We start from the raw sequence: 56707 nt of genomic DNA on the forward strand, positions 1-56707 counted from the left end.
CGGCGATCTCCTCGGCCTCGTCGTACTCGCCTAAGTCCTCCAGGATGTGGGCTTTCTCCTCGAGGACTTTTCCGTTGCGCATCCCGAGGCGGATGGCGTTGTCGATGCAGTGGAGTGCCTCCTCGGATAAGCCCCGCTCGGAGAGGAAGAACGCTCGGTTGAACCAGCCCTGGGCGAACCGCTCGTCGACCTCGACGGCGCGCTCGGCGTGCTCTAAGGCCTGGGCTGTCTCGCCGAACTCCCAGAGTGCGTAGGCGAGGTTCGTCTCGGCCGTCGCGGCGTGTTCGCTCTCGTCGTCGATCGAAAGCGCCTCCCGGTGGGCGCCGATCGCCTCGTCGTACTCCTCGAGTTCGGCGTGGGCGGCACCTTTGTTCACCCAGGCCTCCTGGGCGAGTCGGTCGTCGTCGGCGAAGCGGGCGGCTCGCTCGAAGGCCTCAGTAGCCTGCTCGAAGCGGTTGATCCGCATGTAGTTGAGCCCGACGTCGAGGAGTTCCTCGGCGTCGACCGCATCCGACGGGATGTTCTGTGCGTCGAGTGTATCGGTGATTACCCGGGAGTCGACCGGATCGACCTTCGACGGGTCGACGTCCAGTTCCGGCGGATCCAGATCGAATTCGTCGTAGGGGTCGTCGAACCCCTCCCCTTCGGAGAAGCGATGGTCACGATCGTCCGATCGGTCGGTCATTACTAGACGGTGGCGACGAGGGCTGTTAAGGGCTACGACCCGCGTAGTGGCGACCATCACGCTCGTTCGACGGTATTAGCTCCCGATTCCGAGGAGTGATCGCAACGTTCGCGTCCGAACGCCGCACTCGCTGGCGAACTCACACTCGTCACATTTCGCACGATCGTTGATTCGCGGTGGCGGCCCGTCCAGTTTTCGCACCGTCCGAAGTGCCCGCCGGTAGCGAGCCTTTCGCCGAGTCGTCAACTCGAACGAGCGGACGACACCGTAGGCCGGATACTCGAGCCAGGCCCGGTCGACGCTCGTCTGTTCCTCCCAGGCGAGCGCCTTCGCGGCCGCGACGGCGTGGACGGTTTGCGTCTCCCAGACGCCTCGCTCGGGCGGTCTTCCCGTCGAGACGAGTACCGGCTCGAGCGGGTCGGTGAGCACCTTATGGACGATTCCACGACAGTCACGACCGCTCGCGAGGCGGTCGCGTTCCGCCGGATTCCGAAGTCGCTCCCAGCATTCCGCCTCCTCGAGACGGCTCCTGGTCGCCGCGAGCGCTTCGCGGTAGCGAACGGGTGCGACGGCGATCGGTTCCGTCGCGAGTGCTCCCGGCGAGGCCTCGAGGAGCGCTTCGTACCGCCGCTCGAGGTCCCTGATCGCGTCGACGCGTGGCGGCGGCTCACGGTCGCTGTCGTCGTTCGTCCGCCGGTAGTAACACTTTCGCGGACAGTACGCCGCCGTCCTGAGGTCGCTAAACGAGACCAGGGCTCGGGTCACGGAACGTCTGGCCGCCCGTTCCGATAAAAAGTCCCGGATCGACGTCGGGTCTCTCTCGACGATCCGTCGTTAGAAGTCGACGTTGGTCTCCATTCCTTCCGTCGCGTCCTCGAGGCCGTCTTCACGGACGTCGGTGGTCATGCGGGCGGAGAGTTCTGCGTCCGCGAGGAGGCTATCGAACTCGTCGCGGTAGCGGTCGTTGGCCGTCCGCGATTCGTCTTCGGCCGCGGCGACCCGCCGGTAGCGCCGGATGCGATCCTCGCTGACGCCGTACTCCTCGGCGAGGGTCGCATCGTCTTCCTCGCGGCCGCGGATCGCCGTGAGGTCGATCTCGTCCGCGTCGTCCTCGGCGATGAGGTGAAGCGACATTCGCGCCTCGAAGATCTCCGCAGGCTCGACCTCGAACCGGCTGGCGATCTCCTCGTCGCTGTCGCCGTCGTAAAACCCCGTGGCGACGTCGCGGAGTTGCTCGTCCGAGAGCGGCGTCTCGAACTCGTATCGCTCGCGCATCTGCTCGATGACGCCCGCGAGTCGCTCCTCGTCGGTTCGCTCGTCGCGCTCGAGCGAACCGCGGGTGTCCTCCTGTGATTCGGTGACCGTCTCCTCGCCGTCGGTGACGTCAGTGAAGATGTTCTTGAGTTCCTCCGTTTTTTCGTTCATGGGTGGACACTCCCGACGGGTGGCTATTTAAGCCTGTTGCCAGATAACGTCGAGTGGGAGTCGAACACGAACAACGATTATGAACTTGGATTGTGTTTGTTATTTTCGCCAGACGGCGGCGGAGTCGGTCTGCGAATACGTGACAAGAATTAAGTTCCGCCTCCGCTCGTAATCGTACATGAACGTCTTTGCCCAGACGGAGGTGACGAGGGAGACCTACTGGGGGATCAGTTCCACCGGGTTCGCAGTGTTCTATCTTCTCGCCGCGATCACGATCCTCGTCTTCCTCTACGGCGTCTACCGCCGCTTCGCACGGTACGCGGACGGCGACGACGACCCGTTCGCTCGCCTGGACGACCTTCCGAACCGAATCGTTGCCGCCGCGCGAATTGCCCTCTCGAACGAGAAACAGTTCGACAGGGATCTCTACGGCGGGTTGATGCACGCCTTCATACTCTGGGGGTTTCTGACGCTGTTTATCGCGACGACGATTCTCGCGGTCGATGGCTACGTCTACGAACCGATCGCACAGGCTAACTTCTGGGAGGGCGACTTCTATCTGGCCTACCAGTTCGTCGTCGACGCGATGGGACTGTTGTTCGTCGTCGGGATCGGCATGGCGATCTACCGCCGGTACTGGGTTCGCAACCGCCGCCTCTGGGGTCGACACACCTCGAGCGAGGACGATATCTTCATCTGGACGCTGTTCGGCCTCGGCGTCGGCGGCTTCCTCCTCGAGGGGCTTCGCATCTACGCGACGGGAATGCCCGACCACGAGATCGTCAGTTTCGTCGGTTACGGCCTCGCGCTGGTGTTCGAGGCGCTCTCCATTCCGCTGGCGGGCGAACCGGGCGTCAGCCTCTCGGCCGGCATCGTCACTGGTGAAAACCTCCACTGGCTTGCCTGGTGGTCACACTCCCTGCTCGCGTTCTTTTTCATCGCCTGGATCCCCTACGCCAAGCCGTTCCACATGATCTCCTCGTTCGCGAACGTCGTCACTCGCGACGAGAAGGCCGGGCGACGCCTCCCGAACGTTCCCGCGGATCTCGATGCGACCAACGCGGAGTCCATCGACGACTTCACCTGGAAAGAGATGCTCGACCAGGACGCCTGTACCAAGTGCGGGCGCTGTTCGTCGATCTGTCCGGCCAAGGCCTCCGACCGCCCGCTCGATCCCCGCGACGTCATCCTCGATCTGAAACGCTACCGCGAATCGCTCGAGGCCGGCGGCGACGAACAACCGATCGTCGCGGACGGCGGGACCTCGGTTATCAACGCGGAGACGATGGAGTCCTGTATGGCCTGTATGGCCTGCATGGATGCCTGCCCGGTCGAGATCGAGCATCTCCAGTCGTTTACCCGGCTCAACCGCCAGCTCACCGACCAGGGCGACGTCTCCTCGAACATGCAGGACGTCTTCCAGAACGTCATGCAACACGGCAACACGTTCGGCGACTCCCCGCGGAATCGCGCCGACTGGGCAGAGGACCTCGAGTTCGACCTCACCGACGCACGCGAAGAGAGGGTCGACTACCTCTGGTACGTCGGCGACTATCCGAGCTACGACGATCGCAACAAGCGGGTCGCCCGCTCGCTCGCCGCTATTCTCCAGGAAGCCGACGTCAGCTTCGGCATCTGCTTCGAGGACGAGAAGTACGACGGCAACGACGTCCGCCGCGTCGGCGAGGAGTTCCTCTACGTCGAACTCGCGGGTCACCACGTCGAGACCTGGGAGGATTGTGAGTTCGACACGATCGTCTGTACCGATCCCCACTCCTACAACACCTTCGCGAACGAGTACCCCGAGGTCGACTTCGCGGAGTTCGCCGACGATCCGATGATGCCGTTCGAGTACACCGACCAGTGGAACGACGACGGCGAAATCGACGTCAAACACTGGACGCAGGTCGTCGAAGAACTCGTCCAGCGTGGGAAACTCGAACTATCGGGCGACGAACTCGAGTACACCGTCACCTACCACGATCCGTGTCACCTCGGGCGGTACAACGACGAGTACGAGGCTCCGCGCGAACTCATCGAGGCGACCGGCTGTGACCTCTACGAGATGCCGCGCAACCGCGCCGACTCCTTCTGTTGTGGCGGCGGTGGCGGCGGCCTCTGGATGGAGTTCGACGAGGAACCCAAACCCAGCGAAGAGCGGTTGCGTGAGGCACTCGAGGAGACCGACGCAGGCAGCGCAGTCGAAAAGTTCGTCGTCGCCTGCCCGATGTGCATGACGATGTACGAGGACGGCCGGAAAACCGGCGACTTCGAGGACGATCTCGAGATCGTCGACGTCGCCGAACTGATCGTCGAGGCGATCAGCCAGAGACACGATCTCGACAGTAGCGTAGAGACGACGTCACCTACGGAGACCGGATCGTGAGTGTCCAAAACCCCGGATGACTGTAGCCCGAGAGGGTTCTTTATGTACTGTGATCCGGTGAGTCTGCCCCGAAACAAATAACGTCGCGAGGGTCGAACGGCCTATTATCGCCGCCACCGACACATTCCATTTCGTCCCCGTGGCCATGAAAATACTCGAGTTAATCTCGATCGACCGTAAACACCGAGAGCGCCTGAGTGTTTTTCTACTGGGAGTTCTCGCGATGATCGCTCTCACCCTGAGTTATCAGTCGTATCAGAATAAAAACATCTTGCACACCACGGTCAACGTGTTTTTATCGTATACGTTTCTGTTCGGAATCGCTGACTACTATCTGGATCTGGGTACACTCCGGTATATCCTGGTGTATTGTGCCGGGTCCGCGATCATCGTTACGACGGGGTATTTTTTCGAGCCGTCGTGGCCGCTTCTTTTTATTGGGTTCCTTATCGCTCTCCTATCTTCGGTTACGGTCGTCTGGTGGCTGTACGATCGGACGTGATACGTGACGGACGATCGTCGCACAAGCCGTTCGAACTCGGGCAGCTACAGGCCGGTACTCCGGCAAGAACGTTGGATTGGGGACGAAAAACCGCTCTCGTTTCGGTAACCTCGCTACGCAGTGGTCGATTGATCGTTCTTGCGTACACGATGACGCCCGAAGACGACCTCGAGATCGTCGACGTCGCCGAACTGATCGCCGAGGCAATCGGGGCCCAAGAGGAGGCGAACCTCGAGGTCGCGGCGGACTGATTCGCCGGAGTACTCTCCAACGATCTCCACGACTGGCTCGAGCGAGACTCTGTAGTAACAACTGAAACGACGTACACACTGATCGCACATTCCGCGGTTCTCGCTCACTCCGTTCGCTCACGGGTCGCGTTGCTCCCCGTTCGCTCCGAACCGCGCTCGCTCCGAACCGCGCGGCCGTCGCGCAATCGGGTGCACACTGACGTACAGTGGCTACTCTACTCGTCAACCGCGGTGGGGTCGATCCGTTCGACGAGTCCATCGAAGTCGTCGTCAAAACTGAGTACGGCGTCGATCGCCTCGTCTTCGACGCACTCGATGAGGCTTGCATCCGTGAAACTGAGATCGTGATCGTCGTACCGCTCGAAGACGTCGACCGTTCGTTCGAACCGGTCGCTCGTCACGAAGAGCATCTCGATGCGGTCGGGGAACGGTTCGTTCCCTGCGATTCGGTCCCCGATTTGACGGGCCTCACGGTGGCTCCCGGTTCGCTTCCGGGCGAGCGTAACGGCTTCGTCGTAGACGTAATCGTTCGTATACAGCGCGCCGAAGCTCCCTTCGAACGCAGCGGCCAGCGTCTTCGTCGCCGCTTCGTGGTGTTCGTCCCGTTCGTTTTGAACGGCGACGAAGACACCCGTATCGATGATTGCACTCATTCGCCGTAGAGAACGTCGTCGATCTCATCTTCAGTCGTTTCGACGCCCCAATCGGTGCTTCCGGAGAGCCACCGGTCGATCTCTTCCTCGGAGAGCGGCTCGAACTCGTCGCGAAACGAGTCGATCAGTTCGTCTTTCGACTCGTAGCTGTCCGTGACGATCCGCTCGAGCAACTCTTGCTGGGTCACGTTTCGGCCCGTCTCGAGACGGATTTCCGCCTGTAGTTCCTCGAGGCGGGATTTGGTCGCGTCCGTCACCTTGATCGAGGTGCTCATATCTGTAGTAGAACTCTCTACCGGGAAAACGATTCTGCTAGGATGGGGTCGACGAAGTGGTGCTCGACCCGTTCGCCCATCTGTGGGTGTGGTACGGTTTACTGTCAGTCATTTCCGACGCAACCACCCCATGGGTCGCGGTTGTGCCGGTCCACCGGGACAGCAATCCGTATGAAACACCCGTGTGGTCGCCTGTAACACCCGCCCGGTTCTCACGTCATCGCGTCGGCTCAAATGACCGTTTCAGTTCCCGGACTCTCTTTGTGAGTGGCGTTCGAGGAACCGGTATGGATCGACTCGCCGGCCGACTCGTGCGCCGCCTGCGTGAGGACGAACCCGACGAGCCGACGGTCGTCGGCCTCGAGGGCGAGGACGCCGACCAGTTGTTCGACGCGCTCGGCTCCGAGACCTCTCGAGCCGTGCTGGCGGCGTGCTACGAGGAGGGTCGGGCTCGCTCGGAACTCGCCGACGAACTCGAGACGAGCCTCCAGAACGTCGGCTACCACGTCGACAAACTCGAGTCGGCCGGATTGCTCGAGGCGGTCGAGACCCGCTACGGCGAGAACGGGCGCGAGGTGACGGTGTACGAGCCCACGAAGCGCGCGATCGTCGTCGCTGCCGGTGAGCCGGGACTCGTCGAACGCCTCACCGAGGCTGTCGACCGGCTATTCGCACCGATCGCGTTCGTGGGTCTGATCGCACTGGTCGTCGGGGTTCTCGCTCGCGGTCCCGCGCGGATCGGGATGCTCGCGAGCGACGATGCGACGAGGGTGACGACGGAAACGTCGACGATATCGCCCGTTACTGCGACCGTCGCCGCGACGTTCGTTCTCGGTCTAATCGTCGTTCTCGCTGCCGACCGGCAGGGCGTCTTCGATCGCACCGGTGAGCGCTGCGTCCGACACAGCGGGGTGGGTAGCACGCTGTTCGGCCGCCGCGGCGACTCGACCCGACGTCACGTCGTCTCGAGCGTCGGGATCGCACTCGTGACGTTTCTCGCGCTCGATCTCGTCGCCGTCGGGACGGGTCACCGACTCTCCGTGTTGGCGTGGCTGGTCGTCCAGTTGGCGATTCCCGCCGGCGTCCTGGCGGCGGCCGCGACCGCGTACGCGAATGACGGGGTGGCCGTCAGCTGGGCGACCGCGAGTGCCGCACTCGTCGGTGTTTGGGGCTATCTCGTCGCCGGCGAGCTCGTCAGGGGTGGCCTCGAGACGATGCTGGTCGTGATCGGTGTCGCCGCGATCGCAATCGTCGGGGTGCCCCTCGGATCGGTCGCTTACTTCGGCGGTCGCGCCGTCGCCGCGTGGCGGGGTCGCGGATCGCTTCCCTCGAGACGGACGATGGCAGTGCTCCTGTGTCAGCCGCCCGTCACGGTCCTGGTGTTCGTCGGCTGGTTTCGGCTGGTGATGTAAGATGCTCGGAGTATTCACTGCCGATACGAGTGCCGACCGCCGCGCCCTCGTCCGGAGTGTGCTCACCGGTGGCGTTCTCCTCCCGGTACTCGTCGCGCTCGGTTTCGCCATCCTGCCCGACCCCTCGCCACAGCCGTGGTGGGAGCACTTCGATATCGGGCTGTGGGTCGTCTTCGTCGCCCTCTTCGCGGTCGTCGGCGCGTTGTTGGCCACCGGCTGGCGACTCGACTGTCGGATCGCCGTTCTCGCCGGCTGTATGGCACTTCTCGGAACCGCGGGCTGGCCGATCGTCGCGTACGGCGAACCCCCCGATATCGTCTTTACGATGGGCGGGACCGCACTCGTCGTCGGCCCGCTGCTCGCCCTCGCAGTGCCGGTCGAGTACCTGGTTCGGACAGCCGACGACCGCCGATTTTCCGGGCGAATCGAAGCGTTCGCGCTCGCGGTCGGCGTCGTCCACCTGTTCGCGGTTGACCGGCTACAGGCCGTCCTCGAGGGTCGGCCGATGTTCCCGTCCGTCTCGGAATTGCCCGGAATCGAGCCCGCTGGCGGTCTTTTGCTCGGGGTAGTTTCGGCCGGACTCGTTCTCCTTGTGGCGGTTCCTATCGTCCTCACTTGGCGCGTCCGGCTGGTCTCGCCGCTCGGATTCGTACTCGCCGTCTTCGGCTGGGCGGCCGTTCGAACGTGGCGTCTTTCGCTCGAGACCCTGCCGCCCGCGGGACCCGGTTTCGGTCTCCTCCCGACGCCGCTGACGCTGTACGTCTGGGGTTCGTCCGTGTTGGTCGTCGTCGCCGTTCTGTTCGGCGGCCTCGAGTATCTGCTCCGGCGTCGGCTTGCGGTTGTGCCGCCACCATCGCTGCGGTCCGTGATCGACGACGCTCGAGAGCCGTGACCTCGCTCGCCGATCGCCGCCGGATCGATGCGATTGACGACTCCGTCGACGTCGAGTCCCGGACGGCTCTCCGTCGACGTTCAGTCTCCGCCGTCGCCGTACTGTTGCTCGAGGTAGTCGACGATCGCCTCGCTCTCGTAGAGCGTGGTTTCTCGATCGGTGTCGACGAGAAACGGGATGGAATCCTCGCCGCCGACGTTCGTCATCGCCTCCGTGGTTTGCTCGTTGAGTACGTCGCCGCCCTCGTTGCCGGGGCGACGCGGGTTGTGGTTCACGTACGAGATACCGAGGTCAGTAAGCGTTTCGCGGACGTCCGCGCTGTGCGGACAGCCTTCCGCCTGATACAGTTCGAGCATCTCGAAAACGGGTTCGTTCTGACCAGCCCTAAACGTTGGACCGGCACAGGGAGGGGACGGAAACCGATCGGCTTAGCAGTCGCAGTTGCGTTTCTGCACGCGCATCTGTCCCCCACCGCTCACTCGAGGAGGATTGCGGGCCGGAACGGCTTGGCCTGGCTCGCTTTCCCCTCCGGATCGACGCCCGTTTCTTCCGCGGTGCGTTGGGCCGCGCTCTCGGCGTAGACCTCGACGTCGGCGTCGAACTCCCGGGCGAGGAACGGGGCGGCCTCCTCGTAGACCGACAGCTCGTCGACCGACGCGAGCGTCTCGAGGGTGTCGTCGTCGCGTTCGCGGGCGAACGGGACGAGGTCGCCGACCAGGCTGTTGACGGCGTCGCCTTTCTCGCGCAACTGCTCGTTTTGCATGACCTCGCCCATCACCTGCCCCTGGTTCGGGCCGACGTCGATGACGGTCTCGAGGACGTCGCGTTTCCAGTCGTCGGCGACGTAGAGCCGGATCGTCTCCGGATCGGTGTCGGTGACGTCGACGATGTCGCGAACGTCTTCGAGGACGTCTTCGACCAGCCCCTCCTGGACGACGATCGTCGAGTCCTCGAACTTCGGAACGGGTTCGGGCCACGGGACGTCCTCCGCCGGCTCGCCGGTCAGGCGCTCGTGGAGTTCGTTCGCCAGGAACGGGACGAACGGCGCGAGCAGTCGCAGGCGGGTCTCGAGGACCGTTCGCAACGTCCACTGGGCGCCCGGGCGCTCGAGGTCGGCGCGACGGCGGTACCACTTGAGGTACTCTTCGAAGCCGTAGAACGCCTCCTGGCTCGCGGTTCGGGTCTCGAAGCGGTCCATCGCGTCGGTCACCGAACGCACGGTCTCCTGTAACTTGGCGAGCAACCAGCGGTCGATCGTCTCGAGGTCTCTCTCCCCCTCGGGAGCGTCGACGATCTCCATCGAACGGTTCCAGAACCGCGCTAACTGATCGCGCGTGGAGCCGACCTCCTCGGCGCGCCAGTCGAAGTCCTGCCAGGGCTCGGAGCTGTTGAGCAGGAAAAAGCGTACGGTGTCGGCGCCGTACTCGCCGATGGCCTCGTCGGGGAGGACGACGTGGCCCTTCGAGGAACTCATCTTCTCGCCCTCGAGGAGGCCCATGCCCATGCTGGTGATCCCCTGGGGCCACTCCGGTTTCTCGAACAGTTCGGCGTGGTGATAGAGGAAGAACGTGAGGTGATTCGAGATCAGGTCGTTCGCCGAACAGCGGAAGTCGACTGGGTACCAGTACTCCCACTCCTCGCGCAACTCGAGTGCGCGCTCGTCGGGTTCGTCTGCGGCCTCAGGGCCGTAGAACAGCGTATCGAAGAATGCCCTGTCCATCGCCTCCGGCGGGACGTCCGCGAGTCGGTGGGCGATGGTGTAATAGGCCATGTAGATCGTCGAGTCCGACAGCGGTTCGATGACGAACTCGTCGTCCCACGGCAACCGGGTGCCGAGACCGTAGTTCCGGATACAGGGCCACTCCTCGAGCCAGTCGACGGTGTGGGTGTACTGCTCGCGGGTCGTCTCCGGAATCGCCTCGAGGTTCTCGACCGCCTCGAGGGTCTTCGCTTGCCACTCCTCGTCGTTGTACCGCAGGAACCACGTCTCCTGTTTGGCGACGACGACCTTTCCGCCGGCCCGCGAGATCACGGGCTCGGGGAAGTCGTACATCGCCGCGAACTCGCCTTGCTCCTGGAAGTGAGCTTTCAGCTCCTCGCGGACGTCCTCGACGACCTCGCCGGCGAACTCGCCGTACTCCTCGTTCAAGGTGCCCTGGTGGAACTCGCGGTTGTAGACCTCCTGGGTGACCGCCTTCAGGTCGGGGTCGTCCGCGGAGTCGATGCCGTGGGACTCGACGGCGTCTTTCGCCGGAATCTCGCCGTAGTCGTCGATCGAGAGGATCGGGACCGGCTCGATGGCCTCGACGTCGGCGGGATCGATGCCGTACTCGCGCAGTCGCTGTGCGTCGGCTTTCGCCTCCTCGAGCGCGAGGTAGTCGTCGGGGCTGTGGGCCGGCACGGACATCACGACGCCGGTCCCGCTGTCGGGGTCGACGAACGACGCCGGGAGGACGAGCACCTCGTCACCGGTGATCGGGTTCGTCACCGACTCACCGACGTACTCCTCGCCTGCGACCTCGCGTTCGAGTTCGATCTCGTGGTCCTGTAACTCGAGTTTCTCGACGGCCTCGACGGAGACGACCCACCGTTCGCCGTCGACCGTCGCCTCGACGTACTCGCCCTCGGGGTCGATGTAGGCGTTCGTGACTCCGCGAACGGTCTCGGGTCGGAGCGTCGCCATGGGGAAGACCGTCCCACCGGAATCGAATTTGACGAGCGTGTACTCCTGGTACTCGACGTCCTCGCCCTCGAGTAAGTCGTGGGTCGTCACCGGGTTCTCCTGTTCGGTGCAGTACTTGACCGGGTGTAGGCCCTTCTCGAGCAGTCCGCGCTCTCTCAGCGTCTCGTACTGCCAGGTGATGAACTTCGAGTAGCGCTCGTCGTTCGTCGTAAACTCCCGGCGCCAGTCGATCGAGAGACCCAGCTGTTGCATCCCTCGCTTGTAGTGTTCCTCGATGAAGTGGCGGGCGTAGCCCATCGGCGTCTCGAGGTCGGCGAGGGTGTCCTCGGAGACGTTGTACGTGTCCCGCAGGACCGACAGCTGATCCTCTTCACCTTTCTTGAGGCGCTCGACGGCGCCGATGATCGGCGTGCCGGTGACGTGCCAGCCGATCGGAAAGAGCACGTTGTCGCCTTGCTGGCGGCGATACCGCGCGTAGACGTCCGGAACTGTGTACGTCCTGGCGTGTCCGATGTGCATCCCGCCGCTTGGATACGGGTAGGGCACCGTCACGAACGTGGAATCGCCCGAGTCTCGCCCGTCGGGGTCGGCCTCGTACCGCCCCGATTCGGCCCAGCGGTTGCGCCACTCGGCCTCGAGTTCCTGTGGGTCGTAGCTCATGGCTCCCCGTAGTGTCGGATGGGGTAAAAGCACTACCACATCGGGACGAAGCGAACGCGACGACGCCGTTGGCCAGATCAGCGCTGGTTCGAGGGTCGATAACCGGCGCTCGAGCGGGACGTCGCCTCGCCGTCCCACGGCGGTTCGATCACTCGATGTCGATCTGCTTCGACTCCTCGCCGCCGCCGACTTTCGGGAGCTGAACCGTCAGGACGCCGTTTTCGTACCCAGCCGACACCTCGTCTTCCTCGACCGGCTCCGGCAGTCGAATCCGGCGATTGGCCGTCTTTCGCGTCCGCTCGCGTCGCAGGTACTCGCCCTCGGCGTACTCCGCCTCGTGTTCGCGATTCGCCTCGAAGCGCAACGTTCCCTCCGAGAGCGTCAGCGAGATGTCGTCGGTCTCGTAGCCGGGGAGGTCCGCGGTGACGATGTACGCGTCCGCCGCGTCTGCGACGTCGACGGGGACCGAACCCGGAACCTGCAGTCCGCCGCTGGTCATTCCATCGCCGACCTGTCGACTGACGCGGTCGAGCATCTCCTCGAGTTCGTCGAACGGGTTTCCTCGCATAGTTCTAGTTACGACCTCGAGCGGGATAAATTCTGCCCGAACTCGAACGACAGAACTGACTGTTCCGTCCTCGGAGGGGTTTTCGCCTCGAGGCGGCTCAGCCGGTCACTCCGGGAGCGAGACGAGTCCGTCCGCGAGCGCGTCTTCCAGTACCTCGCGGGCGTGTCCGTTCGGGACGACGTTCTCGTAGACCGCCTGTACCTCTCCGTCGGCGAGAACGAACGTGGTGCGTGTGGCCGCACCGCCGCTGTGATCGACGCCGAACGTCGATGCGAGGTCGGCGTCGGGATCTGCAAGCAGGTCGAACGTGAGCCCCTCGGCTTCACAGAACGCCCGGTGGGAGTCGACGCCGTCGGTCGAGACTCCATAGACTGACATCCCTGCTTCCCGATAGGTCTCGAACTCGAGGTCGAACTGGCGGGCCTCCGTCGTACATCCGGGGGTGTCGTCGCGCGGATAGAAGTAGAGGACCGTCGGATCCTCGAACGCGAGGCTCAGTTCTTCGTTGTCCTGATTCGGTGCCGTTACGGTCGGCGCGTCGTCGCCCGGAGCGAGTGCCATACCGGGACACCGGCGAGCAGGGTCAAAACGATTCGGGGCCAAGAACGGAAACTCGGCTCGTTCCGTCAGTTCAGGCTTGGGACGCCACTAGTGCTTTGGCAAGCCTGAACTGCAGGGTCGAATCAGTCGCCGCAGGCCGGTTCGAGCCTGCAGTCGACGCTTGGCGGAGTACTAGTCGACGACGTGTTCGGTATCGTAGGAGCCGAGTCGACGGACCCAGCCGTCCTCGGAGAGTCCTTCGATCTCCTCGATCGCCTCGTCCGTTCGGGACTCGTAGAGGCCGGCCTCGAGGTCGATGTGGAAAACGTAGTCGCCGAGACGTCGTCCGCTCGGGCGGGACTCGACGCGGGTCATGTTGATGTCCCGGTCGGCGAAGGGCTCGAGCAACTCGAGTAACAATCCGGGGTAGTTCGCGTTCGGGTAAGCCACGAGGGTCGTCTTGCCGCCGCCGTTCGAGCGATCTTCGACGGGCGCGATGGCGAAAAATCGGGTCGCGTTCGAGTCCTGATCCTGAATGTCCTCCGCAAGCACCTCGAGGGCGTTGCCGTTTTCGGCGTTCGCCGGGTGGCCGATGCCCGCGACGGAAGGATCCTCGCGGGCGAACTCGACGCCCTGTGCCGTGCTGGCGACGGCCTCGAGCCCGACCTCCGGGTACTCCGACTCGAGGTAGGACCGACACTGTGCGAGTGCCTGGGAGTGGCTGGCGATAGTGTCGAACCCCTCGCCCTGGGCGAGCAGGGCGTGTCTGATCGGCGTGACGATCTCGCGGACGACGGCGACGTCGTACTCCGCGAGCGCGTCGAGGCTCTCCGTGACGCTCCCCTCGATGCTGTTCTCGATGGGGATCACGCCGCGATCGTACTCTCCGGTCGCGACGGCGTCGACGATCGACGTGACCGACTGTCGGAAGTCGATCTCCTCGGCGTCGGCGATCGCGCGCGTCGCCCGGTGGGAGTAGGTCCCTTCGGGTCCGAGTGTGACTGCGGCCATCAATTCCCAGTTGAACCGATGGCATCAAAAGCGCGTCGGGATTCCTCGTCAGTCGTCCGCCGCGACAGCGCCCGACGCCTGGGCCGGGTTTTCGTCCACGAACCAGCCGTCTTCGGTCGCGTTCTCGGCGATCTCGGGCTGGAACACCCACGCGCTCAGGGCGATGATCGGGATCATCGTGAGGCCGACGATCGCGTAGCCGACGTGAAGATTCGGCAAGAACGGCGCGGCGAAGATCAGCGGGTAGACGGATCCACCGACCGTGCCGATGCCGCCGACGATGCCGGCGACTGACCCGGAGTTGTTCGGGAACATCGCGGGAACCTGGGCGAAGATCGCCCCTTCGGAGAACGCACAGCCCAGCCCGACGAGGAAGCCGGCGAAGACGGCGATATAGATGCTTCCCGTCAGTCCAGCGGCCGTCATGGCGTACATCGAGAACATCACGAACACGAGCGTGATGAACGTCCACTGCTCGCGGTATCGCCCCTCGAACCACGGGAGCGGCTCGAGTTCCTTGCGCGCGAACTGATCGCTGATGTAGCCGCCGAGCGGTCTGAGCAGGCCGGCGGCGATCGAGAACGTCGCGGCGAACGTCGCCGCGATGACGAGGTCGCCCTGGCCGAACCCTTCGCGGTAGTAGGTGCCGAGCCAGCCGTTCATCGCGAGCTCGAGGCCGAAGGTCATGATGTACGCCACCGAGAGGACGACCGCCCCGTGGCGCGTGGCGATGTAGAGCCACTGCTTGAAGCTGACTCCCTGTTTGGTCGCCTGGCGTTTCTCCTCGCTTTTGGCGGCGTCACCGAAGACGAAGTAGACGACGCCGAGGACGATCGCAAGGACGCCCGTATAGAAGAACGCGGCTCGCCAGTTCGCCGAAAACAGCGGTCCCACGTATCCATCGCCGAAGATTCGAGGGAGCGTGAAGTACGCGCCCAGGCCCGCACCGGCGTTGCCGACGCCCGCGAAGATACCTTCTGCCGTCCCCAGGTTTTCCTCTTCGAACCACTCCGCGACGTGCTGGATCCCGATGACGAACGTGATGCCCGCGAGCGAGGCGACGACCCGCGAGACGGTGAACACTTCGTAGGTCGTCGCGTACGCGCTCACGATCGCCGCGATACCCACAGTCACCATCGTGATGCCTGCGGTAACCGGCGCGCCGTACTTATCGGTGTACGGGCCGACGACGATCCGACCGAGCGGGACGGCGATGATCGCCATACTCGCGACGATTCCCAGATCCGCAACCGAGAGGTCGAACTCGTTTGCGATCTCGCCCGTAAACGGGGCGAACGAGAACCAGATGACGAATCCGAGGTTGAACATCGCCGTTGCAAGTATCAAATTCTTGTATTTTGCAGGGATCACACTCGTTCACCTCCGAACTGTATCCCGTCGTTTCGGATCGGTTCGATCGAAACGACCAAACCGCCGGTCGTCGCCTCGCTCCGGCGATCGTTCGAGTCCGTTTCTCGCTGACCGCCGGTCGAGGACTGCCGCCCATTTTTCTTGGCCCATTTGTCCATTAACAATCCACATATTCTCCACATCATTGTCTGTTTCACGCTAAATCGAGACGAACGTCAGAATAATAAACTTCACCGTTTACGAATGTGGTTTATTGGGTTCGCTCATGGAACGTTCACCGACTTCCCATCTTCACCCCATATTATTCCCCTTCCGATATAGTGTAATTAAAAAACACCCACGAGAATCCGTTGCGGGTTGAAACTCTACACTGATTCCTCGAGCACCGAACTCCGTCACCTGTGCGGGTGAGCGGTGTTGATACCGCTTTTCGCTCGGTCACGTGCTTTGCACTACTCGTCTCGAGAACGTCCGTTGGGGTGGACGCTCGTCGAACAAATTCCGACTTCTGTTTGGATCTGTAACTGAGGGGAGATCGTCCTCTCGGTAGCGGAACCGAAGGAGGAGGGTCGGTTCGATTCGTCGAATGACAGTACGCGCTCGCTCGCTTCGGCGCTGTCGCCTGCGTTGCCGTCGAAAGCGAAGCCTTCGGCTTCGCGGACCTCGCGGAGCTTTGCTCCGCTCAGTCACGAAAATCGAAGATTTTCGGACGACGACGGCAGGCATCGGGGGCCGTGGACGCCCCGACCGTGACCCACCCGGCTGTTCGAGGCTATCAGGCCGATGGTCGGATGGGAGTTTCCGAATAAACCACGGGAAGCCTCGGGGTCGTTCGGAAGATCTTCGATCTTCCGTGATGACGAGACGCCTTTGGCGTCTCGAACCACTTGACCCCGAGGCGGTTCACACCAGGTATCGCCTCCGCACACCGACGCTCGGCCGCGACGCACTCAGTTACCCGATGGGGAACTGATGCCCTGTGAGTAAGGGAGGCCGTCGCGAGTGAGCTGTGGCGTCCGTTCTGGCGGGGTGACGGCGACCGCACACTGCTTGTAGTTCGGCTCGTTCGACGCTGGATCGACTCGAGCGATCGTCAACTCGTTTACGTCGGGGTGGTGGATGTCCATCCAGACCACGCCCGGTGGTACCCGGTTGTCCGGCTGGACCTCGACTGTAATCGCCGACCGGCGGGACTCGATTACCGTCCGCCCGCGGTCTAACGCCTCGACGTACTCGACGATTTCCTCCGGGTGGAGTCTGGCCACCGGGAGTCCGTCACCGCCGACACGTCGCATCCGTACGCCGGTGTTGTAGGCGTCCGCGCGCCGACCGGTGGTCAGCGTGAGCGGATACCCCTCGTCAGTCGGCTCCGCGAGACCGGCGTGGTTCGCCACCGAAAAGCGGGCCCTGCCGTCGGACGTGGGGAACGACCACGACGGATCGTCGGCGTCGAAGTAGCGATACCCGCCCTGACGCCCTGACTCGGCGGTCGGCCACCTGACTGCGAGTTCCGCCTCGAGTCGATCGTACGTGATTCCGGAGAGATCCGCCGGCGTTCCCGCCGTGAGTTCGCGAAGTTCGTCGAAGATTGTCTCCGGGTCCACCGGCGGATTCGGGAACAGCCCCGACTCGATCCGATTGCCGATCGCCGCGACGATGTCCAGATCCTGTCTGATTCGCTCGGGCGGTGTGGTTGCGGCAGTTACTTTCGAGACGGTCCGTTCCATGTTGGTGACGGTACCCGTCGTCTCTCCCCACGTCGCCGCCGGCAGAACGACGTCGGCTCGCTCGACCGTCTCGGTTCGAAACGCATCCTGTACGACGAGGAAGACGTCGTCCATCGCTCGAGAGACGTAGCCGGCGTCTGGCATCCCCGCCACCGGATTCGTCGCGACCGTCCAGCAGACGTCGACGTTGCCGCGGACGATCCGGTCGACGATGCCGACCGGCCCTGGGCCCGGATCGTCGGGAAGCCGACGAAGCGGAACGTCCCACGTCCTCGAGACGGTCTTTCGGTGGCCCGGATCCGAGAACTCGCGGTGGCCGGGCCACGTTCCTTTCGATGCACAGAGCCGTGCCCCCATCGAGTTGGCCTGACCGGTAAGCGAGAACGGCCCGCTCCCTGGACGGAGGTTGCCGGTCGCCAGACAGCAATCGATCAACGCGTGAGCGGTCGCCGTCCCCTGGACGCTCTGATTGACGCCCATTCCCCAGTACAGAAGCGTCGGATCGGTGAGCGCGTTGGCCACCCGGCTGACGTCCTGGCACGAAACGCCGGCGGTCTCCGCGGCGTCTTCGGCCGTCGGGAGCGCGGCGACGAGGTCGTCGAACCCCGTGGTGAACCGATCGACGAACTCCCGATCGATGGCACCGTCGTCGACGACTCGAGCGAGCACCGCCCGCGCGAGCGCGAGGTCGGTTCCCGGCTCGAGTGCCACGTGACTGTCGGCGTCGTTCGCCGTCTCGCTCTCGACGGGATCGACGACGATCAAGCGTGAGTCCTCCTCCGCGGCGCTATCCAGAATCCACCGGTGGAGTACGGGGTGGGCGACTGCCGGGTTCGCACCCCAGACGAGATGGGTCCTCGCGGCGGGGACGTCGTCGTACGTCGGCGGCGGCGCGTCGCTCCCGAACGCGCGATAGTACGCCGTCACGGCGCTCGACATACACAGCGTCGTGTTCGCGTCGTAGTTTCGGGTCCCGATCGCTCCGCGTGCGACCGTTCCGAGCGCGTAGGCCGCCTCGTTCGTCTGTTGTCCGCTCCCGAGTACCGCGACGCGGTCCGGATCGTCCGCGAGCGCTTCGATCAGTCGGGATGCGACGATCCCGAGTGCCGTATTCCAGTCGGTCGGCTCGAGTGACCCACCTCGGCGGACCAGCGGTTCCGTTAGCCACTCGCCCGCCGGGTCGACGGATTCGCGGATCCCACGCTTGCACGCAAGGCCGCGGTTGACGGGGTGTTCGGTGTGTCCCTGGACGTTCGCGATACCGTGGCCCTCGTCGGCTCCGCGCTGGAGATGTCCACAGCCGACGGCACACCGCATGCAGGTCGTCGGGTTCCAGCCGATCGTTCGTCCGTTTCTCGAGGGTACCGAGTGCGTATCGTGTTCGTGTGACATTTCGATCGACTCCTCTCGTGTCGGCGGTCGGGATCGTTCGAGTGGATCTATTCTCGACGCAGTCGGCTGTCCCGACCGTTGTCCGCCAGTTCCGAAGAATCGCGGTCGGCCGGCTTCCCCGGCGAACGACGACGATCCGTTTTGGGGGAAGCTCGTAATCCGGCGCTGGTACAACGCCACTGGCCCGCGATCACAGGGCTCTCTCAGTCGTCAGCCGGCGTGGTTCGTGCCGGGGACGAGGTGGGGCTGTCGACGAACCAGCCGTCCTCGGTCGCGTTCTCGGCAATCTCGGGCTGGAACACCCAGGCGGTCAACGCCAGGATCGGGATCATCGTGACCGCGACGACGGCGTAGCCGACGTGGAGATTCGGCAGGAACGGCGCGACGAAGATCAGCGGATAGATCGAGCCGCCGACCGTCCCAATCCCGCCGACGACGCCTGCGACGGTCCCCGAGTTGTTCGGGAACATCGCGGGCACCTGGGCGAAGATCGCACCCTCGGAGAACGCACAGCCAACGCCGACGAGGAAGCCGGCGAACACCGCGACGTAGATGTTTCCGGTCAAGCCGGCCACGGTCATCCCGACCATCGCACACGCGACGAACACCATCGTCGCGAACGTCCACTGCTCGCGGTATCGCCCCTCGAACCACGGGAGAATGTCTTTCTCCTTGCGCGCCACCACGTCACTGATGTAGCCACCGAGGGGCCTGAGCAGGCCGGCGGCGATCGAGAACGTCGCCGCGAACGTCGCCGCGATGACGAGGTCGCCTTGGCCGAACCCTTCGCGGTAGTAAGTCCCGAGCCAGCCGTTCATCGCGACCTCGAGGCCGAAGGTCATGATGTACGCCGCCGAGAGGACGACCGCCCCGTGGCGCGTCGCGACGTAGAGCCACTGGCGGAGCGTCACACCGTTTTTGGCGGCCTGTCGTCGCTCTTCCGTCTTCGCGGCGTCGCCGAATGTGAGGTAGACGACGCCGAGGACGATCGCGAGCACGCCCGTGTAGAAGAACGCGGCTCGCCAGTTCGACGCGAACAGCGGCCCGACGTATCCCTCCCCGAAGATCCGCGGCAGGGTGAAGTACGCACCCAGCCCAGCGCCGGCGTTGCCGACGCCTGCGAAGATCCCCTCCGCGAGTCCGAGGTTCTCCTCTTCGAACCACTGGGCGACGTGTTGGATACCGATAACGAACGTGATCCCAGCGAGCGAGGCGACGACCCGCGAGACGGTGAACACCTCGTAGGTCGTCGCGTACGCGCTAATGATCGAGAAAACGCCGACGGTTAACAGCGTACATCCGGCGGTAATCGGCGCGCCAAACTTGTCCGTGAGCGGCCCGATGACGATTCGCCCGATCGGCACGGCGATCACCGCGGCACTCGAGACGAGCCCGAGCTGTGCGATCGAGAGACCGAACTCGTCGGCGATCTCGCCGGTAAACGGCGCGAACGAGAACCAGATGACGAACCCGAGGTTGAACATCGCCGTCGCGAGCAACAGGTTCTTCCACTTGCCATCGATCACGACGTCTCACCTACGGCTACCCTGGTGGACAACCACGCCCAATTTACCATTGCTGGTAAACGATCGTGGCTTCGAATAGACAATCTCTGCACACCTGAACTCATATCTTGAGTGGATGTGGACACCACAACCTGTATAAGTCTATTTATTAGTTGGACCAAACAATAATATGCTTTGGATGTCCACCCCCTCAGTATATACACCTAGAGGGATTCGACGGTTGGCAACTCGTAGGAGAGATAACTCGAGATTCGTCGGCTATTCCAGGATTTGTCGCCTCATCAGAACACCACTGTCGTCAGAAGACATTCGACTGTGGTGACGGGTCCGTGCGGAGTATCTCGACGCCGCTCGTACCGACGAAACGAATCGGGGTTCAACTCGAGAAACGTACGCGTCGGCCGATCACTCGTCTAGGTGCTCGATTCCCTTCTTGGAGACGTTTGCCTCCGTAATCTCGCTTGGCATCCAGTCGGGTTTGTCGTCGGGGGCAGTCTCCTCCCAGGCCCAGCCGTCGTAGATGTGGACCTTCTCCGTCCCTTTCTCCCGGAGTTTGAGTTCGACCCGGTCGGCCGCATCCTCGCTGGAACCCGGCTCGAGTCGCCGGGCGGCTTTCAGCGCCGCCTGACGCGGCGTGTTTCCCGAGAAGACACTCGACTCGTCCCCGTTCGATTCCCGCAGTGCAAAGTTGCGCTTACCGTCTTCGCGTACCATGGTTTTACCTCCGTGTCAATTCAGCACACGGCTTGACATAAAGATATCCCCGAAAACCGACCGACAGCGTCGGTATATTTAAGTGAGTTCGGTACGCTACTCCACCGCACCATCCGAATCTATCCGACTCGTTTTCTCCCGTACTGGTCGTCTGTGACGGTCGTCTGTTTGGTCGTAGAAAACACTTAAGTATATCCTACGGCGAAGTTCGTCATAGAATCCCGCGATGGTACGGAAAAAGAAGCTGAGTCCAAGCGGTGCGAAAGACGAAGACGGCAACTATCACAACGTCCACCTCAACCTCCACGAGGACGAACTCGCAGTCGCGGGGATGGACATCGGCGACGAGGTTTTCGTACGAGTCCGGGACGGCAAGATCATCATCCAGAAAGCAGACGAGGACGACGTCGAACACGAATTCTAACGAAATTTTACTCTGCGGTCTATCGCGCTCGCGCGTTCAGCGCGAGCGCGATGTCCCTCGGTAAAATCTTCAAAAGACCGCAAGCGCTCTTTTGGACATCGCGGAGCTTCCCTCCGCTCAGTTTCGATCAAAAGCACTCCTCCTTCCTCTCCGCTCGTTCCACTCGCTCCGAGTCAGTCGTCGGCCCGCTCGCTCACTTCGTTCGCTCGCGGTACAGTTTCTGACTCGTCACCACCGGGCAGTTCCTGCATTCAAAAGAGATCGCCAGCGGCCGGTCAGCGCAGGGCCTCGAGGTCGAACTCGAAGCCAGCAACGGGCACCTCGAGGTCGTGTTCGACGAGCACCTTCGGGTGGATCTCGCCGATGACGCCGACCTCCTCGCCGTCGATCACGATGCTCGCGGTTCGACCCGGGATGTAGGTCGGGTGGTCGGTGGGCGGCGTCTCGAGATCGACGTCGAATCGTCGACAGAGCGCCTGGAGGCGGGCCTTGGCGTCCTCGTAGCCGGCCTCGTGGCTGGCGAGGACGGCCCCGACGCGGCGGCGCTCTCTGACGCCCGTGTTTTCGCTCTCGTCGACCGCGGCGGTGAAGCCGATTTCGGCGAGATCCTGGGGGTACGCCCGGTGGGTGTTTCGCTCGAGAACCATCAGTAGCGAGGACATTACCCAGGTCCGGAGCATGGTGTAGTCCTCGCTGTAGGGGCCTTTGATCGTCGCGGGCTCGCCGGCGCCGTAGACGTCCGCGTCGGGCGAGACGTCGAGTCGGTCGAAGTTCTCCGCCTCGCTGATCATGTGGAAGTTGAGCAGGTCCTCGAAGCCGAGTCCGACGAGCTGCGTCCGGACGGCGTCCTCGAGTCGTGAGCGTTCGTGACGGCCGCCGACGGTGCCCACGTCGGGGTACTTCGGCTCGAGGTCGTTGAAGCCGTAGGCACGTCCCAGGTCGTCGATGACGTCCAGCGGGTGGAGCACGTCGACGCGGTACGGCGGGATCGTCACCTCGTAGATCAGATCGCCGTTTTCTTCTTTTTCCGCTGCGAGTCCTGAGCGCTCCGCGAGGTCGATCACTTCCTCGGGGTCGAGGTCGATGCCGAGGATCGTCTCGATGCGATCGTGGGCGACCGTTTTCGTCTTCGTCGAGAGGTCGGGACGGACGAGTTCGCGTCCGCCTGAGTCGCCGTCGGGATACTCCACGGTCACGGACTCCAGGGTCGCCCCGCGGGCCGCGAACGCGTAGCAGACGACGTTCAACATCTTGTCGATCGTCCACTGGTCGGTGCCGGTCATCTCGACGAACAGTTCCCGGGAGTCGGTCGAAACCTCGGTCCGACGGCCGTTGATAACCGGCGGGAACGAGAACAGCCCGAGATCGTCGTAGATCGCCGGATATCGCTCGTAGTCGCTGACGAGGTCCGCGTACGTCTGGCCCGTCTGGTGTTCCTCGAGAACCTCGCCGGGTGTCAGTTCTCGGTCGGAATCGAGGGGGACGAACCGATCGCCGTCGGGTTCGACGCCGACGTACTCGATCGTGGGGTTGCCCGCTGTCGCCGGACTGCCTTTCAACATGGTCAGATCGTGAATCCCGATCGCACCCTTCGCACGCTTTCGCCCCATCGTCGCGTGCAGTTTCTCCTGCAGTTGGATGAGCGACTCGAGGCCTTCCTCGTCGAGATCGACGTCCCGGATCACTGCGCCGGTCACGTACGGACGCTCGTTCGGCACCGAGTCGTCGACGACGATGGTCCACTCCGGCGAGTTCGTCGAGGGAACGTGCACGCCGCGTGCGTCGCCATACTGGTAGCGAAGCGAGCGCGCGACGCCCTCGACGGAGAGTCGGTCGAGCCGGTCAGGGGCAAACTCGAGTTCGAACGCACCGTCTTCGGTTCGGCCCTCGAACTCGAGGCCGAGGCCGAACAGGTCCTCCTTCAATTCCTCGTCGCCTTTCTCCTCGCGGCCGGTCAGTTCGCGCAGTTCGTCGGGGTCGATGTCGACCGTCGGCATCAGTAAGTCACCTCTGTCTCCCGCAGTAGCTTCAGATCACACAGCGTTCCGTGGATGTCGCGGATGTCCTCGAAGCCGTACATGAGCATCAGCAGCCGTTCGAGGGCGAGCCCCCAGGCCATCACGTCACAGTCGACGCCCAGTGGTTCTAACATCTCCTCGCGGAAGATGCCCGAGTTACCGATCTCGACGAGTTCGCCGGTCGTCGGGTGGGTACCGAACAGTTCGAAGCTCGGTTCGGTGTAGGGGTTGTAGTGGGGTTTGAACTCGATGTCCGTGATGCCGAACTGGGCGTAGAACTCCTCGAAGGTGCCCATCAGGTCTCGAACGGAGAGATCCTCGGCCATCACCCAGCCCTCGATCTGGAAGAACTCGAGTAAGTGTGTCGGATCGAGCGTGTCGTTGCGATACACCTTCTCGACGCTGAAAAAGCGCGCCGGTGGCTCGATCTCGCCGATCTGCTCGCCGGAGAGATAGCGGGTCGACAGCGAGGTCGTGTGCCCGCGGAGCGCGAGCGCGCGGGCGAACTCCTCGTCCCACGGCGAGTGATACCCCTCGCCGTCCGGGCCGACGCCTTCCCTGTGGGCGCGCTCGACGTCTGCCACGAGTTGCTCGGGGAGGTCGTCGATGTGGGTCGGCGCCTCGAGGGCGAACCGGTCCCAGTGCGTTCGGGCCGGATGGTCCTGGGGCATGAACAGGCAGTCGTTGATCCAGAAGTCCGCGTCGACGTGGGGGCCTTCCATCTCCTGAAAGCCCATGCCAACGAGCGTCTCCTTGACGCGCTCTGCGGTCTGTCGCAGGATGTGGACTCGTCCACCCTCGAACCGCTCGGCGTCGGCCTCGACGTTGTACTCGGCGAACTCGACGTCCGCCCACTCGCCGCTGGTCAGCAGTTCCGGCGTCACCTGGCCGACGGTCTCGGCAGTCTCGATCCCCGCCATCAGCTCCGTGACGGCCAGTTCGGTGAGCGTCACCTCGCGGACGGTCGACTCGGAGCGCTCGAGCAATCCGCGTCGCTCGAGTTCCGCCAGGACGTCGCCGTCCACGTCGACGGCGTCGGCCGCGCGCTCGTCGGTTCCGGCGAGTTCCTCGAGCGCGCCCCCCTCGGCGTCGACGTCGGGTTCGGCGTCCGGATCGGCGGTGATCTCACCGCTGTCGATCGAGCCGTAGCCCTTTCGCGCGTAGTTCGAGAGCGCGATGTCGACCCCTGCTCCCTCGAGTCCCGACGCGCCGATCACTCGCCCCATCTGGGCGGGTTCGTCGGCCGCGCCGGCCTCGAGTGCCGCTTCGTACAGCCGGATCTCCGGCAGTTGTTCGTCGGCGTACGTCGCGCCTTCGTCGGTGAGCGTGATCGTTTCGTCGACGCGTTCTTCGACGGCGACCAGCCCCTCCGCTTCGAGTTCGAAGATCGCCCCGGTGATGGTCTCCGGCGGAAGGTCGGTCGCCTCGGCTACGGCGTCGACGGACGTCGCCTCGTCCGCGCTCGCGGTCTCTAAAACCGCGACCTGTGATTCCTTCAGTTGCATTCGCTTGTTGGTATGGCCGTGTGGCGGTCAGTTAGCGGTTCCGACTCGACGCCGGTCTGTGACCGGCGCATTGTGGACGGTTTCGCCGCGAGCGCCCGATGTGGGCCCCCGCGGGTCCGCCGTCACTCGAGTGACGCGAAAAAGAAACCGAACCCCGAACGCGCACGCTGTGGCTGGCTGACGACGCTGGCCGTGTGGGATTCGGATGCCATACTCGTTCGATGCGATGGAGCGAGCAAAAGCGTTACGGGGCGGCGAACTCGATCCGAACGGGACGCTCTTGTGAACCGATCGTGAGACGCTCGATCAGGCGCTGTCGGACTCTTCGCGGGGAAGGTCGTCGCGTCTCGAGAGATAAACGGGTACCACGACGAAGCCGGCGGCGGGAACGAGCACCCCGAGGTGATACGCGGTTGGATTTTTGAGCCCCCGCCGTTTCGCGTCGAAATAGACGAGAATACTGATCGGAACCTGTACGACGAGTACGCCGGCCAGCAGGAGAGCCACTATCTCGTCCATACTCGCTTGTTCTTTTCAACTCGCTAAACTGTATCTTTCGGCGCACTACCCGTCCGAAATCCGCGTCGTCTCGAGCGAGCCCGATCCCATCCAGACGAATCCAGATTCCTCGGCGGTCGCCTTGGCCTTCGGGAGCGCCGCCGGATCGAACTCCTCGTCGAACTCGAGGCGCGTTTCGTTCGGTTCGGTCGCTGGAAGCTCCGGGAGGAACTCGTCGTCCTCGAGGACGCCCTCGACGGAGACCGCACCGCCTGCACCCAGCGCCATTCCGAGCGCCCGGTAGCGGTCGTCCTCGGTCTCCCACTCGACGTCCGACCCGAAGGAGTCGTTCGAGACGCGGGCGGTTTTCGTCGTCCCGGAGAGCGTTCCGAATCCCGTCGACTCCTCCTCGGAACCGGGCGATCCCTCGCCGCGTGCCTCGTCGGGTTCACCGCCCGTGGCTCCGGGCGAACCTGTGTCGTCGTCGGTCTCCTTCGAGTCGCCTTCGTCGCTCATTCGCGACACCGTCGGCGATCCACGGAGTTCGAATCCGTCGGTTTCGCCGGTTCCGTCCTCGTCCGTCGCCGTCGACCACGTCGGCTCCGTCGTCGGCTCCTCGCGTGACCGAGATTCGCCCTCGCCGCGCGTCTCGGATTCGTCTTTCGTCGACGACCGGGCGTTCGACGCGGGTTCTGGCCCCGATCCCGATTCGGCCTCCTCGATGAACGACGCGACGTCCTCGAGCGTCGCCTGGGAACTCTCGGCCGACGCTTCCGGATCGTCGGTCCTCACACCGGCTCCGTCGCGCTCGCGCCCGCTTGCCCAGGCTGGCCACGGTTCGTCCTGGCCGTCTCCCTCTGGGGTCGATACTCGCGTTTCACTCGGAACGTACATCTCGAGTCCGTGTTCGGGCAACAGCGGTCGGTCGACGGCCTCGATGCGCTCCCCGTAGCGTTCTTGCAAGTCCTCGAATTCCTCGCCGTCGACCAGCGCCGCACGCCACCGATCGACGCCGTCGGAGAGCAAGACGAATCGAGCGCCGGTTCCGGCGAGTAACGTCTCGTCGATTCTCGCGAGGATCGCCGGCAGGTTGTCGGTTCCGAGTGGCGAGTCGGGATACTCGAGGGTCGCCTCGCGTCGCCGGCCGTTGTGGTCGACGACGCTCGCCGAGAGCCTGTCGCGCGAGACCGCCGTCGCGCAGTCGAACGACCAGCCGACGGCCTCGAAGACGCCGGCGAGTTCGGACTCGAGACTTTCCTGGGAGTACCGCGCCGAACAGGAGACGCCGCGGTCGCTCCGGGCGATCATCCGCCGGAGGACCGCCACCCGGTCCCGTCCGTCCTCGAGTGCGTCGGCGAGGACCTCCTCGAGTGGCCCGTCGGTTCCGCCCTCTCTTTTGATCTCGGCCGACGTGACGCCGAACGCGCCGAGGACGTCGACGCAGATCAGGAGTCCCTCGTCGCTGTCGGGAGGATCGGGGACCATCCTAGCTGACGGTTTCACGAACAGCCGTATATATCTACGTCAGACGTGGTAAGATATTGTCACTACGTGGTGAAAAATACGTTCCACGATACCACCGTTGCGCTCGAGTCCATCGAATCGGCGCGCAGGTGGTCTCGTCGTCTCGGCGACTCGAGTGCTATCGTCGTCTCGGCGACTCGAGTTCGATCTCCGCCTCCTCGAGAAGTTCTTCGACTTCCGCGCGTTTCTCCTGGTGTTCGGCGAGGAACTCGCGCATGAGCTCGGCGGCCTGCTCCTTGCAGTCGCCACAGAGGCGCTCGCCACCGACGCACTCGTCGTAAACCAGTTTGGCGAACTCGTCGTCGTCGCCGGCGAGCAGGTAGGCGTACAGCTCGTAGACCGGACACTCGTCGGCCCGGCCGCCCTTCTCGCGTTGTTCCTCTGCGGTCTCGCGGCCGCCCGTCGTCGCCGATTTGACCTTGTCGTAGCCCTTTTCGGGGTCGTCGAGCAGGGAGATGTGGCTTGCCGGAATCGACGAGGACATTTTCCCGCCGGTGAGGCCGGTCATGAAGCGGTGGTAGATCGACGATGGCGGCCGGAAGCCGTAGCCGCCGTTGTCGACCTCGACCTCGCGGGCCAGTTCCTCGGCGTCGGCGAGGTCCACCTCGAAGGCGTCGACGTGGTTCTCGTAGACCCGTTTCTCGCCCTCGACGGCGTCGATCAGCGCCTCGAACGCCTCGTCGGTCGCTCGCCGGTCGAAAAACCGCGTGCGGGGGCGAATCGGCTCCATTCCCGCCTCCTCGAGTTTCGTCAGGACCGAACTCAGGGTGTCCGCGTCGGTCTCGAGGTCGGCGAGTGGCGTCTCGGCGAGCGCCTCGGCGACGTGAGTACACCGTAGCTGGTCGTCGTCGAACTCGGCGGGCTCGAGTTCCTCGTAGAACTCGGCGACGAGGTCGCGTTCCTCGGGCTCGAGTTCGAAGCTGGCGTAGGCCTTCGAGACCTTGAAAAAGCGCATCCGTTCGGCCAGATCCCGCGCCAGCCGGACGTGGGGATCCTGGTCGGGACCGACGGGGATCACTGTCGGCTTGGGTTCCTCGAGTTGCGGATAGAGGATATCGGCCATCTGGGTGACGACCGACTGCATGTGTGAGACGTCGGTCTCGCCGTCGAAGCCGTAGATCGACTGGAACTCCGAGAAGTTGGCCTCCGCGCCGAGTTCGAACGCCAGGTCCTGGACCTCCCGGTTTTCGGACTGGCGGTAGAGCGTCCCCTCCTCGGGGTCGAAGCCGAGTGCGAGCAACGAGAGGAGGTAACTCCGGGCGTGTTCGTCGATCTCCTCCCAGCTCATCCCGCGGGCGGCGTGGGCCTCGAGGTCAGCGATCAGGCCGTAGGCGTCCGCGCCCTGTCGTTGGTGCCAGATGATCTCGTCGAAGACGAGCTTGTGGCCGATGTGAGGGTCACCCGTCGGCATGAATCCAGAGAGGACGGCCGCGGGCTCGCCCTCGCGCATCGCCTCGGCGACCGGGCGGTAGTCGCGGTGACCGAAGATGACCCCCCGTCGCATCAGGTAGTGGGGGTGAGGGACCTCCTCGAGCACCTCGTCGAACTCCTCGATGCCGAACTCCTCGAACAGCTTGCGGTAGTCGGAGACGCTCGAGGAACCCCAGGGGTCGAGCGCGACGTCGTCGACGGCTCCGCCGTCTGCTCGAGGAACCTCCGATCCCTCGCCGTCAGCGCCTGCGGCTCCGCCGTCGGCGCGGAGGGTCGGCGCGGATCGCGATCCGTCGCCTCTCTCACCACCGTCGGTCGTCGGTTCCCCTGACTCGGACTCCTCGAGTGGGTCGTCTCCGGTCATCAACACCGCCTTGGCGCTCTGGCTCGCAAAAACCTTCGCTTCTGCTCCGTCGCGGGCTACTCTCGACGGAGCCACAATCCCGCTCGACTTCCGTGGCGTGGTCGCCTCGAACGGTTACTTGGCGCCCTCCGGTCGTGATCGCCGTTCACGCCACATCTCGACGAACGATCGCGACCGACCACTGCCAGGCGACGTCCGACCGCGGATCGCGCGGCCTCGAGACGTCGACCCGGAGGCACAAGCGGGTGCCTGGAACGCACATCGAACGATTGCGTCGGAGCCAACGAACGAACCACGCGACGCCGGCGGTCGAGAGAAGTCCGGCGGCGGCGAGGGACGGGGAGTCGATCGCGATCATGAGGCCAAAGAGAATGCCTGTCGCGACGAACCCCATCGCGACCGATTGGCCGGTGATCCGGCGTCCGCGCGACGGTGGTGTGTGCTTCCACATACGAATTCTTCGGAGCGCTCGCACTATAAGTGTAATCTGAAACTCATTTCTGTACCGAAAGTTACTGAAATCGATTTCAGTCAGCGGACGGATACGGCGTCAGTTCGCGGGATTCGTGTCGACGTCGACGATCTCGACGCGTTCGTCGAACGTGACGACCACCGTCCCGCCTGGGAGGTCGAACGTCTCGCGGACGCGGAGCGGTTCCTCGGACGCGACGCTCGTGTGCTCGTCTGTGACGCGGTGATCGACCGACCAGTACACGTCGTCGCGTTCCCAGCCACAGCGGTGAACGACCGGGCGCACGTCGTCCGCGTGAAGCGCGACCGTTCCGAACGTAACGCACGTCGTATACGTACAGATCGAACACTCGAACCGAGGAACGCGATCGAATCCCAGCGACGGCGGGACGTCGGCCGTGACGGTCGCGCTCAGTTTTCCGGCACACTCCGGACAGATTCGGTCAGTGACGAGCGCGGCCTGCCGATCGGACCAGCGGTCGAACGCCCGAAACACTTCCACCGGTGACCGATTCGCGGCAGCCGCGGGCGGAAACGGTACGGCGAGTATTCGTTCCCCGCAATCGTCGCATTCGATCTCGAGCGTCTCGTCGTATCGCCCACAGAGCGCGTCGCTGCCGCACGCATAACACGTCCCGGGTACGTTCGTCGTTTCGATTTGCGGCCGTTCGGTGTACGTTCCCGAGAGCAACGCGTAAGAGATCCGTCGGCCCGCTTCCGTGAGTCCGTACCCCTCTTCGGTTCGCTCGACGAAGTGATCGACGAGTCGTTCGAGGTGGTAGTTGAACTGGCCGCTGTCAGTCACGTCGACGGCGTTTCGAAGCTCCGAGAACGTAGCAGTGTTCGAGCCCCGTTCGACCAGAGCGAGCAGGATTTCGGCGCGAATATCGTTTCCGACGATCGAGAACGCTTCGATCGGCGAGAGACCAGTCCCATCTTCGTTCGGCGACATCGGTCTCACTGGCCGCCGCGACCGGTCGGCTCGTTTCTCGCTCGCATCTCCGCTATCCGCTCGACCGGATCGACGCCGGCGAGGACGATGACGACGAAGACGAGGTCCGTCCCGGGTCGGGGTGCGTCACCGCCCAGAACCTCGACCGAGCCCGTCGTCGACTCGATCGTCTTTCTGGCATCGGTGATCGCTCGCCGGTTGAGCCACTCGGGCGGTCCACCGACGATCAACATCCCGCGTTCGGCGTTCTCGCGCTCGCACTCGAGGGTGAGCTTGCCGCGCAGCGCCTTGCTGACCGTGGTCTCGATGGCGCTCACCGCCTCGGCCGCCTCGACCGACGGCTCAGTCGAGAACAGGCCGAGACCGAACCGCGAGCCACGTTCGGCCTCGACCCGTTGCTCGCCGTAGCCGAGCGTCACCAGATCCGTTCCGTCGCCGAGGATCCGCCCGACGTCGTTCGCGTCGATGACGGTTTCGGCGTCCGGCGTCGTCGTCTCGTCGCGTACGTCCGCGGTCGCGCCGAAAAACGCCGCGATGCGCGTCGCGATCTCACCGTTGAGTCGATGATGTCCCTCGACGAGTCGCTCGCCGGGTTTCAGCCAGCGCTCGTTGTCGAAACAGACGACGGCGTTCGCGAGCCCCTCGAGACGATCGAGCGTTCGGATCGCGTTCTCCTCGGCGAGCGGGCGGGTCATCGGCTCGGGTTCGTCTTCGTCCTCATCCGCGTCGTCGACTGTCGTCTCCACGTCAGTGTCCGGTCCCGTGGCGTCCGTGCCGACGTTCACCGCGCGGTCGTCGTCCGACTCCGGAGGCGTGAGTTCGCGCTCGGCCGGCAACGTGGCGAGGACGTACACCGGCGCGTCGTACACCGTCTGAAGCGTCGCGACCAGGCTGGGTGCGGTCCCGCCGCCGGTCGCCCCGCCGAGACCGACGACGACGAGAAACGCGTCGGCGATCGACGGCTGTCCCCGGTCGAGTTGGCGTTCGAGTTCGTCGGCCGACTCCTCGCCGATCGCCACTCCGCGACTCAAGTTTCCGTTGAGGCCGTTCTCGACCGCTTCGCCGTACCGATACCGGTTGTCGTCCGGAATCGAGAACAGCTCCCGCAGACAGGTCGCGTCCGTATCGAACGCGAACGCGTTACCGACGAACGAGCGCTCCGCCGGCTCGGCGTCCAGGATCGCATCGGCGATCCGACACCCCGCGCCGCCGACGCCGATCACCTCGAGTTGCATACCGCCATCTATCGGTCGACGGGGGTTTCACGTTTCCGGACCAGTTTCGACAGCGCTCGCGACGTTCGCCACGCTCAGTGGCGTCCCAAGGCCCCACCGATGGGAGAAATCGTGCGGCGAGCGTCGATTCCGCTCGACAGTCGACGTTCGGAACGGTACTCAGACGGTTTGCTGTCGGTCAGTTCCGGTGAGACCGCGACCCGAGCGGCGGTCTCACCGGCACATCGCGACAGTAATCCGTCTCAGGGCGTCAACCGCTCGAGTGACCACCACTCCACCTCGCCTTCGTCGACGAGCGCGAACACCATCGTCTTGCGGACGCCGTGAGCGAGTCGCACGTCGAGTGCGAGGTCCCGCGGTTCGAAGACGTACTCGTCGGGATGGACGCGGATCAACAGCTCGGAGTGGCCGAGGTCGTCGACGGACTCGACGTCGGCGTACGTCCGGAAATCCGCGCCGAACTTGTAGCCTGTCTTGGGGACGATACCACGGTCGCGAAGCGCCGCGTACACCCGAAATCGCCGCCGAAACCGCTCGCCCTCGACCTCACGACCCCGGCGCCTGACGGCCTCCGGATCGAGATCGATCGCGTCTCGTTCGGCGAGGTACGTCGCCTCGAGTAACGAACACTGGAGCGTCGGCCGATCGTACTCGCGCCCCTCGAGAGGTTGGCCGTAAAACGCCTCCTCGTACAGCTCGAGGGGCGGATCCCAGACGACGACGCGGTCGGTCAGCAGATCGGCCGCAGATCGCTCGGGAAGCTCGCTCTCGGTGGTTCCTTGCGGTTCTTCCGGGCTCACGTCGAAGTAGGTAATCTCACTTTCCTCGTCGACGACCGCCAACACGCCGTCTGTGAGTTCACTCGCCGCGACGTCGGTCCGCTCGCCGATGATCGTCAGCGCGTAGGCGATCTCCCCGTCTCCGGGTCCTTTTCCCCGGGGGAAGACGGCGAAGTCGGTTACCGGCGGGTCGTCGATCCACGGCTCGGCGGCCGGCGAGAGGTAAAAGCCCCGCGAACGCAGGTCGGCGTAGACGAGAAACCTAACCCCGAAACTTTTCCCAGGCTCGCGGGCGACGAACGATCGGAACGTGAGTCGCTCTCCGGATCGGTCGACGACCGCCTCGAGATCGCCGCGAAAGAGCAGATGGGCGGCCTCGACGGGAGCCAGCGCGATCTCGTTGCCCGAAAGCGGATAGCCGTACCCCCGCGAGTCGTGGTAGCGTTGGCGCGCGTCGCCGCCCACGCGGACGACGCCGGTTTCGTCGTCGTACCGCCCCTCGAGTGACATGGGCGTGGCTTGGCCGTGGGTGATTAAGTGGCTGTGGATCGATCATTTCGCGTGACAACCGGTCGAAAGGCCGGCCGGGAGCGTCTCGACGACCGTTTCCCGTGGGGACCGTGGCGAACCTGACTCGTTCGAGATGATGCCCTCACGCCGGTACAGCAGATCGGCTCATACGGACTCCTGTCCGTCATTCCCACTGAAATCGCGACCCGAGCGGCGGTCCCACTGGTACATCGGTACAGCAGTCCGTATCAGTCGTCGCTCGCCGGTTCTGCCTCGAGCGAGCGCGTCGCCGCGCGATCACAGGTCGCGTCGAGACAGCGGACGCCGGTTCGCGTCTCGAACGTCGGCAGACCGCATGCACACTCCCCGTCGACGACGCCCGCCGGGAGCGCGAAGCCGGTGTCGCAGTCGGGGTAGTGTTCACATCCCGCGATGAGACCGCCCCGACGCAGGATCCGCAGGTCGCCGTCGCAATCGGGCTCGGGACAGCACCATTCGCGATCGAACGCCTCTCTAACGGCGTCGTCGAGCGACTCGCAATCTCGATCGAGACAGACGTTGAACGCGAGGCCGCGTTCGACGCGCATCCGTGGGAGACCACAGTCGCAGTTGCTCTGGTCGGTCTTGATCGTCGCGTCCGCGGGCACGCCGTAGCGGGTTCCGCAGTCGACGCAGTTGACTCCGTTCGATCGCACGAGCGCGCCGCCACAGTCGGGACACGTGCCGACCGGGGCGCCCGCCGCCGACGAGGGATAGTGGGCGAACCCGTCCTGGTCGTGGGCGGCGATCCGGAGGAGTTGTTCGTCCTTTTTCGCGACGAGTGCGAAGCCGTCCGCGCGGTCGCTCGAGACGCTGTCGGCGCGGGTGAGCCACGCGACGGGCTGGTAGCCGTCGATGTCGTGGACGAGGACGGTGTTGTCGGGCTTGACCATCGTCGTCACTCGCCCGCGGTACTCCTCGCGATCGGTTCCTTCGGTGATGACGGTGCAATCGCCCGCGAGTACGCGAATCGCGTCGTCGATCATGCCGCCGTTGGCCGCGTCTCAGTACTTAAACCCGCGTCCGTGTGCGGGTGACCGTCGCGGGAAAACGACCGACTCGGTGCCGGCGCGCTCGAGTTACTTGAGCGCGGATTCGGCCATCCGCTGTGGGAAGCCGACGATGAGCTGGATCAGCCCGTCGGCCTCGTCGTCCTCGCGGAGGTAGGAGCGAATTCGCTGGCTGACCATCTCGACGGCGAGGATCAGGACGAGCACGACCACGATGCCGGCCATCATGTTGGGGAAGTTCCGAAGGCCCTGCTGGACCTCGATGATCTGACCGATACCGCCGCCGCCGAGCAGTCCCAGCGTGACGGCAGTCCGGACGTTCACCTCGAAGATGTACAGGGTCCAGGCGATAAACGACGTTTTGACCTGACTCAGCATGCCGAAGATGACGGTTTGGCCCTTCGAGGCACCCGTCGTCTCCATCGCCTCGATCGGACCGTTGCTGACCTCCTCGAGTTCGTCGGTGAACAGCCTGCCGAGGTTTCCGATCGTACTGACCGCGACGGCGATCATCGCCGAAAGCGGCGAGAGGCCCGCGAGCGGAACGAAGATCAGGAACCAGACCAGCGCCGGAATTGCCCGCGAGACGCCCATGATCCCGCGGAAGATGAAATTAAACGGAAACGGAGTGACGCGTCCGCTTCCGAGGACGCCCAGGAGTAGCGCGAGCGGAATCCCGAACACCGTCCCGGCGAACCCGATCGCGAGGGTGATTCCGGACTCCCTGAAGAGGTTCCGCTCGACGATGAACCACCAGTCGGGGACGTAGTTTCGAAGCGCGTCGACGAAGATCGGCCACTGCTGGTAGAGTGCATCGAACGAGAATTCCACCGCGATCAACGACCGGTAGAGGACGCCCCCAAAGAGAACTGCACCCAGGGCGTACATCAGCCATCGGACTCGTCGACTGAGTCGAATTTCTTCCAGTCGTTGGTCGATCGGTGACGAACTCATCCTGTCACCTCGGATTCGGTATCCTCGCCGCTGAGGAACTCCTCCATGTCGATCCCGCCGTACAAGCGGTCGATGACGTCGAAGGTGAGTTCGTCACGGTAGCCGTCGAAGACGACCTCGCCGTCTGCGAGCCCGATAAAGCGTTCGCCGAACTGTCGGGCCAGGTTGACCTGGTGGAGACTGATCATCGCCGTCAGCCCGCGCTCTTCGGCCGCCGTCCGGAGATATCGCATGACCGTCTGTGAACTACCGGGGTCGAGACTGGCTACCGGTTCGTCGGCCAGAAGAATGTCCGGTTCCTGGACGAGCGCGCGGGCGATCCCGACCCGCTGTTGCTGGCCGCCGCTCATCCGACCCGCGCGCTGTTCGGCTTCGTCGAGCAGACCGACCGTATCCAGTGCCTCGAGCGCCTGCACCTTGTCCGAGTGATCGTTGAATCGGAGGACGCTTCTGAGCAGGTCGGTTCGACCGAGCGCACCGGTGAGTGCGTTCGAGTAGGCGCTCATTCCGCCGATGATGTTGTGTTGCTGGAAAACCATCGCCACGTCGTCGCGGTGTGAGGTAACGGGCTCTCCCTGGACGATCACCTGGCCGTCAGTCGGACTCGTTAGTCCGTTGACACACCGGAGGAGTGTCGACTTCCCGGAGCCCGAGACGCCGAGGACGATCGTAAACTCTCCCTCGGGTATCTCGAAGCTCACGTCGTCGAGGGCGACGGTTTCGCCGAATCGTTTCGTAAGGTTCTCTACGCGAATCGCGGGCATGGGTAAGGTGTGTTCGTCTGGCCGTCTTTCCGCGCGTTACGAGAAGTCTTCGAACTCGAGGCCGAGTTCGTCGAGGACGTCGTCGACGGGTTCGTAGTCGCTCCGGTCGGCCGCTTCGATGCCAGTAAACCAGAGTTCGTAGTCCTCGTCGACGTCGTCGGGGATCAGATCCTCTTCGCCGGCGGCCAACAGCGCTTCCTCCAGTTCGTCTCGGACGGGTGCGTCCCAGTCGCTCCGAGCCATGATCGGCGCGCGCGGGAGCGGGTCGGAGACGGCCAGTAGCTGTAGTTCGGGGTTGTCGTCGTCGATCGCGGAGCCGGCACCGTCGTACTCCGCGGAGTGTTCGACGAACTCGGGATAGTCGTCGAACTGCTCCTGTGGGATCTGTGGCGCGGAGGCGAACGCCCCGGACGCGGCGGCCGCCACGGTCGGGTCGTTGATCATCTGTTCGCGGGCGGTGTCGTGATCTCCCGCCGTCTGGAGATCCAGATCGACAGGATCGCCGTCGGGGAAGTTACCGACGTCGAGTCCTGCATCGCTCAACATCAGCGTCGGTGCCAGCGTCCCGCTCAACGAGAGCGCGGAGCCGACCGTCACCGCCTCTCCCTCGAGGTCCGAAAGCTCCTCGATATCGCTGTCCGGCAGGGTCGTGATCGTCGAGAAATAAAGGGGGCCGCCGAACGCCGTCCGCATGCCGACGACGTCCGCGAAGCCCTCGCCGCCGGGAACGGCCGTCGGCGACGTGTCCGCGATCTCCGCCTGATTGGTCTCGAGCGCCGTGAGCGTCTCGACGTAGCTTCCCGCGCGGATGAGTTCGACGTCGGCGTCCGTCTCGGCCTCTAAGTACTCCGCCATCGGCGTGTACTCCTCGATGATGTCGGTCTGCTCTTCGGCCGGATTGAGGACGAACCTGACGTGATTGTCGTCGTCGTCTCCGTCGCCGTTCCCGTTGCCGTTCCCGTCACCGTTGCCGTTCCCGTTTCCATTTCCGTTGCCGTTTCCACCGAGACAGCCGGCGACCACGCCCGTAAGCGCGACGCCGCCGGTTGCTTTGAGGAACGTTCGCCGGTGACTGCCACCACAGTCTGTTTTCCGGACCATATCTAGTACGACAATCCAAACAATATAAAGTCAATGATGGTTCGGTTGCCTGAATATCCATATTAGTAAAACAATCTATACTGATTTACGTTGTGGACGGTTGAGGTTTGCATCAACCGGGTTTCGACTTTTGGCAGGATTCACATCGTCAGCAGATGAACCAATTATCGTAACAACTGACACGATTCACATACTGATCGCCGAGCTCACGGGTCACTACGTTGCCCGCTCGCTACTCCGCGGTTCTCACTCGTGGTTCGAAAATCGAAGAGTTCCGTCATCACGAACGACCGCTGGTCGTTCGAGCGCCCTCGCTCGTTCCGAACCGCGCTCGCATCTGGCGATCAGGTTACAATGACGTTCAGTGGCTCCGATCGATCGTGCTCGCCCTGTCCCAGATCCGTGATCTCCCAGCGGAGAATCCGGTCCGATTTAGTAGGAGTACTTCACACAGACGGTCGTGTCCCGTCCAACGCTGATCGTCTACTGCGGGTTGCCTGGGGTGGGGAAGTCCGCGGCGTCCGCCTATACGGCTACACACGCTCCTGCCGAACGATACCGGAGCGACGAGGTCCGGAAGGAACTCTTCCCCGAACCGCGCTACACCTCAGCGGAGACGCTCGCGACGTACGACGAACTGCTCGAGCGCGCGCAGACGGCTCTCGAGCAGGGAACGGACGTCGTCCTCGATGCGACGTTTCGGACGAAGCGGCTCCGCGATCGGGCCGAGTCGGTCGCTCGGGAAGCGGGTGCTCATTCCGTCTTCGCGCGCGTCGTCTGTGACGAGCGGATCGTGAGGGAACGCCTCGCCAACCGAAACGGTGGCGTCAGCGACGCCGACGTCGAGGTGTACGAACTCGTCCGCGACTCGTTCGACCCCGTCGAACGCGACCACGCCGTCATCGACAACTCCGAGTCGCTCGAGACGACGCGGCGACAGATCGACCGGCGGGTCCTGCAAACGGTTCCGTGAATGTCATCCGTTCCGACTCGCCAGTCGCTCCAGATCCGCGCCCGCTCCGACTCGGCGACCGCTCCAGATCATCGCGTCTAAGGCCTCTTGTCTCGAGCGTTCGAGCATGACCACGGTCAAGGATAGCGTTCACGACTACATCGAACTCTGCCCGACGGCCGAGGCGCTTTTGGATACGGCCGCGATGCAACGACTCCGGTACGTCCGTCAGCTGAGTACCGTCCAGCTCGTCTATCCGTCGGCCAATCACACGCGATTCGAACACAGTCTCGGCGTCTACCACCTCGCCTCCCGTGCGGTCGACCAGCTCGGACTCGAGGCGGAGCTGGCCGATCGGATCCGGGCCGCCGCGCTGGTTCACGACGTCGGCCACGGACCGTTCGGCCACCAGACCGAGGCCGCGATCGAGCGCCACCTCGGCCGCCACCACGACGAGATCGAGTGGCTGCTCGCCGATACCGAGCTCGGCGACGTCCTCGAGGACTGTGGGCTCGATCCCCGCGAGATCGCCGCGACGGTCGACGGCCGCGGCCCGCTTGGCGAACTCGTCTCCGGCTCGCTCGACGTCGACCGGATGGACTACCTGGTCAGGGACGCCCACCACACCGGCGTTCCCTACGGGACGATCGATCACTCGCGTCTGCTCTACGCGCTCCGCGTCGTCGACGGCGAACTCGCACTCGAGGACAGCACCGTCGCGACCGCCGAGAGCGCGCTCATCGCTCGGACGCTGATGAACGCGACCGTCTACCGCCACCACGTCTCCCGGATCGCCGGCGCGATGCTCGATCGTGCGAGCGAACGCCTACTCGTCGACGGCGTCTTCGATCCCGAGGCGTTCGCCCGACTGACCGACGCCGAACTGCTCGCGGCCTTCGAGGGCCACGACCCGACCGCCGAGTTCGCAACCCGAATTCGGGAGCGTGACCTCTACAAGCGGGCGCTCTGGGCCCGCCGCGAGGCCGTTCCCGAAGACGTCGTCGGTCTCGAGTACGATCGAACGCGTACGGTAGAGCGCGAGATCGCCGACGTCGCGGACGTGAAGCCAAACGCGGTCGTCGTCGACAGCCCCTCGGAACCGAGATCCCCGGAATCCAGGGCGAAGATCCTCGTCGACGGCGACGTTCGTCGACTCGAGGAGCGCTCCTCGCTGGTCGCGGGACTCGACGCTTGCGCCCGAGAGGTGTGGCGACTCGGCGTCTACGCGCCCGAAGAACACCTCGAAGCAGTCCGCGAGGCCGCCTCGAGCGTGCTCGCGGTGGAACCCGACGCTACCTGATACCGTCGAGTTCGCTCTCTCGACTACGCCCCCGATCCGGGCGAATCGGCCGTCTCAATCCGCTGTTCGTACTTCTCGAGTGCTTCCGCGAGCGCCTCCTCGGCGTCGATCTCGAGCGAGTCGGCCAACGCGAACAGCGCGAACAGGACATCGCCGATCTCGTCGTCGGCGATCTCGAGGTCGGCGGGCGAGGCGCCGTAGCCGGTCGACTCGTTCGCATCCTTGCCCAGTTCGCCAACCTCGGAGACGAGATCGAGGAGCCTGAACTCGGGGGGTGTCTCGAGGCCGTGCGTCTCGACGAACTCCGCGACCGCCTGTTGTCCGTCCATACCCGATCCACCGGCGGGTCGGCCAAGAATCGCACGAATGCCGGTGGCGGTGAGCTAGCGGATCGAAACGTTCATCGGATGGCGCTCGAATCGGTGCTGTCATGTACCCGTCACGCTCCGAACTCGAGGCGACGGCCATCGAGGCCTGTCTCGCCGGCGGATCGTACCTGCGGGAGACGTACCGCTCGGGAGAGACCGAGGCCGACCGCCTCGCACACGACGTCAAATCCAGCGCGGACACGGGATCGGAACGCCGAATTCTCGAGACGATCCGATCGCGTTTCCCGGAGCATCGGATCGACGCCGAGGAGTCCGGCGTCCACGACGGGAGCGGTGACGGGGCGTCCTCCGAGTGGATCGTCGACCCCCTCGACGGGACGAACAACTTCGAGTCCGGATTGGCGTCGTTCGCGACGGCGATTACGGTACTCGAGGAGGGTGAGCCGATCCTTGGCGTGGCGTACGTCCCGATGCTCGACGATCTGTACGTCGCCACACGCGGGGAAGGCGTCCGGTACAACGGCCGACCGGTCGGTAGTGAGGACGGTGGGGGTGTCGACGGTAAGAGTGGCGACGACGATGAGGGTGACGACGCGGACCTCGAGCCCTCGACTGCCACGGTCGTCTCCGTCATCGGCCACGACGTCAAACGCGACCCCGACCACGCGGCGGTTTCGGAGGCGATCAACCGCGCGATCGAGGATCGGTGCAAGCGACGCCTCGAGAGCTGGTCGCCGACGGTTCACTGGGGGCTACTCGCACGGGGTCAACTGGACGGGTTCGTCTGTTATCGACCCGACCGCGAGGAACAACTGCTCGGCGAACTGTTCGCCGCGGAGGCGGGTCTCGAGACCGAGCGCGGCGAGGACTGGTTCGTCGCCGCCGGAGCAGATGCGCTGTTCGACGCGCTCCGGGAGGTCGTCGACGAGGCGGTCGACAAACCGGGCGGATAGCGTCGAGGACCCCCTCGCGAGGGCGGCGGGTTCGCCGGGTCACCCGGAACCCGCACCCTTTTCATCTCTTGCTTGTGAACCATCACGAAGTATCGATGGAGAAGGCGTTGTGGTACCTCATCGCCGGCACGCGCGGCGGCGAGAACAGGGCGCGGATCATCCGGGCGCTCGAGGAGCAACCCCGCAACGCCAATCAGTTGGCCGAGGAGTTAGACGTCGGCTACAACACGGTCCGCCACCACCTGGAGATGCTCGAGGACCACGACGTCCTCGAGCGCGGCGGCCGAACGTACGGTGAGCTGTACTTTCTCACCGATCGATTCGAACGCCACTGGGAGGAGTTCGAGACGATCACGGAACACCTGGAGTGATACCGATGGCGATGTCAACCGAAATCACGGCGGCAACGGTTCTCTCGGCGGGGAACCTCGCACTGCTCGCGGTCCTCACCTACGTCTGGGTGCAAAACTACCGGCGATTCAAGACGCCCCTCGTCGCCGGCCTGCTCGCGTTCAGCCTCGTCCTGGCCCTCGAGAACGCGGTGGCGATCTACTTCTTCTTCAGTTCGGGGATGCTGTACGCCTCGGATCCGGTCGTCCAGCAGGTCGTCGCGCTCTTGCGCGGCTTGCAGTTCGTCGCGCTCGCGTTCCTGGCGTACGTGACGCTGAAGTGATCCTCCCTCGCCGTCGGCGTCTCGAGTTGTCGCGGCCGCCCGTCACTTTTCATCCGTGTTGCTCGAGGCGGCTCTGTCGTCTCCGGCTGCTCGAGACAGCGTTGTCGTCTCCGGACTCGAGGCGGGACCGCGACGTCGGCGTGCGTCGTCGCCCGTTCACCGCAGGGTCGCCCACGTCAGGAAACACAGCGCGACGAACTGGAGTCCGCGTAGCCCCGCCGCGACGACGGCCGAGCCGACGGTGTCGGCGTACAACATCCCCATGCCGAGGTGGAACGCGATCGCCGCGAGGTTCTCGCCGGCCAGCAAGACCGCGAAACAACACAGCGCGAGCACCTGCCGGTTGCGAAACGTCCGGTAGTTACGGACCCAGACGGCGGCGAGCGCGCCGAGCAACAGGAGGTTGAGCCCGGAGAGGACGACCGCGATCAACAGCAACGACTGGACGCTATCCATCGGTTTCGTCTCGCTCCCGCGTCCTCGCTTTTTCGTCTAGTGTGCGGATCATTTGTCGCTCTCGTCTCGCACCCTCTCGTCTCGAACCCGAGTCTGACTTCTCGCGTCTCGTACTGGGGTCGTCTATTCGCCCGCCGGCGGTTCGCGTCACTCCTCTATCGTTCGCGACACCCAGCCGGTCGGCCCGTCCGGTCTCGATCCCGACGGCTCTTCGATCTGGCGTCCGCCGGACCCGTCGATCGCACGGACGACGACGTCGTGGCTCCCCTCGCTGGGCTCGAAGCTGTGGCGCCACTGGCGCCAGGCGTCCCGGAACTCGGACTCGCCATCGGGCTCGAGGGAGAGGTCCGCCTCGGTCCACGTCTCGCCGCCGTCGATCGAGACCTCGACGGCGTCGATCCCAGCGAGGCCGCCGTAGGCGTGGCCGCCGACGGTGACCGCCCCGCCGTCGCGGTCGACCGACCAGATCTTGGCGACTGCCTCGACCTCGCCGGTGCCGTCCCAGCCGCGTTCCTCCCAGTAGCCGTCGCGATCCTCCGCGACGAGTTCGAGTTCGGTGATCCACTTGACGTTCACCTCGCCCCAGTTGCCGGGGACGATCAGCCGTACCGGGTGGCCGTGTTCGCGCGGGAGCACGCGTCCGTTCATCCCGTAGACGAGGTACGAGCGCTCGAGTTCCTCGAGCGTGATCGTGTTCCAGAAGCCGTCGACCGCGTGGGCGACGACGTGTCCGGCCTCCCCGGCCGGAGTGGCCTCGGCGAGCAGGTCGGCGACCGGGACGCCGGTCCAGACGGCGGTGTCCATCTCGCGGTCGTTCAGGTCTTCGCCGACACACCGGAGCGTGCTGTAGAACCGATCGGCGTCCCGGTCGCGGAGATCCTCGTAGTCGATCGTCAGTTCGTCGTCGACGAGGCCGGTGACCGACAGTTCCCAGTCGTCGCGCTCGAGGACCGGGTCGATCGTGTTGATGTCGATCGTGTAGAACTCGCCGATTCGACTGACGAGCCCGGGGGCGTCCGGGAGGTCGAAGGCGCCGTTTTCGGCCCGCGTCAGCAGGGACTGCTCCTCGGACGGCGGGCTGATCCCGCCGTCGAGGTACGGGACGCTCGAGTCGGGCGTTCGCCGTCGGCCAACGACGTAGCCGATGCCGGTGGCTGAGAGGGTGGCGAAGCCGGTTTGTAGCGTCGCCCGTCGATTTCGGTCGACGGTCCGGTCGCGGCGGACGCTCAGCGGATCGTGCGCTGCGGCGACGGAGACGACGCCGACGACGGCCGCGGCGGGGACGGCGGCGGCCGTGGCGGCGATCGGATTCCCCGTCGCCAACGCCGAGGCGAACCAGACTGCGCCGGCGGTCAGCGGGACCGCGAGGTACTGGGCATCGGCGTAGGCTTCGACCTCGAGTGCCAGGAGGACCAAGACGGTCAGGACGGCAACCGCGAGGACGAGCGCCAGCAGGAAGCTCGCGGGTGCCGCGAGCGAGCCGAGGGTCTCGAGGACGGCGTTGACGACGATCGCGGGCGTCGCGTCGACGACGAACGTCGAGGCGGGCTCGACGAGGAAGCCGTCTGAGAGTCCGGCGTAGGCGAACGAGCCGGTGACGGCGGCGACGGCGGCGATCGCAGCGGTCAGCGCCCGCCAGGCGATGCGTGTGGTCGTCAGCCGGGACAGGATGGTGGACATAGTGTGGAAGGGGGTGAGAGGGCTCAGTATCAGGGCCCGTCAGTAGAACTGTCGAACCGCGACGATTCCGACGACGCCGGCGACGACGAGGATCGCGGCGACGATTCCCGCGGTACCGAGCAACTCGTCATCGTCCTCCATGCTATCGCCCATCTCCTCGCCGCTCATGCCGTCGTCCATGTCGTCATCCATGTCGTCACTCATCCCATCGTCCATGTCGTCACCGTCCATATCGTCACTCATCCCATCGTCCATGTCGTCACCGTCCATATCGTCACTCATCCCATCGTCCATACCATCGCTCATGTCGCCGTCCATATCGTCGCTCATTCCATCGCCCATCTCGTCATCGTTCATGTCATCGCCCATCTCCTCGTCGCTCATGCCGTCGTCCATGTCGTCACTCATCCCATCGTCCATACCGTCGCCGTCCATGTCGTCTTCTTGAACGGATGCACCGGTTGCTCCGGCGGCAGCCATCGCACCACCGGCCGTCGCGAGCATCACGATCGTAAACAGTACGCCGATTCGCGTTGGTAGTCGAACCATCGTACTCGTCCCGTCTCGAGGCCCCCTAAAGGGCGTTTTTCGAGATTCGACGCAACTCCGTGTCGGGTGGGTTGTGACTCCATGACGATTTCCCTCGAGTTCGTGGGAACTCGGCGGAAACTCCGTGTGAAATTCCGGCCGCCCGCATGCGGTTTTCCGATCTGGATCATCGCACTGAAGGCAATATACGTCTCAAGCAGAACGCGTTTTGGCGCTCCCTTTCGAGTATCGCCCATGGTAGAGATTTCGGCGGAAATCGTGCTGTTCGAGGGGTTCGACGAACTCGACGCGATCGGTCCATACGAGGTCCTCGAGAACGGTGCCCAGGCCGGTGCGTCGATCGAGACCGATCTGGTGACCCTCGAGAAATCCGATCTCGTCACGGCGAGTCACGACCTCCGGGTCGAACCCGACGGAACGCTCGACGATCCCGATCTGCTGATCGTCCCCGGCGGCGGGTGGACGACCGCCAACGAGGGAGTTCGAGCCGCGGTCGATGCCGGCGCCCTTCCCGACGCCGTCGACGAGTGTTTTACCGCCGGCGCGACCGTCGCGTCGGTCTGTACGGGCGCGATGATTCTCTCAGAGGCAGGACTGCTCGAGGGGCGGCCCGCGACGACCCACCACGTCGCGGTCGACGACTTGGCGGCCACCGACGCGACCGTGGTCGACGAACGGGTCGTCGACGACGGCGACGTCCTCACTGCGGGGGGCGTCACCTCCGGTATCGACCTGGCGCTGTGGCTCCTCGAGCGGGAGTTCGGCGAGGACGTGGCGGAGGACGTCGCACGGGAGATGGCCCACGAGCGCCGCGGCGAGATTTTCGGATAGCGGGACGCGAGATCGTGGCCACCGGCCTGGGGAGCGATTCGTCGCGTCGGCGTGAGAGACTATGCATCGAGGAGCGTAAACGAGAACGTCGCGCCCTCGTCGGGTTCGGAGTCGACCCAGATGTCGCCGCCGTGGCGCTCGACGATCCGCTGGCAGAGCGCGAGTCCGATTCCGATACCCGAGTGTTCACTTGCACTGTGCAGGCGCTTGAACACCTCGAAGATGCGTTCCTGTTTCTCGGGTTCGATACCGATCCCGTCGTCGGCGACGGAGACGATCCACTTGGAGCCGCTCCGTTCGGCGGTGACGCGTATCCGCGGCGGCTCGTCGCCGCTGTACTCGATCGCGTTGGAAAGCAGGTTCTGGAACACCTGCCGAAGCTGTTCCTCGTCGCCCTCGACGCGGGGCAGTTGGGCCACCGTGATCTCGGCGTCGTGATTCTCGATTTTCACCTGGAGGTCCGTGCGAACGTCGCCGACGACCGCCTCGAGATCGACCGGTTCGAACTCGCCACCCTGGGTCTCGACTCGAGAGTACTTGAGTAGCCCGTCGATCATCTTGCGCATCCGGTCGGCACCGTCGACAGCGTACTCGAGAAATTCCCGTCCGTCCTCGTCGAAGCTTTCTCCGTACCGACGCTCGATGAGTTGGAGGTACGACGAGACCATCCGAAGCGGTTCTTGGAGGTCGTGTGAGGCCGCGTACGCGAACTGCTCTAAGCGCTCGTTCGACTCCGCTAAATCGTCGACTAGCCGCTCGAGTCGCTGCTGATACTGGTACTGGTGTCGCTCGATCGCCTCCGCGAGGACGTTGGCGACGCTCTGGACGAAGTTGACGTCCTCGTCGGTGAACGCTCGGGGAGCGGTGTCGTGTGTCCCTAGGATCCCCCACGGTTCGTCGAACGACCCGATGACGACGCTGATTCCGCTGCTGACATCGTGACTTCGCAGGAGATCAGGGCCGCTGAACCGCGATTCCGTCTCGAGGTTCTCGACGACGATCGGGTGATCGTTCGTTAGCGTGTACGCCGCCTGGGAATCCCCTTCGACTGCGGACACCGTCGCTTCGCCGACGGTTCCGTCCGCCCAGCCGACCCCCTGACGGAGCAGGAGGTGCTCACTCTCGGGGTCGAGATCGAGCACCTTACAGTACTCGTTGTCGAGGACGGCCGCAACCTGACGACTCGCTTCGTGCATGAGTTCGTCGATGTCGGTCGTTTCGAGGGCGAACTGTCCGAGGTCGGAGACGACCCGTTGCTGACGGGCCCGTTGCTCGAGTTTCCGTTCCCGTTCTTTGCGCCCGGTGATGTCGCGGACGACGCCGACGCGTCCCATCTCGCCGTCGACTTCGAACAGATCGAACCGACTCTCGACGGTCACCGGGGTGCCGTCGGCCCGGTACAGATCCTCCTCTAAGTGGGCGATGTCTTTCTCCCCCGACTCGAGTTCGTCCTGTTTCTCGTCGGCGATGTCGACGAACGTCTCGCCGAAGACGGTCTCCGCGGCGTCGCCGACGAGTTCGTCGCGTTCGTATCCGGTCATCGATGCGAACGCTTCGTTCACCATCGTGAACCGACGATTTCCGTCGAGAACGTAAATTCCGTCGTCGACGGTCTCGACGATGCGTTCGTACTGCTCTAACTTCCGCTCACGCCGCTTTTTCTCGGTAATTTCGTGAAAGTAGACCGATAGCCCAGACTCCGACGGGTAGATGGCGTTGTAGAACCACCGATCTACGGGATCGTAGTAATCCTCGAGAATTACGGGTTCTTGCGTCTCGAGGGCTTCGTACAGCGCACTCTCGAAGGGCTCGGTGAGGACGACCTCGTCTCGAATATTCGCCCCAACTGCCTCCTCGTCCAGATCCAGAACGTCCGCCGCGTGGTCGTTCAGATAGATGAAGCGGAGCTGTTCGTCGAGGGCGTAGAAACCGTCCGAGATACGCTCGAAGACGTCGTCGAGTTCACTCTCCAGTTCGTCACGCTGGCGCTCGAGTCGGGCGGTCTTCGCCTCGAGCCGTCGTTCGTACTCTCGCCGGTCGGTCATATCCCGAGTGACCTTCGTGTACCCCTCGAGTTCGCCGTCATCGCTTCTGATCGCCGAGATCGTGACGTTCGCCCAGAACGTCGATCCGTCGGCCCGGACTCGCCACCCTTCGTCCTCGGTCGAACCGTGACGCTCGGCCTTCGCGAGGTTGTCCTCCGGAACGTCGGTCGCACGATCGTCGTCGATGTAGAACGTCGAGACGTGTTCACCGACGATCTCGTCGGCCACGTATCCCTTGATCCGTTCGGCACCCGCGTTCCACGTCCGCACGTGCCCCCCGGAATCGAGCATGAAGATGGCGTACTCCTCGGTCGCGTCGACGAGTGTTCGAAACTGCTCACCCGACTGTTTTCCCACCCCGGTCGTCTCTCGTCCGTCCGCGGTTTGCTCTTGCCCGTCTGCGGTCTGCTCTTGCCCGTCTGCGGTCTGCTCTTGCCCGTCTGCGGTCTGCTCTCGTCCGTTCGTGGATGGCTGCCACCAGATGCGGCCGTTTCCACCGACGTTCTTGGTCTCGAGAAGGCCGTGATCGACGAGTCGTTCCAAGCGCCCGTACGTGCTCCGACGACCGACCTCGACCCGTTCGGCGACCTCGGTAGCCGTCAGGGGATCTCCTCCCTCGTCGAAGACGGCGAGAGTTTCCCGGAGTGTCTCGGTCAACTGTGGAACGGTCACTACTCCAGGTACAGACGGCGTACTTCGATAAATCCTCCGCAGGTGTACGGTCCCTCGTCGCATGGCGGGTGCCCTCCCACGTTTCACACCGCGAGAGCGTGGTGATTCGCGTCACGGGTCCGTCGTGGCTCGAGTGCCGGCCCGACAACCAGTAGTCGGTCGCCGACCGCCCGCCGACCAAACGGCTATACACCCCGCTCGAGTAGCCGCCCGTAGATGCACGCAGTTCTGTTCGACATGGACGGCGTCCTCGTCGACAGCGAGGACTACTGGACCGAGTTCCAGCGCGAGGACCTGCTTCCCGCGGCCGTCCCCGACGAGGACGTCGACGTCGCCGAAGTGACCGGAATGAACTACCGCGAGACGTACGACTACCTCGAGGAGACCTACGGGACGACGATGGATCGCGAAGAGTTCGAAACCCGCTTCGAGCAAATCGCCCGCGAGATCTATCACGAACACGTCGAGGCGCTCGACGGTCTCCACGATCTGCTCGCGGATCTCGAGGCGCGGGACGTCACGACGGCGGTCGTCTCCTCGTCGCCACACGACTGGATCGGAATCGTCCTCGAGCGGTTCGACCTCGAGGACGGGTTCGACCGCGTCGTAAGCGCCGAGGACGTCGACGCGGCGGGCAAGCCCGAACCCGACGTCTTCGAGTACGCCGCGAGCGAAGTCGACGCCTCCACCGAGGACTGCGTCGTCGTCGAGGACTCCGAAAACGGCGTCGAAGCGGGCGCTCGTGCGGGATCGACCGTGATCGCCTACCGGATCGACGCCCACGACGATCTCGACCTCTCTCCAGCGGACGAGGTCGTCGACTCGGCCGCGGAGCTACGTGAGACGGTGCTCGAGTTGACGAACTGATAGCACGGTCGCCGCGACGTCGCCGCCTATTCACACCGGAAGCGATTGTAGAACGAGCCGACCGTCAGGCCGGCGACGAATCCGTCCACGCCGCCCCACGCGATGCCCGCGACCGTCCCGCCCGCTTCCTCCTCGAAACCTGGGTACAGACCGGCGAACAGCGTACGCCACCGTTCGCCCCAGCCAAAGCGGGATGTGACGCCGATGAGGCCGACGCTCGTCGCCATCACAATTCCGACGGCGAATCCGAGTGCGATCGGGTCGAGTCGCTCGTTACGCTCGGCCGTCGATACCACTGCCGATGCCGTCTCTCGCATCTGACTCCGTGATCGCATCGCCGCGATCTACCAGCGTTTCGCGGAAAACCCTTGGACGTGCGCTTGCGCGCTCGAGCGGTCTCCGTCGCGGAACTGGCCAACTCGCCACCTCTCTGCGGATCATGGCCGACCCGCCCCTCTTAACGGACCTCGACGCGCCGGCTCGCCTCGAGCGGGACCAGTGGCTCCTCGGGGAACGCGACGCTGACGGTAAACTCGAGTTCCTCGGCGTCGGCGCCGAAGACGCCGACCGGGAGCGTCTCCTCGTCGCGGAGGTAGGTGTTCGTGGCCGTCATCTCCACGCCGTTTACCGTGATGCGAACGCCCGCCCTTGCGGGTTCGCCGACGTTTCGGACCGTCACCTCACAGACGTCGTTCTCGCCGGTCTCGATCGTCTCGGGGAACACACCCCAGTCGACCTCGACGGAGGGGAGCGACTGAGCACCCTCGTAGACGCGCTCGGCGACCCCTTCCGAGAGCCCGGCGTCGACGAGCCCCTCGACGCTCGCGGTCACGACGTCGCCGGGCGTCGAGAGCCCCTCGGTCGCCAGCTTGCTCGCACGGCCCGGACCGACGCCGTCGATCGCCGTCAGGCCGACGGCGTCCTCGGCGACGCCGTTCTCGATTCTGGCCTCGGTTCGCTTCGCGAGGTTGGCCGCGTGCGGGCCCGCAAAGCGATCGAGAAACGCACCCAGTGCCGAGACGAGCCGGGTCGCGTTGCGCCGGATCACCCAGGCGTCGCTCCGTAGCTCCGCCGGCGTCGTACCACTCGCCGCTCCCCGCAGGATCGCGAGGACCTTTCGCTCACCCGGATCCAGATCGCCCGTTTCGGCACCGACGAGGACCGCGTCGATCGCGTCGCGTTCGTCCTGGCGAGCCGACACCGAATCGAACTCCGTCGCCGTCGCGACCGCCTCGAGGACGTCCTCGGTTTCGAGCCCGCTCCCGTCGTCGTCGACCCGATCGCACAACTGTGCGAACGTGACCGCCGTCTCGAGACGCAGGTAGTACTTCGAGGCGAGGACGCCTCGTGGCGTCGCCTCGATCGAGAGGTCGTCGCCGGTCTCGACGAAGCCGCGCTCGACCAGTTCCTCGAGACAGTCTCTGACCCGGCCCCGAAGATCCGGAAAGTCGTACTCTTCGGGTTTAGACTGGCCGCGGACGTAGTAGAACGTGGTCTCGAGCCACTCCATGACGTCCTCGACGTCGCCGATCGTCCCCATCGCGATCTCGGCGTTGAGGTGGGTCTCGAGACTCTCCGCCAGGCGGGATTCGATCTCCTTGCCGTCCCGGAGCAGGCGGCGGTACTTGTCCGCCTCCGCGGTGTCACAGACGACCCAGCCGTAGCCGACGTCGTCGTAGCCGGGTCGACCGGCTCGCCCGAGCATCTGCAACACGTCGAGGGGACTCATGTCCACTTCGCCCTCGAGGGGGTCGTGGAGTTTCGTATCCCGGATTACGACGCATCGTGCGGGCAGGTTCACTCCCCAGGCGAGCGTCGACGTCGAAAAGAGGAGTTCGATCTGGCCTTCCTTGAACCACTTCTCGACGAGGTCGCGGTCGTTCTTCGAGAGCCCGGCGTGGTGAAATGCCACCCCGTCGAGCACCGAGTTGCGAAGAGTGTCGTTCTCGAGGTCCTTCGAGTCGGTGTGAAAGTCGTAATCGCCGCGTGCGCCCATCGGGACGTCGCGTTCGGCGATCTCGTCTCTGGCCTTTTTCGCCGCTTGGACCGTGTCCTGTCTCGAGGCGACGAAGACGAGCGCCTGGCCGTCCTCTCTGAGGTGTGGTTCGGCCAGGTCGAGCGCCCGGTAGAGTCGGCGGTACTTGTCGGCGAAGGTGTTCTCGCCGTGGGTGTACGTCTTGACGCCGGCGTTCAAATCGACGGGGCGGTACTCGTCGCCGAACTCGAAGGTCGTCTCGGGTGGCGCGTCGAGCCACGCCGCCACGTCGTCGACGTTCGGCATCGTCGCCGACAGCGCGACGACGCGCGGATCACAGAGCCGCCGGAGCCGTGAGATCGTCACCTCGAGGACCGATCCGCGTCGGTCGGCGTCGAGCAGATGAACCTCGTCGATGACGCAGACGTCGACGTCGGTGACGAAGTCGTAGCGCCGTGAGTCGTGTTTCCGGGTGGCCGAGTCGAGCTTTTCGGGCGTCATCACGAGGATGTCCGCCCGCCGGGCGCGGCGGGGGTTGAGCTCGCGTTCGCCCGTGACGACGTACACCGAGTACTCGAGGTCCTCGAACCGGTCCCAGTCGTCTTCTTTCTCGTTCGTCAGCGCCCGCATGGGGGCGATAAACAGCGCGGTGCCGCCGTCGGCGAGTGCCTTGCAGATCGCCAACTCGGCGAGGGCGGTCTTTCCCGAGGCCGTCGGCGCGCTCGCGACGACGTTGTCCTCGCGCTCGATGAGCGCTGGTAGCGCCTCGCGTTGCATCCGATTGAACTCCTCGAAGGCGAAGGCATCGGCAAACTCGGGAAGAACCTCGGCAACCTCCATCACACGGAAACGGGGAGCGGGGGGCCAAAGGCGTTTCCTTCGAGGACCGGCCGACAGCCTGTCCACAACCCGTCAGTTTCGTACGTTTCGATTGCTCTCAGCACTCAGCCGTTTCTATGGACGTTCTCGTAGATCTTCGCGAAAAATATCATCGAGAGACCGATACCAATGATCGCAGGAACCGATTCCCAGAAGCCCTCTTTACCGTACATTATAATATGGATCACAAATGCAGTCAGGGTTCCACTTGCGATAATCACCCAACTTTTTCTCTCCATTACGCAGACGGGTCCCACTTAGATTCACTTATTTTATTGGTAGTATTAAATTCTGATGCTATCATACGTGTTGTAGACATATCAAAGTAATGTCTTCTCGGAGACGGTACTTGTTGACTTCAGTGATGTCACAGACGACTCGGCCGTAGCCGATGTTGTCGTAGCCGGGTCGACCAGTCCATCCGGGAATCTGGAGGCCATCTAGCGGGTTCGTGTCGGACTCTCCCTCGAGCAGGGCGTGAAGTTTCGGATCGCGGGTCACGATACGGTGGGCGGGGAGGTTTCCATCTCAGTCTAAGGCGACCTCTCTCGGCGGTCGAAAGAACGCAGAAATGGGTCGCTATCGATCGATCCGATCTAGACCGTGATTTCGCCGCTGTTGATCTTATCGGCCTGGAGATACGCGTCCGCCGCGGCCCCGATGTGGAACAGCGGCGAGAGGAACATCAGCAGGAATCCGATGAGGAGCAACATCGAGAGGACGGTGACGATCCAGAAGACGACGTACCCCCCCAGAATGATGGCGCCGCGTTTTGTCTGACCGTTGTAAATCTGTCCAACCCCAGGGATGAGAAACGAGATGATTGCCGAGAGTATCTCGTTTACTTCGTCGCTGCCCGTTGTAGCTGCTTCTGCCATAGTATCGTACCAGATCCGAATACCGATGCAAACTACTTATACTCTATGGGAATGTGATATGTCTCTGTCCCCTTTTCTGTCGGCTCTCACCCGTCGAAAACGATCACCGGCAAACCACCGTCTCACGGGGCTGGTGGGTGCGTACGGAACCCGGTGGTCCCCTGTGGAACCGCCACTGTCGAAACTGTGCTTTCCGTGTGCGTCTACTCGCTTCTCGAGGCGGCGAGCGTGACGACTATCGCACCGACGGTGGCGAACACGAGCGGGTAGAGGATGCCGCCGAGGACGACGGCGGGAACGACCGCAGGCCCCATCGTTCCGCTGGCTTCGATGCCGAAGAACGTGGCTTCCGAACTCGTCTCCGTGACGACTGCGCCGAGGCCCATCACGACCACGTAGCCGACGGTGACCGGTGCCCCGACGACGACGGCCTCGCCGAGTTCGCGAGCCTCGAGGTGGTAAGCCAGCAATCCGCCGGCACCGAGGAGCACGAGCGGCGGGAGGAGATAGAGCAACGTCGTACTCGTCGCGCTCGACTCGGTGATGAAGTTTACCGTCTCGGCCCGGGCGAACGAGCCGATTTCGCCGCTGGCGTGGACGTCGACCGCGTGGGCGTTGTAGTAGTACCAGGCGACGCCTTTCCACTCGGCGACGTTTCCGTCGAAGGTTTCGTGTACGTCGCCTGCGACCACCAGATACGTGATCAGGTAGCCGACCGCGGCGCTCAGAACGCCCAGTCCCGCACTCGCCGCAATACTCGTACCACGCGATACCGGCCGTGCGGACGATGGCAGTTGCTGTTGTGCCATTGTACCGCTCCCGTGTCCGGTTGATGTAATGGGCTTTGTGGTCTCATCGAGCGAACGTGATGTGTGTTGGCGCCGACCACGACCTGGTTCGATTTCCCCGAAAACCCATCCGAGAGAGAGTCGAGCGGGAGTTCAGCGTACCGGGTCGTCCGTCGCGTTCGCCTCGAGTCGGTCGCTCAGCACCTGCGAGGCGGCTTCGGGGCGTGGGACGCGTTCGAACGTAAGCTCCGGATCGCCGGAGCCGGCGGTGTAGACGGTCAGGTCGCCGAACCCCAGTAGCCGACCGAGCATCGACTGTCGCAGGCTCGTGTTCTGGACCCGATCCAGTCGAAACTGGGTGACGTCCCGCGAGATCACGCCGCGTTTCTTGTAGAGTTCGCTCGAGGTGATCACGTAGCGGGTGTTCGTCCAGACGAGGTACCGCGCGACCACGACCGCCGCCCCCGCGAGGACCAGAACCGTGCCGAACAACGTTAGCACGCCGACTCCTTCGGCACCTGCCCAGCCGGCGAGGACGAGTCCGACGAGGACGACCCCGATGCCGACCGGCACACTCGCGCCCATCGCGATCGGGTGCGGTCGGCTCTCCCAGACGACTTCCTCGTCGTCGCTGATGTGAAACCAATCGGGAGTCGTGCCGAACGCCATCGGCCAGCGCTATTCCGTTGCCGGTGGTAAATCTATCGGGGGTACGTGGTGGTTACCTGTGGATACCGACGCCGTGGCACTCACCGCTGACCCCGTTAATCGACATTGTGTCGCTCACCGCCGATTCCGTTTGTCGTTTCCCACGCGTTCGCTCGCGTGTGCTCGGACGTCGAGTCCGGGACTGTAGAAGTAGGTCGGCTCCGACTCGGGGGTGGCGAAGCCGTTCGCCGACAGCAACGTGTTCGTCCCGACCTCGGTCTCGGCCGGGTAGAGCACCCACGGCTCGTGGTCGACGTCTGTTCGTCGAAGCGTGCCGTCCGGAGCCTCGGTGAAGAAGCTGTAGCGTTCGACCAGAAACCGTGCCAGCGGATCGTCGGGCGCCGAAATCGGTTTCCCGGTCGGCCAGTAGGCCCCCTCGTATTCGGCGGGACGCGCCCCGGGATGGCGCCGCCGACTCGAGAACGCGATCCGCCCCTCACGTGGCTCGAGGGAGATCCGCGCGTAGTAGTACGGCAGATGGTGAAAGAGCCGCGCGCCGAGGACGCTCGCGACGCCCTTGGCGTCGAGGCTGAAGAAGTAGACAGTCGGTTCGCCGTCGAAGGTGACGTACGTCCGGAGGTTGAGTTCGGGGAGACGAATGCCGAACTGTCGGGGAACGCCCGCCGGTCGGACGGCCACGTTCGTAAACGGAACGGCCGAGAGCCACGCGGATCCGTCGTGTTCGTCGACCGCGAGTCGGTCGGGGAGATGTGCGTCGACGATGGCGGGATCGACCGGCCAGTTCTCGAACAGCAGGTGTCGCCAGCCCATCTCGAGGGGGACCATACACGTCACTCGGGATGTCGGTCAATTAACTGTATCGTCCGTTCGGGGTCCATCCCGCTTGACGGCATTCGAACGTCTCCGGGTCCACGGATGCCGTTCAGGATACGCGAGGGGTCTCTCAGGCAGTTTCGGTGGGCACACAGGTTGTCGTCGCGGACGTCGATGAAGGCGGCGGTCGCGAAACCGTCGAGCAGATCGAAGACGACGTCGAAGAAGCGACGTTCGTCTACACCGACGTGACCGACGAATTCGACGTCGAGCAGGCGGTGATCGGTCGACCGATGGCCGGTTCGGTCAACCGGACGAACTCGCCAGCGCAACCGTCTGGCTCTGTTCTGACGACGCCTCGTTCATCACGGGCCATCATCCGTTGGCCATCGACGGCGCTGCACCGATCGTCGAACGTGAGCGGTCCGCGATGGCGACGATTTTTCACCGCCCGTCCCGAACGGATGGGTATGAGCAGCGTACGCAAGCCCGACTGGCTCAAGAGCCGCCCGCCGTCCGGGCGGGAGTTCGCCGACATCCGGGAGACGCTGCGCGAACGGAACCTCCACACCGTTTGCGAGGAGGCCAACTGTCCCAACCTCGGCGAGTGCTGGTCGGGACGTTCGTCCTCGAGTGCCGGTGCAGACGGCGACGACCGAAGCACCGGCGACGGGGGCGGCACCGCGACGTTCATGCTGATGGGCGATCGCTGCTCTCGAGGTTGTAACTTCTGTGACGTCGAAACCGGCGGGATGGAGCCCCTCGACCCCGACGAACCCGAAAACGTCGCCGAAGCGGTCGCCGAGATCGGCCTCGATTACGTCGTACTCACGTCGGTCGACCGCGACGACCTGCCCGACCAGGGGGCGGGCCACTTCGCCGAGACGATCCGCGAGATCAAGGCGCGCCACCCGGGCATCCTCGTCGAGGTGCTCATCCCCGACTTCCAGGGCGAGGAGCGTCTGGTACGAAAGATCATCGACGCGGACCCGGACGTGATCGCGCACAACGTCGAGACCGTTTCCCGCCTCCAGCATCCGGTGCGGGACCGCCGCGCGGGGTACGAGCAGTCCCTGTCGGTACTCGAGTGCGTCGAACGTGAATCCGACACCTACACCAAGACCTCGATCATGCTCGGCCACGGCGAGTACGATCACGAGGTCTACCAGACCCTCGCCGACTGCCGCGAGCGCGGCGTCGACATCGTCACCCTCGGCCAGTACCTCCGGCCCTCGAGGAGCCATCTCGAGGTGAAACGCTACGACCATCCGGACAAGTACGAGACGTGGCGCCGGGTCGCCGAGGAGGAGTTAGGCTTTCTCTACTGTGCGAGCGGGCCGATGGTCCGCTCGTCGTACAAGGCCGGGGAGCTGTTCGTCGACGCGGTCTTGCGGGAGGGAAAGAGCGTCGAGGAAGCTCGCGACGAAGCCCGCGGGACCGTCTGACCTCGTGTCGGTTCGACCCTTCAGGGCGATCGGTTCTCGGCTCTCTTTTCGGCGGTCGGCTCCCGGTTTTCCGCGTCCGGTTTCATCCACTGTAGTGCTCCTTCCTTTTCTCGTGAGGTCCGTGATTACGGATATTCGTCTGTTCCCGTCTCCGGGTCTGTCTGTGAACGGTGTGTACATCGTTTCAGTTGCTCGAGCGCCTGTTCCATACTCGAGATCTGTCGTTGTGATACCGACCGGTGACCACCGGCGGATCAATCCAACGGAACTGTCAGTGACGATTTCCTGAATCTACGCCGGAAGTATGTCCATAATTGTCTACTGATGTATCGAAACTCTACCACCGTGTGGCAACAATTTCACCGATAGTAAACTATATCGGGGAAAATCCTTTATCCTGAGCGATATATTATGCGGCTATGTGCAGGTGGGTTCACCCGTGAGTACGATACAGCGCGACCCCCAGGAACGAGTACAGATACTCGACGAGGCGGGTCGAGTCCTCGAGGGGGCCGACGTGCCCGACCTCTCGGAGGAGACGCTCGTCGAGATGTACGAGCAGATGCGCCTGGCCCGCCGGTTCGACGAACGGGCAGTGAGCCTCCAGCGCCAGGGGCGGATGGGGACCTACCCGCCGCTTTCCGGCCAGGAGGGCTCGCAGGTCGCTAGCGCGCACGCCTTAGACGAAGAGGACTGGGTGTTCCCGAGTTACCGCGAGCACGGGGCCGGCCTCGTCCGCGGTCTTACGCTCGAGCGCACCCTGCTGTACTGGATGGGCCACGAACGGGGCAACTACATCCCCGAGGACGTCAACATTTTCTCGGTCGCGGTGCCGATCGCAACCCAGATTCCCCACGCCGTCGGCGCGGCGTGGGCCTCGACGCTCAAGGACGAACGGCGAGCGTTTCTCTGTTATTTCGGCGACGGTGCGACCTCGGAAGGTGACTTCCACGAGGGACTCAACTTCGCGGGCGTCTTCGACACCCCGAACGTCTTCTTCTGTAACAACAACCAGTGGGCGATTTCGGTCCCGAGAGAACGCCAGACGGCGAGCGCGACGCTCGCTCAGAAAGCCGAGGCGTACGGCTTCGAGGGCGTCCAGGTCGACGGGATGGACCCCCTGGCGGTCTACAAGGTGACGCGGGACGCCGTCGAGAAGGCGAAAAATCCCGACAGGGTCGACGACGAGACACCGGATGGGGCGACCCGGCCGACGCTGATCGAGGCGGTCCAGTACCGCTTTGGCGCTCACACCACCGCGGACGACCCGTCGGTCTACCGCGACGATGACGAGGTCGAACGCTGGAAGCAAAAGGATCCGATTCCGCGTCTCGAGACCTACCTCCGCCAGCGGGGAATCGTAGACGACGAGCGCGTCGACGCGATCGAAGGGCGGATCGAGACGCAAGTCGCCGAGGCGATCGATACCGTCGAAGGAACCGAGCGACCGGAACCCGAGGAGATTTTTGCACACGTCTACGAAGGAATGCCAAAACGATTACGTCGCCAACTCGAGTACTTCGAGACGATTCGCGAGCGACACGGCGACGACGCGTTACTGGAGGGCTAACACATGGCCGCAGAATCGGAAAACCTCACCCTGGTACAGGCGGTTCGGGACGGATTGCACGCGGAGATGGAACGTGACGACGACGTGATCGTCATGGGCGAGGACGTCGGGAAAAACGGCGGCGTCTTCCG

Annotated in this window: 52 protein-coding genes and 3 pseudogenes (2 of these 55 only partly in view); 16 read left to right on the forward strand and 39 right to left on the reverse strand. The window is 64.1% G+C overall.

All coding sequences use genetic code 11. From position 1 onward, the window contains the following. The 3 genes from AB7C87_RS09080 to AB7C87_RS09090 all read right to left on the reverse strand — a co-directional run. A protein-coding gene (locus AB7C87_RS09080; RefSeq protein ID WP_369729118.1) for a tetratricopeptide repeat protein crosses the window boundary here: on the reverse strand, nucleotides 1-685 show its 5' portion. It extends 128 nt beyond the left edge of the window; only the first 685 of its 813 coding nucleotides appear in the window; the start codon lies at nucleotides 683-685; its stop codon lies off the left edge, out of view. A gap of 75 nt (nucleotides 686-760) precedes the next feature. After that, nucleotides 761-1450, reverse strand: a complete 690-nt coding sequence (locus AB7C87_RS09085; protein ID WP_369729119.1) for a CRISPR-associated protein Cas4 — start codon at nucleotides 1448-1450, stop codon at nucleotides 761-763. Between the two features lie 69 nt (nucleotides 1451-1519). Then, entirely contained in the window at nucleotides 1520-2110 is a 591-nt protein-coding gene (locus AB7C87_RS09090; RefSeq protein ID WP_369729120.1) for a conditioned medium-induced protein 4, read from the reverse strand. A 178-nt stretch (nucleotides 2111-2288) separates the two neighbouring features. Here AB7C87_RS09090 and AB7C87_RS09095 point away from each other — a divergent pair, with 178 nt between their 5' ends. Then, complete coding sequence (locus AB7C87_RS09095; protein WP_369729121.1) at nucleotides 2289-4496, forward strand: (Fe-S)-binding protein; 2208 nt, start codon at nucleotides 2289-2291, stop codon at nucleotides 4494-4496. Between the two features lie 968 nt (nucleotides 4497-5464). Here AB7C87_RS09095 and AB7C87_RS09100 read toward each other — a convergent pair. Continuing rightward, the gene (locus AB7C87_RS09100; protein ID WP_369729122.1) at nucleotides 5465-5902 is read right to left on the reverse strand and encodes a type II toxin-antitoxin system VapC family toxin; all 438 of its coding nucleotides are present in this window, start codon (nucleotides 5900-5902) and stop codon (nucleotides 5465-5467) included. Further along, entirely contained in the window at nucleotides 5899-6177 is a 279-nt protein-coding gene (locus AB7C87_RS09105; protein WP_369729123.1) for a hypothetical protein, read from the reverse strand. The genes AB7C87_RS09100 and AB7C87_RS09105 overlap by 4 nt, the downstream gene beginning before the upstream one ends. 287 nt (nucleotides 6178-6464) lie before the next feature. Here AB7C87_RS09105 and AB7C87_RS09110 point away from each other — a divergent pair, with 287 nt between their 5' ends. Together AB7C87_RS09110 and AB7C87_RS09115 are read left to right on the forward strand one after the other, a co-directional pair. Continuing rightward, nucleotides 6465-7589, forward strand: coding sequence for an ArsR/SmtB family transcription factor (locus tag AB7C87_RS09110; RefSeq protein WP_369729124.1), 1125 nt, complete (start codon nucleotides 6465-6467; stop codon nucleotides 7587-7589). A gap of 1 nt (nucleotide 7590) precedes the next feature. Beyond that, nucleotides 7591-8481, forward strand: coding sequence for a hypothetical protein (locus tag AB7C87_RS09115; protein WP_369729125.1), 891 nt, complete (start codon nucleotides 7591-7593; stop codon nucleotides 8479-8481). Nucleotides 8482-8561: 80 nt separating this feature from the next. On the opposite strand, the gene AB7C87_RS09120 is transcribed toward AB7C87_RS09115, so the two are convergent. From AB7C87_RS09120 to AB7C87_RS09145, 6 genes are all read right to left on the reverse strand, one after another. Beyond that, nucleotides 8562-8837 (reverse strand): glutathione S-transferase N-terminal domain-containing protein, encoded by a 276-nt coding sequence (locus AB7C87_RS09120; protein ID WP_369729126.1) that lies wholly within the window; start codon nucleotides 8835-8837, stop codon nucleotides 8562-8564. Nucleotides 8838-8956: 119 nt separating this feature from the next. After that, on the reverse strand, nucleotides 8957-11824 hold the full coding sequence (gene leuS / locus AB7C87_RS09125) for a leucine--tRNA ligase (protein WP_369729127.1): 2868 nt from the start codon (nucleotides 11822-11824) through the stop codon (nucleotides 8957-8959). A 148-nt stretch (nucleotides 11825-11972) separates the two neighbouring features. Beyond that, nucleotides 11973-12392, reverse strand: a complete 420-nt coding sequence (locus AB7C87_RS09130; protein ID WP_369729128.1) for an Hsp20/alpha crystallin family protein — start codon at nucleotides 12390-12392, stop codon at nucleotides 11973-11975. Nucleotides 12393-12497: 105 nt separating this feature from the next. After that, on the reverse strand, nucleotides 12498-12953 hold the full coding sequence (locus AB7C87_RS09135) for a peroxiredoxin (protein WP_369729129.1): 456 nt from the start codon (nucleotides 12951-12953) through the stop codon (nucleotides 12498-12500). A 171-nt stretch (nucleotides 12954-13124) separates the two neighbouring features. Further along, a complete protein-coding gene (pheA, locus tag AB7C87_RS09140; RefSeq protein WP_369729130.1) occupies nucleotides 13125-13943 on the reverse strand; it encodes a prephenate dehydratase in 819 nt (272 codons plus the stop codon). 48 nt (nucleotides 13944-13991) lie between these two features. Continuing rightward, the gene (locus AB7C87_RS09145) at nucleotides 13992-15314 is read right to left on the reverse strand and encodes an MFS transporter (RefSeq protein ID WP_369729131.1); all 1323 of its coding nucleotides are present in this window, start codon (nucleotides 15312-15314) and stop codon (nucleotides 13992-13994) included. Nucleotides 15315-16027: 713 nt separating this feature from the next. Here AB7C87_RS09145 and AB7C87_RS09150 point away from each other — a divergent pair. Next, nucleotides 16028-16123: pseudogene (locus AB7C87_RS09150) on the forward strand (radical SAM protein); the annotation flags it as partial. Between the two features lie 141 nt (nucleotides 16124-16264). Here the strand turns inward: AB7C87_RS09150 and nasA are convergent. The 3 genes from nasA to AB7C87_RS09165 all read right to left on the reverse strand — a co-directional run bounded on the left by nasA (nucleotide 16265) and on the right by AB7C87_RS09165 (nucleotide 20673). Beyond that, nucleotides 16265-18433, reverse strand: a complete 2169-nt coding sequence (nasA, locus tag AB7C87_RS09155; RefSeq protein WP_369729132.1) for an assimilatory nitrate reductase NasA — start codon at nucleotides 18431-18433, stop codon at nucleotides 16265-16267. 203 nt (nucleotides 18434-18636) lie between these two features. Further along, nucleotides 18637-19959, reverse strand: a complete 1323-nt coding sequence (locus AB7C87_RS09160) for an MFS transporter (protein WP_369729133.1) — start codon at nucleotides 19957-19959, stop codon at nucleotides 18637-18639. A 405-nt stretch (nucleotides 19960-20364) separates the two neighbouring features. Then, on the reverse strand, nucleotides 20365-20673 hold the full coding sequence (locus tag AB7C87_RS09165; RefSeq protein WP_369729134.1) for a non-histone chromosomal MC1 family protein: 309 nt from the start codon (nucleotides 20671-20673) through the stop codon (nucleotides 20365-20367). 226 nt (nucleotides 20674-20899) lie between these two features. On the opposite strand from AB7C87_RS09165, the gene AB7C87_RS09170 reads away from it, so the two are divergent. Further along, entirely contained in the window at nucleotides 20900-21097 is a 198-nt protein-coding gene (locus tag AB7C87_RS09170) for a hypothetical protein (protein ID WP_004215684.1), read from the forward strand. 275 nt (nucleotides 21098-21372) lie between these two features. On the opposite strand, the gene pheT is transcribed toward AB7C87_RS09170, so the two are convergent. The 13 genes from pheT to AB7C87_RS09235 all read right to left on the reverse strand — a co-directional run bounded on the left by pheT (nucleotide 21373) and on the right by AB7C87_RS09235 (nucleotide 36252). Next, on the reverse strand, nucleotides 21373-23094 hold the full coding sequence (gene pheT / locus AB7C87_RS09175; RefSeq protein ID WP_369729135.1) for a phenylalanine--tRNA ligase subunit beta: 1722 nt from the start codon (nucleotides 23092-23094) through the stop codon (nucleotides 21373-21375). Next, nucleotides 23094-24620 carry a phenylalanine--tRNA ligase subunit alpha gene (gene pheS, locus AB7C87_RS09180; RefSeq protein WP_369729136.1) on the reverse strand — a complete coding sequence of 509 codons (1527 nt, stop codon included), beginning with the start codon at nucleotides 24618-24620 and terminating at the stop codon, nucleotides 23094-23096. Before pheS ends, pheT begins: the two co-directional genes overlap by 1 nt. Nucleotides 24621-24926: 306 nt before the next feature. Further along, complete coding sequence (locus AB7C87_RS09185; RefSeq protein ID WP_369729137.1) at nucleotides 24927-25139, reverse strand: hypothetical protein; 213 nt, start codon at nucleotides 25137-25139, stop codon at nucleotides 24927-24929. A gap of 45 nt (nucleotides 25140-25184) precedes the next feature. Continuing rightward, nucleotides 25185-26603, reverse strand: a complete 1419-nt coding sequence (locus AB7C87_RS09190) for a prolipoprotein diacylglyceryl transferase (protein ID WP_369729138.1) — start codon at nucleotides 26601-26603, stop codon at nucleotides 25185-25187. Nucleotides 26604-26760: 157 nt separating this feature from the next. Next, the gene (locus AB7C87_RS09195; RefSeq protein WP_369729139.1) at nucleotides 26761-28437 is read right to left on the reverse strand and encodes a tryptophan--tRNA ligase; all 1677 of its coding nucleotides are present in this window, start codon (nucleotides 28435-28437) and stop codon (nucleotides 26761-26763) included. Between the two features lie 145 nt (nucleotides 28438-28582). Continuing rightward, nucleotides 28583-28888: a hypothetical protein gene (locus tag AB7C87_RS09200; RefSeq protein WP_369729140.1), complete on the reverse strand. Its 306-nt coding sequence runs from the start codon at nucleotides 28886-28888 to the stop codon at nucleotides 28583-28585. Between the two features lie 99 nt (nucleotides 28889-28987). Next, on the reverse strand, nucleotides 28988-29860 hold the full coding sequence (locus AB7C87_RS09205) for a DUF7351 domain-containing protein (RefSeq protein WP_369729141.1): 873 nt from the start codon (nucleotides 29858-29860) through the stop codon (nucleotides 28988-28990). A gap of 5 nt (nucleotides 29861-29865) precedes the next feature. Then, on the reverse strand, nucleotides 29866-31095 hold the full coding sequence (locus AB7C87_RS09210) for a tubulin/FtsZ family protein (RefSeq protein WP_369729142.1): 1230 nt from the start codon (nucleotides 31093-31095) through the stop codon (nucleotides 29866-29868). Nucleotides 31096-31337: 242 nt separating this feature from the next. After that, nucleotides 31338-32384, reverse strand: a complete 1047-nt coding sequence (endA, locus tag AB7C87_RS09215) for a tRNA-intron lyase (RefSeq protein ID WP_369729143.1) — start codon at nucleotides 32382-32384, stop codon at nucleotides 31338-31340. Between the two features lie 248 nt (nucleotides 32385-32632). Further along, entirely contained in the window at nucleotides 32633-33409 is a 777-nt protein-coding gene (locus AB7C87_RS09220) for a DUF91 domain-containing protein (RefSeq protein WP_369729144.1), read from the reverse strand. 93 nt (nucleotides 33410-33502) lie between these two features. Further along, nucleotides 33503-34387, reverse strand: a complete 885-nt coding sequence (phnE, locus tag AB7C87_RS09225) for a phosphonate ABC transporter, permease protein PhnE (protein ID WP_369729145.1) — start codon at nucleotides 34385-34387, stop codon at nucleotides 33503-33505. Beyond that, the gene (gene phnC, locus AB7C87_RS09230; protein ID WP_369729146.1) at nucleotides 34384-35151 is read right to left on the reverse strand and encodes a phosphonate ABC transporter ATP-binding protein; all 768 of its coding nucleotides are present in this window, start codon (nucleotides 35149-35151) and stop codon (nucleotides 34384-34386) included. The genes phnE and phnC overlap by 4 nt, the downstream gene beginning before the upstream one ends. Before the next feature lie 36 nt (nucleotides 35152-35187). Next, complete coding sequence (locus AB7C87_RS09235) at nucleotides 35188-36252, reverse strand: substrate-binding domain-containing protein (protein WP_369729147.1); 1065 nt, start codon at nucleotides 36250-36252, stop codon at nucleotides 35188-35190. A 460-nt stretch (nucleotides 36253-36712) separates the two neighbouring features. On the opposite strand from AB7C87_RS09235, the gene AB7C87_RS09240 reads away from it, so the two are divergent. Together AB7C87_RS09240 and AB7C87_RS09245 are read left to right on the forward strand one after the other, a co-directional pair. Continuing rightward, nucleotides 36713-37225 (forward strand): P-loop nucleotide/nucleoside kinase family protein, encoded by a 513-nt coding sequence (locus AB7C87_RS09240; protein WP_369729148.1) that lies wholly within the window; start codon nucleotides 36713-36715, stop codon nucleotides 37223-37225. A gap of 106 nt (nucleotides 37226-37331) precedes the next feature. Further along, nucleotides 37332-38504 carry an HD domain-containing protein gene (locus tag AB7C87_RS09245; RefSeq protein WP_369729149.1) on the forward strand — a complete coding sequence of 391 codons (1173 nt, stop codon included), beginning with the start codon at nucleotides 37332-37334 and terminating at the stop codon, nucleotides 38502-38504. A gap of 23 nt (nucleotides 38505-38527) precedes the next feature. Here AB7C87_RS09245 and AB7C87_RS09250 read toward each other — a convergent pair whose 3' ends face one another. Then, nucleotides 38528-38833, reverse strand: a complete 306-nt coding sequence (locus AB7C87_RS09250) for a MazG-like family protein (protein WP_369729150.1) — start codon at nucleotides 38831-38833, stop codon at nucleotides 38528-38530. 101 nt (nucleotides 38834-38934) lie between these two features. On the opposite strand from AB7C87_RS09250, the gene AB7C87_RS09255 reads away from it, so the two are divergent. From AB7C87_RS09255 to AB7C87_RS09265, 3 genes are all read left to right on the forward strand, one after another. Next, nucleotides 38935-39786, forward strand: a complete 852-nt coding sequence (locus AB7C87_RS09255) for an inositol monophosphatase family protein (protein ID WP_369729151.1) — start codon at nucleotides 38935-38937, stop codon at nucleotides 39784-39786. Between the two features lie 95 nt (nucleotides 39787-39881). Next, nucleotides 39882-40157 carry an ArsR/SmtB family transcription factor gene (locus tag AB7C87_RS09260; protein WP_369729152.1) on the forward strand — a complete coding sequence of 92 codons (276 nt, stop codon included), beginning with the start codon at nucleotides 39882-39884 and terminating at the stop codon, nucleotides 40155-40157. Nucleotides 40158-40162: 5 nt separating this feature from the next. Then, nucleotides 40163-40459, forward strand: a complete 297-nt coding sequence (locus AB7C87_RS09265; protein WP_369729153.1) for a DUF8036 family membrane protein — start codon at nucleotides 40163-40165, stop codon at nucleotides 40457-40459. A 156-nt stretch (nucleotides 40460-40615) separates the two neighbouring features. Here the strand turns inward: AB7C87_RS09265 and AB7C87_RS09270 are convergent, their stop codons facing one another. The 3 genes from AB7C87_RS09270 to AB7C87_RS09280 form a co-directional block, all read right to left on the reverse strand. Beyond that, the gene (locus AB7C87_RS09270) at nucleotides 40616-40915 is read right to left on the reverse strand and encodes a DUF8036 family membrane protein (protein WP_369729154.1); all 300 of its coding nucleotides are present in this window, start codon (nucleotides 40913-40915) and stop codon (nucleotides 40616-40618) included. A 147-nt stretch (nucleotides 40916-41062) separates the two neighbouring features. Then, nucleotides 41063-42595: a molybdopterin-dependent oxidoreductase gene (locus AB7C87_RS09275; protein WP_369729155.1), complete on the reverse strand. Its 1533-nt coding sequence runs from the start codon at nucleotides 42593-42595 to the stop codon at nucleotides 41063-41065. A gap of 39 nt (nucleotides 42596-42634) precedes the next feature. Beyond that, the gene (locus AB7C87_RS09280; RefSeq protein WP_369729156.1) at nucleotides 42635-43144 is read right to left on the reverse strand and encodes a hypothetical protein; all 510 of its coding nucleotides are present in this window, start codon (nucleotides 43142-43144) and stop codon (nucleotides 42635-42637) included. Nucleotides 43145-43378: 234 nt separating this feature from the next. On the opposite strand from AB7C87_RS09280, the gene AB7C87_RS09285 reads away from it, so the two are divergent. Beyond that, on the forward strand, nucleotides 43379-43975 hold the full coding sequence (locus AB7C87_RS09285; protein ID WP_369729157.1) for a DJ-1/PfpI family protein: 597 nt from the start codon (nucleotides 43379-43381) through the stop codon (nucleotides 43973-43975). Nucleotides 43976-44034: 59 nt separating this feature from the next. Here AB7C87_RS09285 and AB7C87_RS09290 read toward each other — a convergent pair whose 3' ends face one another. After that, nucleotides 44035-46692: a PAS domain S-box protein gene (locus AB7C87_RS09290; RefSeq protein ID WP_369729158.1), complete on the reverse strand. Its 2658-nt coding sequence runs from the start codon at nucleotides 46690-46692 to the stop codon at nucleotides 44035-44037. Nucleotides 46693-46908: 216 nt separating this feature from the next. Between AB7C87_RS09290 and AB7C87_RS09295 the strand changes: the two genes are divergently transcribed. Further along, nucleotides 46909-47559 (forward strand): HAD family hydrolase, encoded by a 651-nt coding sequence (locus tag AB7C87_RS09295; protein WP_369729159.1) that lies wholly within the window; start codon nucleotides 46909-46911, stop codon nucleotides 47557-47559. A 26-nt stretch (nucleotides 47560-47585) separates the two neighbouring features. Here AB7C87_RS09295 and AB7C87_RS09300 read toward each other — a convergent pair whose 3' ends face one another. The 7 genes and pseudogenes from AB7C87_RS09300 to AB7C87_RS09330 form a co-directional block, all read right to left on the reverse strand. Beyond that, nucleotides 47586-47894: a bacteriophage holin gene (locus tag AB7C87_RS09300; protein WP_369729160.1), complete on the reverse strand. Its 309-nt coding sequence runs from the start codon at nucleotides 47892-47894 to the stop codon at nucleotides 47586-47588. A gap of 122 nt (nucleotides 47895-48016) precedes the next feature. Then, a complete protein-coding gene (locus AB7C87_RS09305) occupies nucleotides 48017-50374 on the reverse strand; it encodes a DEAD/DEAH box helicase (RefSeq protein ID WP_369729161.1) in 2358 nt (785 codons plus the stop codon). Between the two features lie 381 nt (nucleotides 50375-50755). Beyond that, nucleotides 50756-50935 (reverse strand): annotated as a pseudogene (locus AB7C87_RS09310) (hypothetical protein); the annotation flags it as partial. A 74-nt stretch (nucleotides 50936-51009) separates the two neighbouring features. Then, the gene (locus AB7C87_RS09315; protein WP_369729162.1) at nucleotides 51010-51291 is read right to left on the reverse strand and encodes a DUF5683 domain-containing protein; all 282 of its coding nucleotides are present in this window, start codon (nucleotides 51289-51291) and stop codon (nucleotides 51010-51012) included. Between the two features lie 203 nt (nucleotides 51292-51494). Then, nucleotides 51495-52100, reverse strand: coding sequence for a DUF7978 family protein (locus tag AB7C87_RS09320; protein WP_369729163.1), 606 nt, complete (start codon nucleotides 52098-52100; stop codon nucleotides 51495-51497). Nucleotides 52101-52232: 132 nt separating this feature from the next. Next, nucleotides 52233-52748, reverse strand: coding sequence for a PH domain-containing protein (locus AB7C87_RS09325; protein ID WP_369729164.1), 516 nt, complete (start codon nucleotides 52746-52748; stop codon nucleotides 52233-52235). Nucleotides 52749-52862: 114 nt separating this feature from the next. Continuing rightward, a complete protein-coding gene (locus AB7C87_RS09330; RefSeq protein WP_369729165.1) occupies nucleotides 52863-53573 on the reverse strand; it encodes a YqjF family protein in 711 nt (236 codons plus the stop codon). A 283-nt stretch (nucleotides 53574-53856) separates the two neighbouring features. Between AB7C87_RS09330 and AB7C87_RS09335 the strand changes: the two are divergent. The 4 genes and pseudogenes from AB7C87_RS09335 to AB7C87_RS09350 all read left to right on the forward strand — a co-directional run. Next, nucleotides 53857-53958 (forward strand): annotated as a pseudogene (locus tag AB7C87_RS09335) (SDR family oxidoreductase); the annotation flags it as partial. A 73-nt stretch (nucleotides 53959-54031) separates the two neighbouring features. Further along, nucleotides 54032-55006: a lipoyl synthase gene (gene lipA / locus AB7C87_RS09340; RefSeq protein WP_369729329.1), complete on the forward strand. Its 975-nt coding sequence runs from the start codon at nucleotides 54032-54034 to the stop codon at nucleotides 55004-55006. A 439-nt stretch (nucleotides 55007-55445) separates the two neighbouring features. Next, entirely contained in the window at nucleotides 55446-56576 is a 1131-nt protein-coding gene (pdhA, locus tag AB7C87_RS09345; RefSeq protein WP_369729166.1) for a pyruvate dehydrogenase (acetyl-transferring) E1 component subunit alpha, read from the forward strand. A 3-nt stretch (nucleotides 56577-56579) separates the two neighbouring features. Continuing rightward, on the forward strand, nucleotides 56580-56707 hold the beginning of the coding sequence (locus tag AB7C87_RS09350; RefSeq protein ID WP_369729167.1) for an alpha-ketoacid dehydrogenase subunit beta. Its footprint extends 859 nt past the window's final position; 128 of the gene's 987 nt are visible here — the first part of the coding sequence; the start codon lies at nucleotides 56580-56582; its stop codon lies off the right edge, out of view.

Origin of the sequence: Natrarchaeobius versutus (assembly GCF_041205745.1) — an archaeon.
In the GTDB taxonomy this organism is placed as follows: Archaea; Halobacteriota; Halobacteria; order Halobacteriales; family Natrialbaceae; genus Natrarchaeobius; species Natrarchaeobius versutus.

Coding starts and splice junctions, on each gene's coding strand:
- AB7C87_RS09170 (WP_004215684.1), top strand. CDS start 20,900: ATGGTACGGAAAAAGAAGCTGAGTCCAAGCGGTGCGAAAGACGAAGAC.
- AB7C87_RS09265 (WP_369729153.1), top strand. CDS start 40,163: ATGGCGATGTCAACCGAAATCACGGCGGCAACGGTTCTCTCGGCGGGG.
- AB7C87_RS09260 (WP_369729152.1), top strand. CDS start 39,882: ATGGAGAAGGCGTTGTGGTACCTCATCGCCGGCACGCGCGGCGGCGAG.
- AB7C87_RS09165 (WP_369729134.1), bottom strand. CDS start 20,673: ATGGTACGCGAAGACGGTAAGCGCAACTTTGCACTGCGGGAATCGAAC.
- AB7C87_RS09295 (WP_369729159.1), top strand. CDS start 46,909: ATGCACGCAGTTCTGTTCGACATGGACGGCGTCCTCGTCGACAGCGAG.
- AB7C87_RS09255 (WP_369729151.1), top strand. CDS start 38,935: ATGTACCCGTCACGCTCCGAACTCGAGGCGACGGCCATCGAGGCCTGT.
- AB7C87_RS09280 (WP_369729156.1), bottom strand. CDS start 43,144: ATGGTTCGACTACCAACGCGAATCGGCGTACTGTTTACGATCGTGATG.
- pheT (WP_369729135.1), bottom strand. CDS start 23,094: ATGCCGACGGTCGACATCGACCCCGACGAACTGCGCGAACTGACCGGC.
- phnC (WP_369729146.1), bottom strand. CDS start 35,151: ATGCCCGCGATTCGCGTAGAGAACCTTACGAAACGATTCGGCGAAACC.
- AB7C87_RS09200 (WP_369729140.1), bottom strand. CDS start 28,888: ATGTGGAAGCACACACCACCGTCGCGCGGACGCCGGATCACCGGCCAA.
- AB7C87_RS09095 (WP_369729121.1), top strand. CDS start 2,289: ATGAACGTCTTTGCCCAGACGGAGGTGACGAGGGAGACCTACTGGGGG.
- leuS (WP_369729127.1), bottom strand. CDS start 11,824: ATGAGCTACGACCCACAGGAACTCGAGGCCGAGTGGCGCAACCGCTGG.
- AB7C87_RS09190 (WP_369729138.1), bottom strand. CDS start 26,603: ATGGTCCCCGATCCTCCCGACAGCGACGAGGGACTCCTGATCTGCGTC.
- AB7C87_RS09330 (WP_369729165.1), bottom strand. CDS start 53,573: ATGGTCCCCCTCGAGATGGGCTGGCGACACCTGCTGTTCGAGAACTGG.
- AB7C87_RS09320 (WP_369729163.1), bottom strand. CDS start 52,100: ATGGCACAACAGCAACTGCCATCGTCCGCACGGCCGGTATCGCGTGGT.
- AB7C87_RS09315 (WP_369729162.1), bottom strand. CDS start 51,291: ATGGCAGAAGCAGCTACAACGGGCAGCGACGAAGTAAACGAGATACTC.
- AB7C87_RS09205 (WP_369729141.1), bottom strand. CDS start 29,860: ATGTCGCCGAACGAAGATGGGACTGGTCTCTCGCCGATCGAAGCGTTC.
- lipA (WP_369729329.1), top strand. CDS start 54,032: ATGAGCAGCGTACGCAAGCCCGACTGGCTCAAGAGCCGCCCGCCGTCC.
- AB7C87_RS09220 (WP_369729144.1), bottom strand. CDS start 33,409: ATGATCGACGACGCGATTCGCGTACTCGCGGGCGATTGCACCGTCATC.
- AB7C87_RS09305 (WP_369729161.1), bottom strand. CDS start 50,374: ATGGAGGTTGCCGAGGTTCTTCCCGAGTTTGCCGATGCCTTCGCCTTC.
- AB7C87_RS09235 (WP_369729147.1), bottom strand. CDS start 36,252: ATGGTCCGGAAAACAGACTGTGGTGGCAGTCACCGGCGAACGTTCCTC.
- AB7C87_RS09195 (WP_369729139.1), bottom strand. CDS start 28,437: ATGACCGGAGACGACCCACTCGAGGAGTCCGAGTCAGGGGAACCGACG.
- AB7C87_RS09250 (WP_369729150.1), bottom strand. CDS start 38,833: ATGGACGGACAACAGGCGGTCGCGGAGTTCGTCGAGACGCACGGCCTC.
- nasA (WP_369729132.1), bottom strand. CDS start 18,433: ATGTCACACGAACACGATACGCACTCGGTACCCTCGAGAAACGGACGA.
- AB7C87_RS09130 (WP_369729128.1), bottom strand. CDS start 12,392: ATGCGAGGAAACCCGTTCGACGAACTCGAGGAGATGCTCGACCGCGTC.
- AB7C87_RS09090 (WP_369729120.1), bottom strand. CDS start 2,110: ATGAACGAAAAAACGGAGGAACTCAAGAACATCTTCACTGACGTCACC.
- AB7C87_RS09245 (WP_369729149.1), top strand. CDS start 37,332: ATGACCACGGTCAAGGATAGCGTTCACGACTACATCGAACTCTGCCCG.
- AB7C87_RS09115 (WP_369729125.1), top strand. CDS start 7,591: ATGCTCGGAGTATTCACTGCCGATACGAGTGCCGACCGCCGCGCCCTC.
- AB7C87_RS09110 (WP_369729124.1), top strand. CDS start 6,465: ATGGATCGACTCGCCGGCCGACTCGTGCGCCGCCTGCGTGAGGACGAA.
- AB7C87_RS09270 (WP_369729154.1), bottom strand. CDS start 40,915: ATGGATAGCGTCCAGTCGTTGCTGTTGATCGCGGTCGTCCTCTCCGGG.
- phnE (WP_369729145.1), bottom strand. CDS start 34,387: ATGAGTTCGTCACCGATCGACCAACGACTGGAAGAAATTCGACTCAGT.
- AB7C87_RS09300 (WP_369729160.1), bottom strand. CDS start 47,894: ATGCGATCACGGAGTCAGATGCGAGAGACGGCATCGGCAGTGGTATCG.
- AB7C87_RS09275 (WP_369729155.1), bottom strand. CDS start 42,595: ATGTCCACCATCCTGTCCCGGCTGACGACCACACGCATCGCCTGGCGG.
- pheS (WP_369729136.1), bottom strand. CDS start 24,620: ATGCAACTGAAGGAATCACAGGTCGCGGTTTTAGAGACCGCGAGCGCG.
- AB7C87_RS09100 (WP_369729122.1), bottom strand. CDS start 5,902: ATGAGTGCAATCATCGATACGGGTGTCTTCGTCGCCGTTCAAAACGAA.
- AB7C87_RS09120 (WP_369729126.1), bottom strand. CDS start 8,837: ATGCTCGAACTGTATCAGGCGGAAGGCTGTCCGCACAGCGCGGACGTC.
- pheA (WP_369729130.1), bottom strand. CDS start 13,943: ATGGCCGCAGTCACACTCGGACCCGAAGGGACCTACTCCCACCGGGCG.
- AB7C87_RS09325 (WP_369729164.1), bottom strand. CDS start 52,748: ATGGCGTTCGGCACGACTCCCGATTGGTTTCACATCAGCGACGACGAG.
- AB7C87_RS09135 (WP_369729129.1), bottom strand. CDS start 12,953: ATGGCACTCGCTCCGGGCGACGACGCGCCGACCGTAACGGCACCGAAT.
- AB7C87_RS09185 (WP_369729137.1), bottom strand. CDS start 25,139: ATGGACGAGATAGTGGCTCTCCTGCTGGCCGGCGTACTCGTCGTACAG.
- AB7C87_RS09105 (WP_369729123.1), bottom strand. CDS start 6,177: ATGAGCACCTCGATCAAGGTGACGGACGCGACCAAATCCCGCCTCGAG.
- AB7C87_RS09285 (WP_369729157.1), top strand. CDS start 43,379: ATGGTAGAGATTTCGGCGGAAATCGTGCTGTTCGAGGGGTTCGACGAA.
- AB7C87_RS09210 (WP_369729142.1), bottom strand. CDS start 31,095: ATGCAACTCGAGGTGATCGGCGTCGGCGGCGCGGGGTGTCGGATCGCC.
- endA (WP_369729143.1), bottom strand. CDS start 32,384: ATGTCACTCGAGGGGCGGTACGACGACGAAACCGGCGTCGTCCGCGTG.